Source organism: Ruegeria sp. YKSE079 (genome assembly GCF_059612845.1).
Map to the genome: position 1 here is coordinate 56,442 of NZ_JBXWRJ010000017.1, position 46,047 is coordinate 102,488.

Annotated in this window: 43 protein-coding genes (1 of these 43 cut by a window edge); 27 read left to right on the forward strand and 16 right to left on the reverse strand. The window is 61.2% G+C overall.

Annotated features, from left to right (window positions below; all coding sequences use genetic code 11):
- The 3 genes in view from AC2FMY_RS15830 to sigJ are tightly spaced (each overlapping or abutting the next) and all read left to right on the forward strand, a layout consistent with a single transcriptional unit that may run on beyond the window.
- A protein-coding gene (locus AC2FMY_RS15830; RefSeq protein WP_496807693.1) for a hypothetical protein crosses the window boundary here: on the forward strand, positions 1-41 show its 3' end. The gene continues 340 nt to the left of window position 1, outside the view; the window shows 41 of its 381 coding nt (coding positions 341-381); the start codon falls outside the window, past its left edge; it ends in the stop codon at positions 39-41.
- Positions 38-577, forward strand: a complete 540-nt coding sequence (locus AC2FMY_RS15835) for a hypothetical protein (RefSeq protein WP_496748491.1) — start codon at positions 38-40, stop codon at positions 575-577. The genes AC2FMY_RS15830 and AC2FMY_RS15835 overlap by 4 nt, the downstream gene beginning before the upstream one ends.
- Complete coding sequence (gene sigJ, locus AC2FMY_RS15840) at positions 574-1,464, forward strand: RNA polymerase sigma factor SigJ (protein ID WP_480751245.1); 891 nt, start codon at positions 574-576, stop codon at positions 1,462-1,464. The genes AC2FMY_RS15835 and sigJ overlap by 4 nt, the downstream gene beginning before the upstream one ends.
- Before the next feature lie 9 nt (positions 1,465-1,473).
- Here sigJ and AC2FMY_RS15845 read toward each other — a convergent pair whose 3' ends face one another.
- The 4 genes from AC2FMY_RS15845 to AC2FMY_RS15860 are packed head-to-tail and all read right to left on the reverse strand — an operon-like array spanning position 1,474 to position 4,322.
- Positions 1,474-2,013, reverse strand: a complete 540-nt coding sequence (locus tag AC2FMY_RS15845) for a GNAT family N-acetyltransferase (protein ID WP_496748492.1) — start codon at positions 2,011-2,013, stop codon at positions 1,474-1,476.
- Between the two features lie 46 nt (positions 2,014-2,059).
- The gene (locus tag AC2FMY_RS15850) at positions 2,060-3,376 is read right to left on the reverse strand and encodes an MATE family efflux transporter (RefSeq protein WP_496748493.1); all 1,317 of its coding nucleotides are present in this window, start codon (positions 3,374-3,376) and stop codon (positions 2,060-2,062) included.
- A gap of 6 nt (positions 3,377-3,382) precedes the next feature.
- On the reverse strand, positions 3,383-3,901 hold the full coding sequence (locus AC2FMY_RS15855; RefSeq protein WP_480751239.1) for a PaaI family thioesterase: 519 nt from the start codon (positions 3,899-3,901) through the stop codon (positions 3,383-3,385).
- 1 nt (position 3,902) lies between these two features.
- Complete coding sequence (locus AC2FMY_RS15860) at positions 3,903-4,322, reverse strand: PaaI family thioesterase (RefSeq protein ID WP_480751238.1); 420 nt, start codon at positions 4,320-4,322, stop codon at positions 3,903-3,905.
- 116 nt (positions 4,323-4,438) lie between these two features.
- Between AC2FMY_RS15860 and AC2FMY_RS15865 the strand changes: the two genes are divergently transcribed.
- The 8 genes from AC2FMY_RS15865 to AC2FMY_RS15900 all read left to right on the forward strand — a co-directional run bounded on the left by AC2FMY_RS15865 (position 4,439) and on the right by AC2FMY_RS15900 (position 12,464).
- Positions 4,439-4,807, forward strand: coding sequence for a MerR family transcriptional regulator (locus AC2FMY_RS15865; RefSeq protein WP_496748494.1), 369 nt, complete (start codon positions 4,439-4,441; stop codon positions 4,805-4,807).
- Positions 4,808-5,151: 344 nt separating this feature from the next.
- Complete coding sequence (locus AC2FMY_RS15870) at positions 5,152-5,553, forward strand: MerR family transcriptional regulator (RefSeq protein ID WP_480751236.1); 402 nt, start codon at positions 5,152-5,154, stop codon at positions 5,551-5,553.
- A gap of 45 nt (positions 5,554-5,598) precedes the next feature.
- Positions 5,599-7,380, forward strand: coding sequence for an acyl-CoA dehydrogenase C-terminal domain-containing protein (locus AC2FMY_RS15875; RefSeq protein WP_496807694.1), 1,782 nt, complete (start codon positions 5,599-5,601; stop codon positions 7,378-7,380).
- Positions 7,381-7,429: 49 nt separating this feature from the next.
- Complete coding sequence (locus AC2FMY_RS15880; protein ID WP_496746784.1) at positions 7,430-7,642, forward strand: hypothetical protein; 213 nt, start codon at positions 7,430-7,432, stop codon at positions 7,640-7,642.
- Positions 7,643-7,921: 279 nt separating this feature from the next.
- Positions 7,922-8,560 (forward strand): glutathione S-transferase family protein, encoded by a 639-nt coding sequence (locus AC2FMY_RS15885; RefSeq protein ID WP_496746788.1) that lies wholly within the window; start codon positions 7,922-7,924, stop codon positions 8,558-8,560.
- A 10-nt stretch (positions 8,561-8,570) separates the two neighbouring features.
- Entirely contained in the window at positions 8,571-9,782 is a 1,212-nt protein-coding gene (locus AC2FMY_RS15890; protein ID WP_480751228.1) for an acetyl-CoA C-acetyltransferase, read from the forward strand.
- Positions 9,782-10,270: a cupin domain-containing protein gene (locus AC2FMY_RS15895; protein WP_496746790.1), complete on the forward strand. Its 489-nt coding sequence runs from the start codon at positions 9,782-9,784 to the stop codon at positions 10,268-10,270. Before AC2FMY_RS15890 ends, AC2FMY_RS15895 begins: the two co-directional genes overlap by 1 nt.
- Positions 10,263-12,464: a 3-hydroxyacyl-CoA dehydrogenase NAD-binding domain-containing protein gene (locus AC2FMY_RS15900; RefSeq protein WP_496746792.1), complete on the forward strand. Its 2,202-nt coding sequence runs from the start codon at positions 10,263-10,265 to the stop codon at positions 12,462-12,464. The genes AC2FMY_RS15895 and AC2FMY_RS15900 overlap by 8 nt, the downstream gene beginning before the upstream one ends.
- A gap of 31 nt (positions 12,465-12,495) precedes the next feature.
- On the opposite strand, the gene AC2FMY_RS15905 is transcribed toward AC2FMY_RS15900, so the two are convergent.
- Both AC2FMY_RS15905 and AC2FMY_RS15910 read right to left on the reverse strand, forming a co-directional pair.
- Positions 12,496-13,143, reverse strand: coding sequence for a sulfotransferase family 2 domain-containing protein (locus tag AC2FMY_RS15905; protein ID WP_496746795.1), 648 nt, complete (start codon positions 13,141-13,143; stop codon positions 12,496-12,498).
- A gap of 38 nt (positions 13,144-13,181) precedes the next feature.
- Positions 13,182-14,090 carry a DMT family transporter gene (locus AC2FMY_RS15910; protein WP_480751223.1) on the reverse strand — a complete coding sequence of 303 codons (909 nt, stop codon included), beginning with the start codon at positions 14,088-14,090 and terminating at the stop codon, positions 13,182-13,184.
- A gap of 169 nt (positions 14,091-14,259) precedes the next feature.
- Here AC2FMY_RS15910 and AC2FMY_RS15915 point away from each other — a divergent pair, with 169 nt between their 5' ends.
- Positions 14,260-15,273 carry a hypothetical protein gene (locus AC2FMY_RS15915; protein ID WP_496807695.1) on the forward strand — a complete coding sequence of 338 codons (1,014 nt, stop codon included), beginning with the start codon at positions 14,260-14,262 and terminating at the stop codon, positions 15,271-15,273.
- A 139-nt stretch (positions 15,274-15,412) separates the two neighbouring features.
- On the opposite strand, the gene AC2FMY_RS15920 is transcribed toward AC2FMY_RS15915, so the two are convergent.
- The gene (locus AC2FMY_RS15920) at positions 15,413-16,126 is read right to left on the reverse strand and encodes a DUF1194 domain-containing protein (RefSeq protein WP_496807696.1); all 714 of its coding nucleotides are present in this window, start codon (positions 16,124-16,126) and stop codon (positions 15,413-15,415) included.
- Between the two features lie 263 nt (positions 16,127-16,389).
- Between AC2FMY_RS15920 and AC2FMY_RS15925 the strand changes: the two genes are divergently transcribed.
- The gene (locus tag AC2FMY_RS15925) at positions 16,390-17,166 is read left to right on the forward strand and encodes a cyclase family protein (RefSeq protein ID WP_496807697.1); all 777 of its coding nucleotides are present in this window, start codon (positions 16,390-16,392) and stop codon (positions 17,164-17,166) included.
- Between the two features lie 14 nt (positions 17,167-17,180).
- Positions 17,181-17,702, forward strand: a complete 522-nt coding sequence (locus tag AC2FMY_RS15930) for a thioesterase family protein (RefSeq protein WP_480751215.1) — start codon at positions 17,181-17,183, stop codon at positions 17,700-17,702.
- Positions 17,703-17,727: 25 nt separating this feature from the next.
- Here the strand turns inward: AC2FMY_RS15930 and AC2FMY_RS15935 are convergent, their stop codons facing one another.
- Positions 17,728-18,645, reverse strand: a complete 918-nt coding sequence (locus AC2FMY_RS15935; protein ID WP_480751214.1) for a LysR substrate-binding domain-containing protein — start codon at positions 18,643-18,645, stop codon at positions 17,728-17,730.
- A 91-nt stretch (positions 18,646-18,736) separates the two neighbouring features.
- On the opposite strand from AC2FMY_RS15935, the gene AC2FMY_RS15940 reads away from it, so the two are divergent.
- The 6 genes from AC2FMY_RS15940 to AC2FMY_RS15965 all read left to right on the forward strand — a co-directional run bounded on the left by AC2FMY_RS15940 (position 18,737) and on the right by AC2FMY_RS15965 (position 29,735).
- Positions 18,737-20,257: a trimethylamine methyltransferase family protein gene (locus tag AC2FMY_RS15940; protein ID WP_480751212.1), complete on the forward strand. Its 1,521-nt coding sequence runs from the start codon at positions 18,737-18,739 to the stop codon at positions 20,255-20,257.
- A complete protein-coding gene (locus AC2FMY_RS15945) occupies positions 20,244-21,419 on the forward strand; it encodes a mandelate racemase/muconate lactonizing enzyme family protein (protein ID WP_496807698.1) in 1,176 nt (391 codons plus the stop codon). The genes AC2FMY_RS15940 and AC2FMY_RS15945 overlap by 14 nt, the downstream gene beginning before the upstream one ends.
- A gap of 10 nt (positions 21,420-21,429) precedes the next feature.
- Positions 21,430-23,898, forward strand: a complete 2,469-nt coding sequence (locus tag AC2FMY_RS15950; RefSeq protein ID WP_496807699.1) for a GcvT family protein — start codon at positions 21,430-21,432, stop codon at positions 23,896-23,898.
- 275 nt (positions 23,899-24,173) lie between these two features.
- The gene (locus AC2FMY_RS15955) at positions 24,174-27,677 is read left to right on the forward strand and encodes a hypothetical protein (protein WP_496807700.1); all 3,504 of its coding nucleotides are present in this window, start codon (positions 24,174-24,176) and stop codon (positions 27,675-27,677) included.
- Between the two features lie 35 nt (positions 27,678-27,712).
- Positions 27,713-28,165, forward strand: coding sequence for a hypothetical protein (locus AC2FMY_RS15960; protein WP_480751205.1), 453 nt, complete (start codon positions 27,713-27,715; stop codon positions 28,163-28,165).
- A 43-nt stretch (positions 28,166-28,208) separates the two neighbouring features.
- Positions 28,209-29,735, forward strand: a complete 1,527-nt coding sequence (locus AC2FMY_RS15965; protein WP_496746819.1) for a hypothetical protein — start codon at positions 28,209-28,211, stop codon at positions 29,733-29,735.
- 116 nt (positions 29,736-29,851) lie between these two features.
- Here AC2FMY_RS15965 and upp read toward each other — a convergent pair whose 3' ends face one another.
- From upp to AC2FMY_RS15995, 6 genes are all read right to left on the reverse strand, one after another.
- Entirely contained in the window at positions 29,852-30,484 is a 633-nt protein-coding gene (gene upp, locus AC2FMY_RS15970) for a uracil phosphoribosyltransferase (protein WP_480751202.1), read from the reverse strand.
- The gene (locus tag AC2FMY_RS15975) at positions 30,481-31,467 is read right to left on the reverse strand and encodes an adenosine deaminase (protein ID WP_496746822.1); all 987 of its coding nucleotides are present in this window, start codon (positions 31,465-31,467) and stop codon (positions 30,481-30,483) included. The genes upp and AC2FMY_RS15975 overlap by 4 nt, the downstream gene beginning before the upstream one ends.
- A complete protein-coding gene (locus tag AC2FMY_RS15980; protein ID WP_496746826.1) occupies positions 31,464-32,675 on the reverse strand; it encodes a phosphopentomutase in 1,212 nt (403 codons plus the stop codon). The genes AC2FMY_RS15975 and AC2FMY_RS15980 overlap by 4 nt, the downstream gene beginning before the upstream one ends.
- On the reverse strand, positions 32,672-33,979 hold the full coding sequence (locus AC2FMY_RS15985) for a thymidine phosphorylase (RefSeq protein WP_496746829.1): 1,308 nt from the start codon (positions 33,977-33,979) through the stop codon (positions 32,672-32,674). The genes AC2FMY_RS15980 and AC2FMY_RS15985 overlap by 4 nt, the downstream gene beginning before the upstream one ends.
- Before the next feature lie 4 nt (positions 33,980-33,983).
- Positions 33,984-34,400 carry a cytidine deaminase gene (locus AC2FMY_RS15990; RefSeq protein ID WP_496746831.1) on the reverse strand — a complete coding sequence of 139 codons (417 nt, stop codon included), beginning with the start codon at positions 34,398-34,400 and terminating at the stop codon, positions 33,984-33,986.
- Positions 34,401-34,481: 81 nt separating this feature from the next.
- Positions 34,482-35,567: a cupin domain-containing protein gene (locus tag AC2FMY_RS15995; RefSeq protein WP_496746832.1), complete on the reverse strand. Its 1,086-nt coding sequence runs from the start codon at positions 35,565-35,567 to the stop codon at positions 34,482-34,484.
- 139 nt (positions 35,568-35,706) lie between these two features.
- Between AC2FMY_RS15995 and AC2FMY_RS16000 the strand changes: the two genes are divergently transcribed.
- The 3 genes from AC2FMY_RS16000 to prpE all read left to right on the forward strand — a co-directional run bounded on the left by AC2FMY_RS16000 (position 35,707) and on the right by prpE (position 40,535).
- The gene (locus AC2FMY_RS16000; protein ID WP_496807701.1) at positions 35,707-37,980 is read left to right on the forward strand and encodes an NADP-dependent malic enzyme; all 2,274 of its coding nucleotides are present in this window, start codon (positions 35,707-35,709) and stop codon (positions 37,978-37,980) included.
- 43 nt (positions 37,981-38,023) lie between these two features.
- Positions 38,024-38,413, forward strand: coding sequence for a GFA family protein (locus tag AC2FMY_RS16005; RefSeq protein WP_480751192.1), 390 nt, complete (start codon positions 38,024-38,026; stop codon positions 38,411-38,413).
- A gap of 232 nt (positions 38,414-38,645) precedes the next feature.
- A complete protein-coding gene (gene prpE / locus AC2FMY_RS16010; RefSeq protein ID WP_496807702.1) occupies positions 38,646-40,535 on the forward strand; it encodes a propionate-CoA ligase PrpE in 1,890 nt (629 codons plus the stop codon).
- Between the two features lie 9 nt (positions 40,536-40,544).
- Here the strand turns inward: prpE and AC2FMY_RS16015 are convergent, their stop codons facing one another.
- Positions 40,545-41,354, reverse strand: coding sequence for a class I SAM-dependent methyltransferase (locus AC2FMY_RS16015; RefSeq protein WP_496807703.1), 810 nt, complete (start codon positions 41,352-41,354; stop codon positions 40,545-40,547).
- A 242-nt stretch (positions 41,355-41,596) separates the two neighbouring features.
- On the opposite strand from AC2FMY_RS16015, the gene AC2FMY_RS16020 reads away from it, so the two are divergent.
- The 4 genes from AC2FMY_RS16020 to AC2FMY_RS16035 all read left to right on the forward strand — a co-directional run bounded on the left by AC2FMY_RS16020 (position 41,597) and on the right by AC2FMY_RS16035 (position 44,688).
- Positions 41,597-42,043 carry a hypothetical protein gene (locus AC2FMY_RS16020; RefSeq protein ID WP_496807704.1) on the forward strand — a complete coding sequence of 149 codons (447 nt, stop codon included), beginning with the start codon at positions 41,597-41,599 and terminating at the stop codon, positions 42,041-42,043.
- Complete coding sequence (locus tag AC2FMY_RS16025; protein ID WP_496807705.1) at positions 42,040-42,600, forward strand: hypothetical protein; 561 nt, start codon at positions 42,040-42,042, stop codon at positions 42,598-42,600. The genes AC2FMY_RS16020 and AC2FMY_RS16025 overlap by 4 nt, the downstream gene beginning before the upstream one ends.
- The gene (locus AC2FMY_RS16030; protein WP_496748641.1) at positions 42,600-43,181 is read left to right on the forward strand and encodes an SCO family protein; all 582 of its coding nucleotides are present in this window, start codon (positions 42,600-42,602) and stop codon (positions 43,179-43,181) included. Before AC2FMY_RS16025 ends, AC2FMY_RS16030 begins: the two co-directional genes overlap by 1 nt.
- A gap of 76 nt (positions 43,182-43,257) precedes the next feature.
- Entirely contained in the window at positions 43,258-44,688 is a 1,431-nt protein-coding gene (locus AC2FMY_RS16035) for an amidase family protein (protein WP_496748640.1), read from the forward strand.
- 303 nt (positions 44,689-44,991) lie between these two features.
- On the opposite strand, the gene AC2FMY_RS16040 is transcribed toward AC2FMY_RS16035, so the two are convergent.
- A complete protein-coding gene (locus tag AC2FMY_RS16040) occupies positions 44,992-45,753 on the reverse strand; it encodes an NAD kinase (protein ID WP_480751181.1) in 762 nt (253 codons plus the stop codon).
- Between the last annotated feature and the right edge of the window lie 294 nt (positions 45,754-46,047).

Sequence of the window (46,047 nt, forward strand, 5' to 3'; positions counted from 1 at the left end):
CCCTGGCCCTCGCACTGCGCCTCAAGGAGGTTCCGGCATGATCAGAGCTATCCTGAACAGGATGTTGAACAAGTTCGAAAAGGACAATGACTATGACGCCAGCTATATGCGGCAGGTCGCGGAAGTTTGGCCCGGTGCTGCACTTCGCTACTTCGGCCTGTCATTGTTCAGCGGAATGACAGGACCCGCCCCGCAAATCTGGGCCGGTGCGCTGTTGGCATCGACGCTGGACGGCGATTGCGGGCCTTGCGCGCAGCTTGTCGCAGGTTTTGCCCTGAAATCGGGCGTACCGTCCGATCACATTGCGGCATGCCTGTCACGCAACTTTGACGCCGCGGGCGAAGCTGGTCTAGGGTTCCGTTTTGCCGAAGCCGTGATCGCCGACTTGCCCGAGGCGGACGACCTGCGACTGGAAATCAGCAAGCGACATGGCGAAAGGGCGGTGATTGCGGCGACTTATGCCGCAGCGTCCGGCCGGGTCTACCCGGTCATGAAACGGGGGTTGGGCCACGGGCAGACGTGCCAGAAAATCTCACTCGGCAAGACACTGCATCCTGTAATACGGTCGGCCCGATGACAAAGACACGACTTGACCGGTTCGAACAGGAACGCCCGCGCCTGATGGCGCTGGCCTACCGGATGCTGGGCGAACGCGCCGCGGCCGAAGACGTCGTGCAGGAGGTCTGGCTGCGCTGGTCCGACATCACAGGCGACACCATCGGCAATCCTGCCGGCTGGCTGCACACCACGACGATGCGGTTGGCCATTGATGCGCTGCGGTCGGCCCGGCACCGGCGCGAGGTCTATGTCGGACCGTGGTTGCCTGAACCGCTGGTGCGCGATGCGAGCGCCAGCAGCGAAGACCATCTGTCTCTGGCACAGGATTGCGAACTGGCGTTGCTATGGGCGATGGAGCGGCTGACCCCCGAGGAGCGCGCGGCATTCGTGCTGAAACAGGTCTTTGACGCCGACTACGAAGAACTGGCACAGGTCCTGGACAAATCCGAGGCAGCCTGCCGTCAACTGGTCAGCCGCGCCGGGAAAAAGGTGAAATCGGCAGGGCCGAGGTTTAAGGTCGAGCCACAAGAAACGGCCACGATGCTGGCCCGGTTTTCCCAGGCTGTCGCGGCGCAGGATCGCGCCACGGTCTTATCGCTGATGTCCGCCGATGTCACCGCAATCAGCGATGGCGGCGGCAAAGTGCGCGCCGCGTTCCGCCCATTGGCGGGCCGGGACGAAGTGGCGCAGGTATTGCTGTCGATCGCATCGAAACAGGTCGGGCGTGTCGATGTCAGGACGGTCAGGGCCAACGGCGCGCCTGCACTGGCGGTTCTGGACGGCGGCGCAGATGACATGGTGTTTACGCTGACGGTCAATCGGGACGGGCTGATCGACTGGATCTATATCATGCGAAACCCCGAGAAATTGCCGCACCGGCCACCACTGCCGGGCGTCGCGCATTGACCCGGCCGTTCACCACAATTCGGGTTTGTGCAGCGCCGGCACGCATTGGGATGGCCCTGACAGGGGCGTCGCATCTTTTGACGACAACGGCTGTCCCAGCCAGCCATGCGGATGGTTCAATTTCAGCGGGGCCTTTGCAAAATCCTCGGTGATCTGCTGAAAACCGACCCGGGAATAGTAACCGGGATCGCCGTAGGTTGTGACATAGTCGACGCCGCTGAGGCGCAACTGATCCAGCCCATGCGCGATCAACTGTTGGCCGATGCCTTTCTGTTGCTGGTCCGTCCTGACCGCCACGGGGGACAGAATGAACACTACCCGTGAATCCTGCGCATAGTGCAGCCGTGAAAAGCAGATGCAGCCAACCAGCGCCTCGCCCGCATAGGCGGAGAATACATAAAGGTCGTTCTTGGGAGTTGTTGCCAGTAGTTCGGCAACCAACGCACCGATGATCCGGCCCTCCCCTTCCCCCTCCGAGGCGGTGAAGGTGTCCTGAAACAGCGTGGCAATCTGCTGTTCCCGCCCGTTGTAACCGGATATGAATCTCATCCCGTTTGTTCCTTCCCTGACATCCGTGTGTCTGTGTGTCGGACAGTCATGCCACCTGCGCCTCCAGCCGCGGATAGCGCAGGCCCAGCGTCAGACCGCGGGCGATGTTAAGCACCATCAGCGCCGCCCAGAGTCCGTGGTTGCCGAGCGTGGGCACCAGAAGAAACAACGCCAGAACGTAGATGATGACCGACTGGATCATTGCGATTCTCATGTCGCGAGTCCATGTCGCGCCGATATAAATGCCATCGAACATCCAACTGGCGACGCCCAGAACCGGTGCCAGCGCCGCCCAGATCAGATAGTCACGCGCGCCCAGACGCACGTCGGGTGACGTGGTCATGATGTCGATAATCAGCGGACCCGCAACAAAGAACACTGCTCCCAATACGAGCGCGCCGCCCACCCCCCATTGCGAGGCGATGATCCCGGCACGTCGCAGCTGATAGCGATCCTTTGCGCCAACAGCACTGCCCACCAGCGCCTCGGCGGAAAAAGCAAAACCGTCAAGCGCAAAGGCGGTGATTTCCAGAAACTGCAGCAACACCTGATTGGCGGCGAGGTTGACGTCGCCCAGATCAGCGCCGACGAACAGAAAAGTGGTGAACGCCCCGGTCAGCAATACCGAGCGCACCATGATGTCGGCATTCACCTGCAACATGCGGCGCAGGCGGGTGGCGTCAAAGATGCGGGCCCAGTCGTGCCACTGTTCACCGGCGAAAGCCTCGCGGCACAGGCACAAGCCCAGCGCGAGGCCGGTCCATTCGGCGATCAGGGTCGCGGTGGCGACGCCTTCAACCCCCCAGCCCAGCCCCAGAACGAACCAAAGGTCTAGCGCAATGTTGAGACCATTCATCCAGATTTGCAGAACGAAGACACCGCGCGTTTTCTCGATGGCGATCAGCCAGCCGGTGACGGCATAAAGCGCGATGGTGGCGGGCGCGCCCCAGATGCGAATCTCCAGATAGGTGCGGGTCAGCGCCTCGACCTCGGCGCTGGCAGGGGCCAGTGCGAAAGCGCCCCAGAACAAAGCCGCTTGCGCAACGATGATAACCAGCCCCGCCGCGAAGGCCAGAAGCAGGCCGCGCATCAGCAGCGCACCGGTCTCGGCCATGTCGCCCAATCCGCGCGCTTGCGCGGCAAGGCCGGTGGTGCCCATGCGCAAAAAGCCGAACACCCAATAGATCGTGGCGAGGATCACCGCGCCGATGCCGACCGCGCCGATGGGGGCGGCCTGCCCCATCTGCCCCACCACGCCGGTATCGACGGCCCCGAGGATCGGAACCGTTGCGTTGGACAGCACGATGGGCAGGGCAATTTTCAGCACCCGCCGATGTGTGATGGGTGCCGAGGCGTCCTTCATGGCGGGTCAGGCTTTTTCGGATCGCGGCTGTGGCATCAGGAAATGGCCGGTCGCCTGGGCGAACATCTTTGAATGGTGGTCCTGCCACGCCTCGACCCGGACCGAGGCGTAACGACGGCCCGAACGGCTGATGAATGCGCGCGCATAGGCGTCGCGCGGCAGGCCCGAGCGCAGGTAGTCGACGGTAAAGTCGATGGTCTTGGGAAAGCGCATATTGTCGTCGGTCAATATCTCTTCCGGATCGATTTCGCCGCTTTCGATCCGGGGAAACAGGTGCGACCAGCTGAGCGTGATCACCGCCGTCACCTCAAGGAAGGCCGCCGTTACGCCACCGTGGATGGCCGGCAGGAACGGATTGCCGATGTGTTTTTCGTCGAAATTCAGAACCCCGGTCAGCTCGTCCCCGCGACGGTCGAAACTGATGTTGAGAAAGCGGATATAGGGCACGCCTTCGACCAGCGCCTTGAGTGCGGCATCGCGGCGCTGCTTGACCACCTGCATCGGTTCGGGACGGGCGCGCGCCATATCAGCGGCCCTCCACGGTAAAGGCGCCCGAGGCGGTGGCGACAGGTTGGTCCTGATCGTCATCGGTGGCGGTTGCACGGACAAAGGCAACGTTGCGGGTGATGTGATAACAGGTCGCGCGCGTCGAAATTCGCTGGCCCGGCGTCGCGGCGCGCATGTAGTCTATGCGCAAGTCGATCGTCGCGGTGCCGCCGGGGGCGGAGGGATGGCTCATCACTGCGGCACCGCAGCAGGTATCCAGCATGGCCGATACTGCCCCGCCATGAATCACCCCGGTGCGCGGATCACCGATCAGGTCTTCGTTGTAAGGCATCGATATCTCGGCCTCACCGGCACCGATATGATCAAGCTCCAGCCCCAGCGCCTTGGCGTGCGGGATGGCCTCGATGAACTGGCGAGCGAGTTTTGTTTTGTCGACCATAGGCTTGGGTCCTGCTGTTGAGTGCCCCTTTATGGGCCGCTGCGACATCAAAGAGCAAGACCGCCTGTTGCGCATGACGAAACGACACCATAGGTTGCCGGGCGAGGAGAAACAGAATGTCCGACACCCGTTTGTCATTCAAAGAGATGTGCGCGGAATTCGACGTAACGCCGCGCACGCTGCGCTATTACGAGTATATTGAACTGCTGCAGCCAGACCGCGAAGGGCGTTCGCGATTTTATGGCGCGCGGGAACGCGCCCGGATGAAGCTGATTTTGCGCGGGCGCAAGTTCGGCTTCCCGCTGGAAGAGATTCGCCAATGGCTCTTGATCTATGAGGACGAGGGCAATCAGGCGCAGATGTCAGCTTTCATCGAAATGGCCGACCGTCAGATGCAAGAGTTGCGCCAGCAGCGCGAACAGCTTGACGAGGCGATGGACGAGTTGAAGCGACTGCGTGACCAGACCGCCAATAGTCTGGCCTGACGGGGCGCTCTCCATCTCTCACTTCATCGTCATCCGAGCACGATACCCGTTGCCAGAACATGGGCAGACCGCCAAGCATGGCGCATGTATCGAGTGGAGGATCGAGCGTGACACAGTCCCATTTTCTACGTTCGTCATACAACGCCAATGAAAGGCGATTTTGCCCCCTTCAGGTTGACGTTGCGGAAATAAAATTTCCCGAAAGATGCCTGACGCGAATTGATCTTACGTCACCAAAAAAGTGACGCAGCGTCTAGCTTACGTAAACGTCAATTGCATGTTGTAAATCGCCCGACACCCGGCCAACTCGATATCACCAGGTACGTGATTTGAGAGATTGAGACATGAATGAAGAACTGATGACCATTCGCGAGATGTGCGAGACCTATGACGTGACCCCTCGCACCTTGCGGTTCTACGAGGCCAAGGAACTGCTGTTCCCGATCCGCGAAGGTCAAAAACGGCTGTTCACCAAACGCGACCGCGCCCGACTGAAACTCATCCTGCGCGGCAAGCGTTTCGGCTTCAGCCTCGAAGAAATCCGGCAACTTCTGGACCTGTATCACGCCGGCGACCAGCAACTGACACAGCTGACCCGCACCTATGAGATCGCATGTGACCGGCTTGCTGACATGGAGTTGCGCCGAGACGAGCTGACCCAGGCCATCGAAGACCTGAAAGAGCAACTGAAATGGGGCGAAAAGGTCATCGCCTCGATGAAAGAAGAAAAGAAGGCGGCCGAGTAACGCCTACCCCGCCCCTCAGAAAATTGAAACAATTGGGAGCCTTCCATGCCCGTCTACAACGCCCCAACCAAGGATACGCAATTCATCCTGCATGATGTCCTGAACGTTTCCGCCTCGGACGTCCCCGGCTATTCGGACCTGGAACCTGAATTTACCGGTGCGGTTCTGGACGAGGCAGGCAAGATCGCGACCAATGTGCTGCACCCGCTGAACGTGGTGGGCGATGCCGAAGGGTGTCGACTGGAAAACGGCATCGTCTACACCCCGACGGGGTTCAAGGAAGCCTTCGAGCAGATGAAGGAAGGCGGTTGGACCGGGCTGGACATGCCCGAGGAATACGGCGGACAGAACATGCCTTATGTACTGGGCACTGCCGTGGGCGAGATGTTTTCCGCCGCGAACCAGGCGTTCGTGATGTATCAGGGCCTGACCCACGGCGCGGCCTCGGCCATTCTGGCGCATGGGACCGATGAGCAGAAGAACAAATACCTGCCCAACATGGTTGCCTGTGAATGGACGGGCACCATGAACCTGACCGAGCCGCATTGCGGCACAGATCTGGGTCTGATGCGCACAAAGGCGGAACCGCAGGGCGACGGCAGCTACAAGATCACCGGGCAAAAGATCTTCATCTCGTCCGGCGACCACGACATGGCTGACAACATCATCCATCTGGTGCTGGCGAAAGTTCCCGGCGGCCCCGAGGGCATCAAGGGCGTGTCGCTTTTCATCGTGCCTAAATTCCTTGTCAACGACGACGGCAGCCTGGGCGAGCGCAACGGCGTCTCGGTCGGCAAGATCGAGGAAAAGATGGGCATCCACGGAAACTCGACCTGCGTCATGAACTATGACGCCGCAACCGGTTGGTTGCTGGGCGAAGAGCACAAGGGCATGCGCGCCATGTTCACCATGATGAACGAAGCGCGTCTGGGCGTGGGCATGCAGGGGTTGTCCCAGGCGGAAGCTGCATTCCAAAATGCCCTGGAATATGCCAAGGACCGCCTGCAGGGCCGCGACGTGACCGGGGTGAAGAACCCGGACGGTCCGGCCGATCCGCTGATCGTGCACCCTGACATCCGCCGCAACCTGATGGATCAGAAGAGTTTCACCGAAGGTGCGCGCGCGTTCATCCTGTGGGGCGCCACGATGATCGACAAGGCGCATCGCGCACAGGACAAGGACGCAGATGGACTGATCTCGTTGCTGACGCCGGTCATCAAGGGTTTCCTGACCGACCAGGGCTATGACATGACCGTACAGGCGCAGCAGGTTTATGGCGGCCATGGCTACATCGAGGAATGGGGCATGTCGCAATATACCCGCGATGCCCGGATCGCGATGATTTACGAGGGGGCCAACGGCGTTCAGGCTTTGGACCTCGTGGGTCGAAAACTGGCGCAGGACGGCGGTAAGCACGTGATGGCCTTCTTCGAGATGGTCAAAACCTTCTGCAAGGAGAACGCAGGGCAGGACGAATCCTATGACAAGGCGTTTATCGAGCCGCTGAAGGCTGCATCCAAGGATCTGCAGGCCGCGGGAATGTATTTCATGCAAAACGGCATGAAGAACCCCAATAACGCGTTGGCGGGCTCTTATGACTTCATGCACATGTTCGGCCATGTCTGCCTGGGCCTGATGTGGGCGCGAATGGCCAAGGCCGCGGCGTCACGACTGGCCGCAGGTGCTTCTGACGCCGCGTTCTACGAGACGAAGATCGCGACCGGGCGCTATTACATGGCGCGCCGCCTGCCCATGACCGCCACGCACCTGGCGCGCATCCAGTCGGGCGCTGACACGGTCATGGCGTTGGAGGCCGCAAATTTCTGAGCATTGCGGCGGGGTCCGCCCCGCCGGCCCAATCACTGAAGAAAGAGACATGCCGAAACGCTTTCGCCTGACCCGCCGCTTCCCCGTCGCCATGACGGAAGACGCCTACCGCAAGCTGAAACAGTTTGCGAAACAGTCAGGTCTGGACGAGGGCGAGGCGCTGTCGTTTCTGTTCGAGAATTTCAACAGCGTAGTCGACGAGGAAAACATGATCCACCGCTTGCGGCTGTTCAACGCGGAACTGGAGGAGCGCAAGAAATGAGGACACATCCCATCTTCATCGGTTGCACGAGTGGTTGGGTCAGGACGCCTCCGGCGAGAGTGCTTATGAAAAGATGAAATGGGATGCGTCCCTGCCGTCGAGCGTGTTTGCCGACAGGACAGGGACGACTTCGCCTTTTGCGGTCATTGGCTCTCCAGGCAGAACCGCAAAACCAATGAACCAAACCGAAGAAAAAAAGATGTCACCTTCATCACTTCATCTTTTCACAAATACTTATGGCCCCACGGGCCCCACACGCGCCACGGGAGGGGCGAGCGCATGACCATCAAACTTCATTGCTTCGGAGAAAGCGGCAATTCCTACAAGGCGGCGCTGGCGTTGGAAATGTCAGGGCTCGAATGGAAGCCGGTTTTCGTCGACTTTTTCGGCGGCGAGACCCGCACGCCGGAATACCGCGCCACTGTCAACGAGATGGGCGAGGCGCCGGTTTTGATCGACGGCGATTTTCGCACCAGCCAGTCGGGCTGCATCCAGGCCTATGTGACCGAGAAATCCGGCAGGTTCGGAGGTAAGACCCGCGAGGAGAACTATGACATCCTGCGATGGGTGCTGTGGGACAATCACAAGCTCAGCTCGATGGCGGGCCTGACCCGGTTCCTGATCCATTTCCTGCCCGAACAGCACCGCGACCCGAATGTGATCGCTTTCAACCAGGGGCGGCTCAAGGCCGCTTACAATGTGTTGAACGCCCACCTTGAAGGCCGCGACTGGATCGTTGGGGACAGCGTGACCAACGCAGACCTGAGCTGTTGCGGCTACCTCTATTACCCCGAGTCTTTTGGATTCAACCGTGCAGACTGGCCCCATATTGACGCCTGGCTGACCCGGCTTTCCGAACAGCCCGGCTGGAAAGCACCCTATGACCTGATGCCCGGCAACCCGTCGGATCGCGCTTGAGGAGAAACACATGACCGAAGCCTATATCTATGACGCCCTGCGCACGCCGCGCGGCAAGGGCCGCAAGGATGGCAGCCTGCACGAGGTGACCTCGGTGCGCCTCAGCGCGCTGACTTTGAACGCAGTGAAGGAACGCAACAACCTGGAAGGCCACGCGGTCGAGGACGTGATCTGGGGCAATGTCACCCAGGTGATGGAACAAGGCGGCTGTCTGGCGCGTTCGGCGGTCTTGGCTTCGGATCTGGACCAATCGATCCCCGGTCTGGCGATCAACCGGTTTTGCGCCTCCGGCATGGAGGCGGTGAATCTCGCCGCCAATCAGGTCAAGGGCGGCGCGGGCGATGCCTATATCGCCGGTGGCGTCGAGATGATGGGCCGCGTGGCCATGGGCAGCGACGGCGCGGCGATCGCCGTTGATCCCAGCCTCGCGATGGAGACCTATTTCGTGCCGCAGGGCATCTCGGCCGACCTCATCGCCACGGAATACGGATTCAGCCGCGACGATGCCGACGCATTGGCAGTCGAGTCGCAGCGCCGCGCGGCGGTCGCCTGGGAAGAAAACCGGTTCGAAAAATCGGTCATCACCGTCCGGGATCAGAACGGCCTGACCATTCTGGATCGCGACGAATACATGCGCCCCGGCACCGACATGCAAAGCCTTGGCGCCCTTAACCCCTCTTTCGCGATGATGGGCGAACAGATGCCGGGCTTCGACAAGGTGGCGATGCTGAAATACCCACATATCGAGCGGATCAACCACATCCACCACGCGGGCAACAGCTCGGGCATCGTGGATGGGGCTGCGGCTGTTCTGATCGGCAACAAGGAATTCGGCGAGAAATACGGCCTGAAGCCGCGCGCGCGCATCAAGGCAACCGCCAAGATCGGCACCGACCCGACCATCATGCTGACCGGCCCGGTACCGGTGACCGAAAAGATCCTGGCCGAAAACGGCATGGTCATCGGCGATCTGGACCTGTTCGAGGTGAACGAGGCCTTTGCCTCTGTCGTGCTGCGGTTCCAGCAGGCCTTTGACGTGGACCCCGGCAAGGTGAACGTCAACGGCGGCTCGATCGCCATGGGTCACCCGCTGGGCGCAACCGGCGCGATGATCATCGGCACATTGCTTGACGAGCTGGAGCGGCAGGACAAGGAAACCGGTCTGGCGACGCTCTGCATTGCGTCCGGCATGGGTGCGGCAACCATTATCGAGCGGGTCTGATGCCCAAGCTGGATCTCTCTCAGATCCCGTTCAAGAGTGGCTCGTCCTATCCCGGCAAACTGGCCGAGGCGGTCGGTGGCCGTTTCAACCAGGGCGTCGGCGATGCAGGCGGACTGACCCAGTTTGGAGTCAACATCGTACGGCTTGAACCGCAGGCTCTGTCCTCGCTGCGCCACTACCACATGGAGCAAGACGAGTTTGCCATTATGCTCAGCGGCAAATGCGTGCTGATCGATGACGATGGTGAGCATGAGATGCTGCCCGGTGACTGCGCCGCTTGGCCTGCAGGTGAGGCCAACGGCCATCACCTTGTGAACAAGACAGATGCGCCCGCGACCTTTCTGGTGGTGGGCACTCGGACCCCGACCGAGACCGGCTATTACAGCGACTTAGACATGATGGTGAAGGATGATGAGAACGGATTCTCTTTCACCCGGAAAGACGGCGGCCCGCTGACGGCTGACCAGATTGGAGATGACAATGACTGATTTCACTCTGACCACCGACGCAGACGGCGTCGCCTTTGTGACCTGGGACACCCAGGGCAAATCCATGAACGTGATGACCCGCGACGCCTTTGAACTGGTGAGCGCGCTGGTCGATAAGGCACTGGCCGACGATGCGGTCAAAGGCATCGTCATCACCAGCGGCAAGGAAGGTACTTTCGCCGGCGGGATGGACCTGAACACATTGGCCACGATCCGGCAGGAAGCGGGGGAGGAACCGGCCCAAGCGCTGTTCGATTTCGTCATGGGTGGCCACCACATCCTGCGCAAGCTGGAGCTGGCTGGCATGGACCCCAAGACAAAAAAAGGCGGCAAGCCGGTGGCCTGCGCCATCAATGGCACCTGCGCGGGCATTGGCACAGAAATCGCGCTGGCCTGTCACCACCGGGTGATGACCAGCAATCCGAAATCCAGGATCGGCCTGCCCGAGATTCTTCTGGGCATCTTCCCCGGCGGCGGTGGCACCACTCGTTTCAGCCGCATGGTGGGCGCGATGGCGGCGGCCCCGGTGCTGCTCGAAGGCAAGATGTTGGAGCCGGCCAAGGCCAAGGGTGCGCAGCTGATCGACGCGGTGGCGGACGATCCGGTGGCGGCGGCCAAGGAGTGGGTGCTGAACGCCAGCGAGGCCGATCTGGTGAAACCGTGGGATGCCAAGGGCTACAAGATGCCCGGCGGCGCGCCTTATCACCCGGCGGGGTTCATGACCTTTGTCGGTGCAAGCGCGATGGTGAACGGCAAGACCCAAGGCGCATTTCCTGCCGCCAAGGCGTTGCTGAGCGCGATCTACGAAGGCGCGCTGGTCGATTTTGATACCGCCCTGCGGATCGAGGCGCGGCATTTCACCTCGATCCTGATGAACCCATCCTCGTCCGCGATGATCCGGTCGCTGTTCCTGAACAAGGAAGCGCTGGAAAAAGGCGCCGTGCGGCCCAAGGAGGTGCCGGATCAGCGTGTCAAAAAGGTCGGCGTTCTGGGCGCGGGCATGATGGGTGCGGGCATCGCGCTGGTCAGCGCACAGGCCGGAATGCAGGTTGTGCTGATCGACCGCGATCAGACCGCCGCCGACAAGGGCAAAGCCTATTCCGAAAGTTACCTCGACAAGGGCATCAAGCGTGGCAAGGTCACGGCGGACAAGAAAGAAGCGATGCTGGGCCTGATCAACGCGACCCCTGATCTGGACGCGCTGAAGGGTTGCGACCTGATCATCGAGGCGGTGTTCGAAGACCCCAAGGTCAAGGCCGAGATGACCCGGAAGGTCGAGGCGATCATTCCCGAAGACTGCATCTTTGCCTCGAACACCTCAACGCTGCCGATCACCGGCTTGGCCGAGGCATCTGTGCGGCCCGAACAGTTCATCGGCATCCACTTCTTCTCGCCGGTGGAAAAGATGTTCCTGGTCGAGATCATCAAGGGCAAGAAAACCGGCGACCGGGCTGTGGCCAAGGCGCTGGATTATGTCCATCAGATCCGCAAGACGCCGATCGTGGTCAACGACGCGCGCTTTTTCTACGCCAACCGCTGTATCATTCCCTACATCAACGAAGGCCTGCGGATGATCACAGAGGGTGTCAGCCCTGTGCTAATCGACAATGCGGCGCGGCAACTGGGCTTCCCCGTCGGGCCGATCCAGCTCAACGACGAAACTTCGATCGATCTGGGGGCCAAGATCGCGCGGGCGACCAAGGCGGCAATGGGCCATGCCTACCCCGACAATCCGGGCGATGACCTGATCTTCTGGATGGAAGGTTTGGGCCGTCTGGGGCGCAAGGCGAATGCGGGCTTCTTCGACTATGACGACAAGGGCAAGCGCGTCGGATACTGGAAGGGAATGGCCGAGAAATACCCGCTGGCCGAGGATCAGCCTGATCTGATCGAAGTTCAGGAACGCCTGATGTTCGCGCAAGTTCTGGAAGCGGTGCGCGCGCTGGAAGAAGGCGTGCTGGAGGACATCCGCGAAGGCGACGTTGGCGCCATTCTGGGCTGGGGCTTTGCGCCGTGGTCCGGCGGGCCGCTCAGCTGGCTCGACATCATCGGCACGCCCTATGCCGCCGAACGCTGCGACCAGCTGGCAGCCGAATATGGCGAACGGTTCACCTGCCCGCCTCTGCTGCGCGAGATGGCGCAAAAGGGGCAAAGCTTCTATGGCCGGTTCAACCCCGAAGCCAAAGCAGCCTGACAATCCAGAACGGCGCGCATCGGCGCGCCGGTCATTCGAACCGGTATCCGAACCGGACGATATCCTCGCCGCAGGCTTCGGCGACCGCGTCCACGGTATCCGATGAGTAATACCGGCGATAGTCGGCCCCGCGCTCCGAACGGTTGAGGTACGGCATCACGACCTGAAATCCCAGATGCAGGATCAGCGACCCGGCATCCTCGGCGAAATGTTCAAGCCGAATATAGGCCGCGCATTGTTCCTTTCCATCGGCGCGCAGCATATAGGAGCGCGCCGGGCTGTTACGGAACGAGGCCAGAGTATGGGGGTGCAGGACAAAGGGTTCGAACTCCAACTTTTTTGCCAAGGACACCGCCGGGTGATCGAACTCCTGCTCTCTCAGCCAGTGGTAGTAGCTGACGACCCGGTCCCACGGGTTGCGCACAAGGGTAAAGGCAAAAAGCCCGCTCAGGACCTCTGGCGATATCAGGCCATCGATATCGGACAGTGTCGAATGTTTCCACAACCGTCCCCGGCTTTGCACGCCCTTGACCCGCTTGCGGCGTTTTTTGGCCTTGGGCGTGTCACCCAGCAGAATATCATCCTTCATCGCCCGGTTCTCCAGCGCCAGCGCCAGAGAGGTCCCGCCGGTTTTGGGAATATGGACAAAGACATAGGAACGGCCGGTCGAGATGATCATGCGGTTACGCTATCCCGGTTGATGGCCAAGCTGAAGCCTCAACCCGAACGCAGGGCTATGATGATACCGGCGGTAGCGATCAGGGCCACGCCCAGAATCTGATAGGCGCCAAGGGTCTGCCCGAAAGCAACCCATGCAAAAAGCGGGCCGAAGATCATGATGGAATACTCGAAGACCGACACATAAGAAGGCTCGCCCAACTGATAGGCCTTGATCAGCATGAAAACCGCCACCGACGCGCCCACCGCCTGCGTGACAACCCATGGCACTGCGTCCGTCATGGGCCAGACCCATCCCCGCATCACGAAGCCCGCAGGGCCGGCCGCTGGTTCCACCGGAAACAACGCAAACCCGATCAGGCCCAGCGCGCCTGCGGTTCCCAAAGTGATCGCCAACGCCCCCAACAAAACAACCGTGCTTTCGCCGGCACAATAACTGCGGGTGACGATCACCGACATGGCATAGAAAAGACCTCCCGCAACCGGGATCAAAACCTTGAGATCAAAGGCATCCGGATCGGGCTGCAACACGAACAGAATTCCCGCAAATCCGGTCAGCACTGCCAGAATGCGCCATGGCCCGATCCGCTGCCCCAGTCCCAGGGACGAGATCAACAGCACAAAGATGGGTGAGGTGAACAACCCCGCCAGCGCCTGCGCAATGGGCATGAAGGCCAGCGCGCTGAAATAGAACAGCATCGCCAGCGCCATCAGGATGCTGCGCAAGACGACCATGTTCGGGCGTATGGGTCGCATATGGCCCAACCCCAACAGGGACAGCCCGCCAATCAGCGGCAGCATCACCAGCGCGCGGGTGAAGTGGAATTGCCAAAGCCCGATGGTCTCGGCCACGCGTACGACGAAATTGTCGATCACACCAATGATCGCCATCGCGGCAACCATCAATATCGACGCCGCCACCGGCGCGGTTTTTGGACCTGTCTGCATTCCCCTCTCTTACCGTTCAGACCGCCAGCGCTCTGAAATCTCAGCGACATTCGATGCCGGTTTCGGATGTTTCCGGCGAAAATGGCCAATCAACCGCTCTACTCGTTTGCCGTGCCCGATTTTCCCATGCTAGGGTTACAGAAAACAATGACGAGCATAAACCATCCGAATGACGGCGCTGAAACAGTATGAGCGGATCGAAGCCACCGGTCTGTGGCGACCCTCGCCCGAGGAGCAACGGCGCGAGGTGCTGGTCTCGATCGGCGAAGCGACGCTGACGATTTCGGATTTCAAGGACACCGCCCTGACGCACTGGTCCCTGGCCGCGCTGGAGCGGCAGAACCCGGGTGAATTTCCAGCGATCTACAACCCCGATGGCGACCCGGGTGAAACGCTCGAACTGCCCGACTCGGAAACCACGATGATCGAAGCGATCGACCGCTTGCAGCGCGCCATCGACCGGGCACGACCACATCCGGGTCGGTTGCGTTGGGCCAGTGTTGCCGGGGTACTTTTCGCTGTTCTGGCTGTCCTGATATTCTGGCTGCCCGGGGCGTTGCAGCGCCATGTCGTATCTGTGGTGCCCGACATCAAACGACAGGAAATAGGAGAAACCATCCTGCGCCATATCGAACGGGTGTCAGGCCGCGCCTGCACATCGCAGGATGCGCAACCGGTTCTGGAGCGGCTGGCGCAAAGAACCGGGGTGCGCCGGATCGTGGTTTTGCCCGGCGGCGTGGCGGAAAGCCTGTTTCTGCCTGGCCGGCTTGTTCTGTTGAACCGCGCCCTGATCGAAGATCACGAAGACCCGACGGTGGCCGCGGGCTTTGTTCTGGCCGAACGCGCTCGTGCCGCGCAAACAGATCCACTGGCCGATCTTCTGGACCGCGCCGGGTCGGTGGCGGCCTTTCGATTGCTGACTACCGGCGAACTGACTCCCGATACACTCGACCATTATGGTGAACAGGTTCTGGAGAAGGCCCGGCCCAGCATCGCCGACGAGGATATTCTGGCAATGTTCGGGCAGGCCGCCCTGCCCTCAACCCCCTATGCCTATGCCCGCGACGTAACAGGGGAAACCGTTCTTGGCCTGATCGAGGCCGACCCAATGGCGGGCCGCACCGTCGAACAGGTGCTGCCCGACCGCGAGTGGGTGCTGCTGCAGAATGTATGCGGCGGGTAAGACATTCGCCGCACCCGGAACGCAGGAAACACGGTTTTTCATTCAAATGATCTGCGATGAGTCAAACGCCCCAACTTGTATATGTTGTAAACGCCAACAGTACGCAGAGGCGGACTAGATTTAGGTTCCAGTCGGAAGCCTATTTCTGCGCCAGATAGGGGCCTTGAACTTCACGCAGGAGTTTGCGTTTCATTGCCCTTTCGTAATCCGCGAAACTGCCTGCAACTTCGACGAAGGCACCAGTTCCGTGAATAACGCTTGTTTCGTAGTAACGCACGATCTCGGGTTCGGCGCCCAGAATGACCAGTCCGTTTACGGTGACATCGGCGACAGGGAAATGCTTGTAGGCGCTTTCTGGCGGGTATCCGTCGTTGTTTACGCCGTCGCCAGAGATATCGAGAACCCGACGATAGCACTCAGATTTTTCTTCGAGAGCCAAAAGGCCAAAAGCGACCGCTTGGCCGATCGCGGTTGGATAAAAATGCGGATACCCCGCATCATCGATAATCGCAGCCGCGAACCGGGACAAATCCGCCTGGCTTTCGATCATATGCCAAGGGGCGATGACGGATTGATGACGATGGCTACTCCATTCGTAGGCAATCATCGCCACCGCACCCGGTTGAGCGACGATCAACCGGGAAACGACCGGATCGGTGAGGGCTGCGGCCAGCCCCGCGCGCTGGAGCCTGTATTCAGCTTCATCGACACTGACGGAAATATCGAGGCCAAAAGCCAAAGCCAGCGAGCACTCCCCTTCTCTGGCAGCGACTCTGTCAGCCCAAATCAATACCAACGAAAAGCCAAGTGGAATCGTCAAAAGGCATAGGCGCTTTAGATTGCTGCAGATCATTTCGTCCCCGCTATCAAGGGTTCGATTGGCTTCAATTTCTCGGCGAGTATGGCACAAAACCTTGAAAATGTCGATTTTCGCCCGTCCATTTGCCGATATCTCGAAGGGCTCCTGACAGGCGAAAACGTGTGCAACCAGATAGAAACCCCGGTGGCGGCCGCGACGGGGGCTGCGCCCCCACCCCGGTTGACAACCTGCGATGCGATTGGCTCTGTTCGGGGCGCGAGCGTCCCCGTCTCAGCATTGCAAAAAAAGGAGGTCCGATGCCCCGCCGTTTCGTCGATCTGTCCGTACCGCTGGAGACCGGCATCGTATCGGACCCGCCAATCATGTTGCCCGAAATCGAATACCTTGGCCACGATCAGACCGCCGAACAGGTGATGACGTTCTTTCCCGGTCTGACACGCGAGGATCTGCCGGGTGGCGAGGGCTGGGCGGTGGAGCGGTTGCACATTGCAACCCATAACGGCACCCATCTGGATGCGCCCTATCACCACCATTCCACGATGAACAACGGCGAACGCGCCATCACCATCGACGAAGTGCCGCTGGAATGGTGCCTCAATCCCGGCGTCAAACTTGATTTCCGCCATTTCGAGGACGGCTATGTGGCGAGTGCCGCGGATGTAGCGGCAGAGCTGGAGCGGATCGGCCACAAGCTGCAACCCCTGGATATCGTGGTGGTCAACACCTCGGCCGGGGCGCATTATGGCCAGCCCGACTATCTGCTCAAGGGCTGCGGCATGGGGCGCGAGGCGACGCTGTACCTGACCGAACGGGGCGTGCGGGTGACCGGCACCGACGCGTGGAGCTGGGACGCGCCCTTCCCTCTGACTGCGCGGGAATATGCGCGCACGGGCGATCCCTCGATCATCTGGGAGGGGCACCGCTCCTCGATGGACATAGGGTACTGCCACATGGAAAAGCTTGCCAATCTCGAAAACCTGCCGCCCACCGGGTTCGAGATTTCCTGCTTTCCCTTCAAGATCAAGGGCGCCTCGGCGGGGTTTACACGGGCGGTCGCGATTTTTGAGGAATAGGGGGAGGGCAGGCAATGCCAGTGAAATCAGTGCCACCAGCGGGCCATGACGGCCCTTATCCCGCACCGGTCGAGGTGCGGGGGTACACGGTCAAGCCGGAGTGGATCGACTATAACGGCCACATGAACGTGGGCTATTACGGCGTCGCCTTCGACGAGGGGCTCGAAGAGATGATGGTTGCGCATCTGGGTCTGGGAGGCCCACAGGTCGAAGCCACGGGAGAAGGCCCTTACATGATCCAGTCGCACGTGCATTTCCTGCGCGAGGTGCGCGAGGGCGAGCGGTTCTATTATCGGTTCCGGCTGCTCGACGCCGATGGTAAGCGGGGGCATTACTTCGGCCAGATGTTCGCGGAGGAGGATGACGCGCTTTGTGCCACTCAGGAGGGCGTGTTCATCAACGTGAGCCACGAAACCGGGCGGTCCTGCCCCTATCCGGACTGGGCCGTCACGCGACTGGCGCGGATGGTTGAAGATCACAAGGGGCTGGAGCCCGCGCGGCAGATCGGCCAGCCCATAGGGCTTCGGCGCAAATAGCGCGGCGGTCCAAGATGGGTCTGTCCTATCCGTCTTCGGATAACTGACGGTGGGACAGAATCCAGTCACGCACCAGGACCGCTTCATGCGTCAGCGGGCGGCCGAGTGACCAGACAAGATAGAATCCCTGGCCGGTGCGCCATTTCCATTCTTTCCGCCCCGAAAGCAGGCCCTGGTCGATCAGGCGGTCGGTCAAGTGTTTCCAGCCAAAGGCAAAACCTTCGCCGGCCATCGCGGCCTGAATTACCAGGGCGTAATCGTTCAGGCGCAGGCCACCCTTGGGGACGACCTCGTGAATGCCGAATTGCACGAACCAGTCGCGCCAGCTGGGCCGGTCACGCACCGGCTCTTCAAGATGAATCAACGGCTGGTGCAGCAGCCCCGCAAGGTTTCTGAGGTCGACGGCGGCGGCCATTGTCCGGGTGGAGGCAACGGGATAGATGACCTCTTCGGCGATCAGGGCGCTTTCGCATCCCGGCCAGTCGCCGGTTCCGCGCCGCACCGCAAGGCTGATGTTTTCCGTATCGATATCGGGTTCGCGGTCGCTGGATTGCAAGCGCAGGTCGATCTGCGGGTGCCGGTATTGCAGGTCGGCGAGGCGCGGAATGATCCAGTAGTTGTTGAAAGCGGTGGAGGCGTTGAGGGTCACGTAGTCGGGCCGCGACAGCTGTTGAATTGCCGAGGCCGAATGGGACAGCTGCTCGAACGCACGGGTGACGTCGGCGCGCAGCCGCTCGCCTGCGGCGGTCAGGGAAACCTTGCGGTGGCTTCGGGTGAACAGGGCAACGCCAAGACTGTCTTCGAGCTGGCGGATCGAGGCGCTGACCGCCGGTTGCTGAACGTTCAACTCCTGCGCGGCCCTGGTAAAGGAATTCAGCCGCGCCGCCGCTTCAAAGACGACCAGATGGCGGGGTGAAGAGAGCAGTTTCCAGAGTTCTTGCATAATTTCAAATTATCCAAAGCATTCATGTTTTCAAGCGTCACAAGGTGAATTCACATCGCTATCATTCCCTGAAACAGATGGAGGCGCAGATATGGCGAGACGTTCCCGGCAGACGCGCGTACGCGGAGCAGAGGCGAATTCCGGTCTGGTGTCTCCCTTTGTGCGCAGAACCCTGCCCTTTTTCGATCCACTGGATGAAGACCAGATATCCCGGTTGGAATCACAGGTAGACTGGTTGCTGCAGGAGGTCGGCATCGCCTTTCGCGACGATCCCGAGGCGCTGTGGCTGTGGCAACGCGAGGGTGCAATGGTCAACGGTGATATCGTGCGCGCCCCGGCCGACTGGATTCGGTCGCTCTGCGCGAAGGCGCCTCGCGAATTTACCCAGCTTGCCCGAAACCCTGAGCGCTCGGTCACCATTGGTGGTGCAAATCAGGTCTTCGCTCCGGTCTATGGCGCGCCTTTCGTTCGTGATCTCGAGGGCGGGCGGCGATACGGCGACATGGCGGCGTTCCGCGATCTTGTACGCCTGACCTATTTGCATCCGAACCTGCATCACGGCGGCTTCGTCACCTGCGAACCCTGCGACGTGCCGGTCAGCAAGCGGCACCTCGACATGCTGCTGGCCCACATGACGCTGTCGGACAAGCCGCATCTGGGGGCCATCACGGAGATGAGCCGAGCACAAGACAGCATCGACATGGCCGAGATCGTCTTTGGCGCCGACGTGATGGAGCAAAACTGCGTCATCATGGGCAACGTCAACACCAACTCGCCCCTACTGGTCGACAAGGTGGTGACCGAGGCGGCGCGGGTCTATTCCACGCGCGGGCAAGGTTTGGTCGTGGTGCCCTTCATCCTGTCGGGGGCGATGGGGCCGGTCAGCACCGCCGCCTCGGTGGCGCAGGCGATGGCCGAGGCGATGATGGTCTGTGCCTATGTGCAACTGCTCCGCCCCGGCGCGCCCTTCGTGCTGGGCAACTTTTTGTCGTCGATGTCGCTGAAATCCGGCGCGCCGACCTTCGGGATGCCCGAGCCGGTGATGTCCAATTATGCCATCGGCCAACTGGCCCGCCGCGCCGGGTTGCCCTTGCGTTGCGGGGGGTCGCTGACGGCATCCAAGATCGAGGATGCGCAAGCCGCCTATGAAAGCGCGGATTCCATGCATTCAACGATGCTGGCCGGTGCCAATTTTGTACTGCATTCGGCTGGTTGGCTGGAGGGCGGGCTGTGCACCGGGTTCGAAAAGCTGGTGATGGATGCAGACCGTCTGGGCGGGTATCAGAAGGTGCTGGATCAGGGCCTTGATGTGTCCGACAACGCGCTGGCGCGTGACGCCTATGACGAGGTTCAACCGGGCGGTCATTTCCTGGGCTGCGCCCACACGATGCGCCACTATCAGACCGCATTCTACGAGCCCGGACTCAGCAACAGCGAAAACGTCGAGAGCTGGGAAGAGGGCGGGTCCGAAGACATGCGTCTGCGCGCCTTCAAGCGCTGGAAGGCCATGTTGAACACCTATCAGGAACCGCCATTGGACGCCGCCAAGCGTGAAGAACTGGAAGCTTTTGTCGAGAAACGGAAGGAAGAGCTGCCCGATGCCTGGTATTAAGATCACCGGACTGCGTGCCACTCCTGTCAACATCCCGCTGGAAAAGCCGATGTGGTGGACTGGCGGGCATTATCCGGGAACGTCGAAAACGATCATCGAGGTTGAAACCGATCAAGGGCTGGTCGGTCTGGGCGAGGCACCGTCGGTAGATGTGGAAGAGACCATCCGCGCCATGGGCGAGAGGTTGATCGGCGCAGACGCACTGGACATTGCCGGGTGCGAGAGCCTCTGCGTGCCGCCCTGGCAGATCGTGCAGAACACCGATGACAGTTCGGTGGTCAAGGCCTTTGGCGCGATCGAGATTGCGCTTTGGGATCTGCGCGGCAAGGTGGCTGGCGAGCCGCTATATCGCCTGCTGGGCGGGGCGGTGCGCAAGGAAATCCCCTTTACCGAGTATTTCGGCTTTCGCGATGGCGGCGAAATGACGCCCGAGGCAATTTCGGACTATTGCATGCGCATGCGCGAGGAGCACGGCTCCACCATGTTCGAGGGCAAGCTCATTCTGGGTGACCCGAAACTGGAGATTGACACCGTCAAGGCGATGCGCGCCGCCTTGGGGTCTGAGGCGATGATCAGGCTCGACAGCAACATGCAATGGTCGCTGCCCACCGCGATGCGGGTGTTTCGGGAAATCGAACCCTACGACATCCGCAATTACGAAGACCCGGTTGCCACGTTCGAGGAAATGGCCGAGTTGAGGCGGCACTTCACCATCCCGATTTCAACCCATGTGCCGGATATCCGCCGCGCGGTGGCGCTGGGTGCGCCCGATTTCATCGTCACCAACTTTGCCGTTCTGGGCGGGATTGGCCGCGCGGTGCGCTTCATCGGTGCCTGCGAGGCGATGGGTGTGGGGTTCTGGTGCTACTCCGGGGACGCAGGCATCGCCACCGCCGGATACCTGCATATGTCTGCCGCCATGCCATGGATCACCGAGCCGTCGCAATCGCTGTTCCGCTGGCAGGTGGGCGACGTGATCGAGGGCGGGCCGTTCCGGCAGACGAACAACACCGTCCGGGTGCCTGAAGGTCCCGGACTGGGCGTGACGCTGGACCGCGACGCCCTGAACCACTGGCACACTCACCTGGTCGAGAACGGACCGCTTGACCATTTCCATGACCCCGCAATGCCCGGCCGCTTCCGCCGCCTGCCGCTCAACTGAGGACCAAACCATGCCCGAGATTCAAAGAGACGAAACCGCCACAGGCAAACCGCTCCCCTCTCATGCCAAAGTCGTTGTGATCGGCGGCGGCGTCGTGGGCTGCTCGATCCTGTTTCACCTGGCCAAGTTCGGCTGGAAAGACGTGGTTCTTCTGGAACGCGATGAGCTGACTTCGGGCAGTTCGTGGCACGCTGCGGGACAGATCCACACGATCAGTTCGGACCCCAACATCAGCCGCCTGCAAAGCTATACCATCGATCTTTACAAGGAGATTGAAGAGACCAGCGGCCACAGTGTCGGCCTGCATATCACCGGCGGATTCTATGCCGCCTCGACCAAGGAGTGGTACGACTACCTCAAGCGCGAGCGCTCGAAGGCCCGTTATATGGGGCTTCATCAGGAATTCATCTCGCCCAGTGAACTGGCCGAGCGCCACCCGCTCATCGACCCAAAGCACTACTATGCCGCATTGTGGGACGATCAGGACGGCGATCTGGACCCTTCCGGCGCTACCTATGCCTTTGCCAAATCCGCCCGCGTGCACGGGGCGCAGTATTTCACCCATTGCGGCGTGACCGCCATGTCGCAGCGCCCGGACGGGTCGTGGGACCTGACCACACCCAAGGGGCAGATCAACGCGGAATACGTGGTCAACTGCGGCGGGCTTTGGGCGCGTGAGGTCGGGCATATGTCGGGCATCCATCTTCCGGTGCAGCCAATGGAGCATCACTATCTGATTACCGAAAAGATTCCGTTGATTGCCGAACGGATGGAAAGCATGGGCGAAGCCGGGCGCCTGCCCGCAGGTATCGATTATGAGGCCAACATCTATTTCCGGCAGGAGCGGCAGGGCATGCTGCTGGGAACCTATGAGCCCAAATCGACGCCGTGGAAGGTCGACGGCACGCCCTGGGATTTCGGCCATGAGTTGTTGCAGCCCGATCTTGACCGGATCGCCGACCGGCTGGAGATGTCGTTCGAGCGTATTCCGACAATCGGCGAGGCCGGCATCAAGGACATGATCAACGGCCCCTTCACCTTTGGGCCTGACGGCAACCCCATGATCGGCCCGGTTCCGGGGATGAAAAACTACTGGGTCGCCGTAGGCGTCATGGCGGGGTTCTGTCAGGGCGGTGGCGTGGGGCTGACCATGGCTGAATGGATGATCGACGGCGAACCCTCGATCGACGTCTGGGCGATGGACGTGGCGCGGTTCGGAGAATTTGCGACACCCGACTGGGGCACCGTGAAATCCTCGGAAAACTACGAACGCCGCTTCGTGATGACCTTTCCCAACGAAACCCTGCCCAAGGGCCGGATGCAGAAAACCACCGCGCTTTATGACCGGCTGGTCGCCAAGGGCGCACGGATGGGCCAAGGCTTTGGTCTGGAAAACGCTTTGTGGTTCGCCGATGGCCCGGACGATGCCCATGAGGAGCCGACATTCGAACGCAACCGGTCACACGACTATGTCGCGCGCGAGGTCAAGGCCGTTCAACAGGCCGTGGGTGGTATCGAAATCGCCAACTTTGCCAAGCACGAGTTCAAGGGCGCGGGCGCGCGGATCTATCTGGACCGCATCCTTGCGGGGTATGTGCCCAAACCCGGTCGCCTGACGCTGACACCGATGCTGACGCCCAAGGGGCGACTTTACGGGGATTTGACCGTGGCTTGCCTGGCCGACGATCACTTCATGTTGTTCGGTTCGGGCGCGATGCAGGAGGCGCACCGCCGCTGGTTCGAACGCGGCCTGCCCAAGGGCGTCACATACGCCAACGTTTCGGACGACTGGCACGGGATCGCGCTGTCGGGGCCGAAATCACGGGAACTGCTGGCCCGGATCACGCGCGAGGATGTTTCTGCCTCTGCGCTCAAGTTCCGTGATCTGCGCCAGACATTCGTGGCCGGTGTGCCGGTGATCCTGAACCGGATCAGCTTTTCCGGCGAACTGGGATACGAGATCTATTGCAAACCCCAATACCTGCTGCGTCTTGCCGAAGCGATCGAGGAAGCCGGCGCCGATCTGGGCTATCGCTGGTATGGCGCCCGGGCACTGATGTCGATGCGGCTGGAAAAGGGCTGGGGCGTCTGGACACTGGAATTCCGCCCGGATTTTAATGCAGTCGAATCCGGCATGGATGCCTTCATCAACTGGAACAAGGATTTCGTCGGCAAAGAGGCCACTCTTACGGCGCGGAAGGCCGGAGCAAAGCAGAAGCTGGTGACAATGACCATCGATGTCGAAGGCATCGACGTGTCGAATGACGAGGCGATTCTGAAAGACGGCAAGGCGGTGGGTTATATCTCGTCCGGTGGCTATGCCCATCGCGCGGGGCGGTCGATGGCAATGGGTTATGTCGCTACGGACTGTGCCACACCCGGCACCACGCTACAGGTGGAGATCCTCGGCAAGTTCCACGACGCCGAGGTGCTTGGCGCACCGATTTACGACGCCAACGGCGCAAACATGCGCTGTTGACCGATTCGAAAACCCTGGCACCCGTTTTTTTCGGCGCGCCAGGGTCAAGGCATGGCGCGGCGGACCACGGCTCGACCAGTTTCTTCAAAAGTCGGCTCACCCTCGAAATGCAGTACTACAAACGAATGGCACGCCGAATCCGGAAAGGCACCCCCCATCACAACAGAGGCAAACCCAAAACCGTTGTCGTAGCCCTATGGAACACGTAAGCTTGTTTGAAGGTCCCTCCAGCTTGGGAAAAACGGTTTCATAAGATCATTGCGAGGGGCGGCCTCTTGGAGCTTACGCGTCAACAGGAAGAATTTCTGGAAAAATTCGTGATCAAGCGGCGGTTCCGCCGGAAATCGCGGGCTGATCGAGAGCACAACCGAAACGTACGCGGCGCATATGAAACCTTCATAGATTTGCGAGTTCAGGCGCGGGGCGTCATCGACGCAATCCCTGACGACCACAGCGCGGTAACGCGCTACAATGCAACCCACGCCGAATTGGCCAGTGTCGAGGCCGACGACGAATATGTCGGGGACATTGACGGGCTGGTGGCAAGCGCCAATCAGCTTATTGCCGATGCAACCGTCTTTCAGGCCGCTTTGCGCACGCGCCGGCAACAGCAACTGGACGCGCTTACGGCGACCGCGATTGCGCCGGATGGCGCAACCCCGGAGGAAGTTACAGAAATTGCCGGGATGCTCACTGCGGGCAATGCCATGCTGGGCGATGAAATGCCAAGCCACGCAACGATTGCCGACGTGCAGGCCCATACCCGTGCAATCGCACAACGTGTCGAGGCAATTGCGCGACGGATCGGCGATCTGCGTGCACAACAGGCCGCAGCACTCAGGACCGCGCTGGAGGAGGCCCGGACCGCGATCGACAGCATTCCGGCCGATCACGCGCAGGTGCCGGACCTGAACGCCGCACATGCCGAAATCGAAGCGGTACTGGCCGACGCCGGATATGCCGGCGATTACAGTGCCGAAATCGCCCAAGCGACGGCGCTCGGGCCCCGGGTCGACGAAGTCAAAACAGCGCTGCGGGCCGAAAAGCAAGCTATACTTGACAGGCTGGATGCGGCGGCTGTTCCACCTGACGGCCATTCTCCCGAAGAGGTCCAAGAGCTCACTGCTCTGAAGGAACAGGGCCGTAGTCAACTGGCCGATGACATTCCCAGCCGTGCGGAAATGACGGTGGCCGAGTCGAAGATTGCCGAGTTGAACAACAAGCAGGGCGACATCCGGGTGCGCCAGCGGATGGCCAATCTTGCCCTACCTACGGATGGTGCAGCAGCAGACGCAGCAAGAAGCGCTCTGAAATCTTTCGACACCATCCTGCAAGGCCGCGAAATCACAGAGGAACTGACCGCGACGGCAAGTGCCGCAACAAAGGCGGCCAATGGTACACTCGCCAGCATTCACAATCGGGATCCGGCTCCGACTCCCGAAGAGGTCGCCGAAGCCCGGCAGAACTATCTGGACGCAAAAAAGCTGTCGGATGCCATCGCCGGCACCAAACTCCTGGCCGAGACCCTGGCGCCCGGCGGCGCACTCACGTCCACCAGCCCAACCCGAATGAGCGACGAAAGCCGGACGAAATTCATCGAAGCGATCAGTGCCTCTCCCACTCTGGCGGGCGCAGCCATAGATGCCGCGAGGTACAGCGACCATGCCGATGCGGTTGCCGACAAGATCAAACCGTTTGCCGAGCTTGTCGATAAAGGTGCGCGCGGAGAAGGCGGTTTTTTATATTTCAGCCCAAGTTTTGCGGAGTATCACGCCGGAATGCTTCTCAAGAACGGCGCATTTCGTGGCGAAGAGTACCTCGATGGCGCCCTGGCCTATGTCGACGGTAGTTCACACCTGACTGACGCGCGCATGTCGGTCAAATCCGGCGACAAGTACATTCAGCTTGCCAGCCGTCGCGGTTTTGCGGTTGCCGACACCATTCTGAAGTCCGGCGGCGACCCCTACAACCTTGACGATCCCTCGGTGGTTCAGGCGATGGCGGATTTGAATTACGGCCACAACGCGCTGCGGGCAGTCACCCCGATCCACACCCGGCAGGTCGAAGAGACAATTGAAACGCTGAAATCGGAAGAGGCCAAAGAGCGCATACGCACAGCATCCCCTCCGACAGGAAGCGGGGCAACCCTGGCCGTCGAACTGATGAAACAGGTTCATGGTGATGAATGGGTGCCGCCCGACCCGCTGACGGCTGAGATCACCCAACAGGCACTTCTGGTGGCGATGTTCAACCCGATCGAACAGGGCAGCGTCGGCAGCTGTTTTGCCACCGCAGGGATGATCACCCTGCGAGAGCAGGATCCGATACGGGCAATGGACCTGTACAAGGAAGCGCTGGAAAAGGGCACATTCACGCCGCTTCAGCAAACTGACGATCTTCTGCCGCCGCCGCCTATTCCCCTGGTCACGGAACACACGGCGGGCGACAACCCGATCACCCGGGCAATCGAATACAGCGCGGCGAGCGCCGGGGCGGCGCTGGACGTTTCCAGCAACAGCAAGCGTCGCGATCGGTGCATAGTCGACGCAATGGCAAAGTCCTCGGTTGTCGAGGGATTGCGGGATCTATCCGGTGACGAGGACGAAGCGCTGCTGGACCGTCTCACGCTCGGAACCGAACTCGCGCTGCAAACCAGCTTCATTTACGATTCAACTGCCGAACAGGCCTCAACATCGTCAGATGGGTCATCGAAGTTCGGCTGCTTTGTTGCCATCGTCGGTGGCAGAAACGTGCATGACAAGGATTATGCGGCCGGCAAGACCAAGTTCATCGAAGCCGCTTTTGCAGTCGCCAAGAACGTATACAAGGATCGGCTCAAAACGCCCGAGGATGAGGCCGCGCTGCGCGCGATTGTCAGCAGCGACGAGTTTGTCGACTCGTTCAAACAAGGATCAAATGCGATCTGGCAACTGGCACCCGGCGGAATGCCCGAGGAGGTCGACCGGGTGCTGCTGGACCCGGCGTCCAAGTCAACCTATCTGGTGCGCAAGGAAGGTGACCCGGCATCCAAGACCGAAGGAGAACGCACCATCGACATCGTTGCCGGGCTGATGACGACCTTCGACGGCGACGACAAGAATGTTTCGCTCTTCACGCTCGGGCAGCACATCTTCAACGGTAAACCCACGCATCCGTCACAGGACGCGATCCGCGGCAAATCGAAGAGCGAAATTGAAGCCCACCTGATTGGCATGGGCGACACGTTGCTGGCGATCGAGGTTCCCAAGGAACAGGCCGCCAGCATTTATGATGCCGCTCTGAAATCCGCTCTGAACGGGGTACCCGATCCCCACAAGGGCGTCGCGGAGACGGCGCTGGATAGCCGTAGGCCCGGATCGGCGATGACGTCAGCTGATATCGACGCCTCCATTCGCGGGGGGCAAAACGCGATGTGGAATGCTGTCATCGACGCGCTGACCGACGAACAAGTTAATGCCTGGGCCGCCACGCAGGGCACCAAGTACGACGGCAAGTCCGTAGAAGATAAGAAGGAGGCCTATGCAGCCATCCTGCGAAAGAACCCGTCGCGCGACTCGGTGCGCGCCGCAATGGCCGCAAACCTGCCTATGCCGGAGCCAATTCTGATCGCCGACACCAACTGGGGGTCGGGTCCAAGCCATACCAGCTTTGTGATCGCACCAGATCCCGGTACCGGCGAACCGATCATGTGGAAAAAATCAGATCCGCCTGGTTCTCTCAGCCCGGCTGGGCGGGATTGGGTCGACCGGGACTGGGCCAAGACCCGCCCGGTGGGTTAACAGCACAAAGGTTGTAGAGAAATATGTCAGACAGCATGCCCCGTATCGCCCTGACTTTCGGCGAAGAACAGAAGCCGGTGGTCTATATCGGCACCCAAGCCTATTCAGACTGGGGCGAAGTGGTGCAATCCTCCCACGACACGGCGGCCCCGGAAAACGCCAGCAAGGTTGCCCGGATGATGACTCATTTTTCCTACCGGACACGGTACCGCGTCATCGATGACGCAGCCGAGTACGAAGCGCTCTACCGGTCCCGGATCGAGGCCGAGGAACCCGGCCAGCCCTACGAACAGAACGTGATCCGCTCACGCAGTTTTGGCATTCCGGATTTCTCAGCCATAGCTGTTCCCGCAATAGCCGGTGAAACGCTCACCTATTACGTCTACGACACCGCACTTTTTGTTCCCTACCGGGTCGAGGCATCACCGACCAACCCGAATCTGACCGCGCAAACCTACACGCCGCTACCGCTCGAACCGGCCACCTGAGGTGCCGCCGGCCACGGCTTCCCGTGCAACGATTGGAGACAGCATGCCAGACGACGCATTGAACGGTCCCGAACTAAAGAAATTCGTCAAGCTGGCGCGCAGGGGTCGGTTGCCCTTTGCCTTCAATCCCGGCAAGGATCCCGCCGAACATTACTTTGCGATGCACCGGAAAAAGCCGGGCAACCTGCTGGCCAAGACGGCAAAAAAGGAAGGACCTGGCGTCAAAGTGGCCTTCGGCACTTGCGAAGTCGAGCAGAAGGTCATGAAGCTGACTTGCGAACGGGTGATCCCGGCCCTGGCGAAGAACCTCAAACGGTTCCTGAAGGCAAACAAGGTCATGCTCAACGTCCAGGTCCTCGATGCCAACGGAAATGTCCTCGAGGAAGACATAGAGGACATGCCGGACGATCCGGATCTCATGGACGACGGTTCCGATACCGCCGCCGCAGCTGAGCCCGGCGACAAGGACTCACAGGCAGCAGAAGAACCTGTTTCAGCGGACCAACAGTCCTCTGCCGGCCTGGTGGCGCGGATCAAGTCGGCTCAACAGCGGGCCGCAGCGCTTCCCGATGCCGCTGCAAAGCTCAACGACGCACTGAAAAGCATTGTCGCACAGATCAAAGCACAGGATCTGAATGCCGCAGACAAGGCGATGGCCACCGTCGAAGGTGTTCTCGACAAACTGTCAGGACCTGCCAATGACGGGGCCGCCGATCCGCACCTGGCCAAATTGACCGAGGCTGCCGCCAAACTGCGCGTCCGTGCCGAAGGGTCGGTTGCGGACGTAAAGGCGAAACTCGACGCCGCCCTTGATCAGGCAGACGGGCTGATTCAGGCTGCGGACGCATCCGGCGCGGCAGCGCTGTTGAAAAAAGTTCAGGCTGCCTTGACTGCGTCGCAGGTGGCGCAGGAAAAGGAACAAACGGCAGCCGAAAAGGCAGCACCGGATCAGGCCAAATGGGAGGCGGCCTTTGCTAAGATCTCGCCACTTGCCGAAAAGGCCCTGAGCATGGGCCAGGTTGCCGACGTCGACGCATTCCGCACTGCTTGGAACTGGGCAACGAACTGTGCCTCAGATGGTGACTACAGCAAAGCGCTGGCGGCATTGCCGAAAGTTGTCGAGATGCTGAAAGCCGGTCGCGACGACGGGCAGTCCGCTTTCGCCGCGGATATTCCCGACGACGTCAAACCATTTGCCGAAAGCCGCCTGCGCTGGGAATCGGCCCGGGCCAAGATGCAATCCGAAATACGCTCGCTGCAAAGCACCATCGTGGCGGCAACGGCGGATATCGAGGACCTGGATGTCACCAGCGAGATTGGCGGTCTGATGGACTACATCAAAAACCTGGATGCCCGCCTCGAGGACAAGCTGGACGAGATCGTGAACACCCCCGCAGGCGATGCCCGCGAGAAACTCAAGGTTGAAGCCCGATCCCTGATCGCCGAATACGAACGCGAGCTCGAAAACGAGTTTTTCGAGGTAGTCGACAATAACAGCGGCTTTGGAAATGTTGCTGTTGCCTCTACCGCCCGCTCCGCGCTGGCATCTATTTCCGGCGTTCTGAGCTGACGTGGCGCGGTCCGTTCGACGCGTCGCGGCACCGCCGGAACCCACTTACCCATGCGCCTTTTTTGTCTGACGGCAGCCCTGCCAAAAGCCGCCCGCCGCATTCGGCTTCAGCTTGTCTATTTGGTGCCGAACATCCGGTCTCCGGCGTCGCCGAGGCCGGGCATGATATAGCCCTTGGAGTTTAGTTGCCGGTCCAGCGCGGCGGTGACGATGGGCACGTCGGGATGCGCCTCCTGCATCCGGGCGACACCTTCGGGTGCGGCCAGCAGGCACAGGAAGCGGATGTTGTTTGCCCCCGCCTCTTTCAGCAGCTTGACGGCGGCGGCGGAACTGTTGCCGGTCGCAAGCATCGGGTCGACCACGATCACCAGACGATCCTGAAGCCCCTCGGGCACCTTGAAATAGTACTGCACCGGCTGCAACGTCGCTTCGTCCCGATAGAGGCCTACAAATCCGACGCGGGCCGAGGGGATCAGCTCCAGCACCCCGTCCAGCATACCGTTGCCCGCCCGCAGGATCGACACCAGCGCCAGTTTCTTGCCCGCAAGGATGGGGGCGTCCATTTCTTCCAGCGGGGTTTCGATGCTGCGTGTGGTCAGCGGCATCTCACGGGTGATCTCATAGGCCAGCAACTGCGTGATCTCGCGCAAAAGCTGCCGGAACCCGGCGGTCGAGGTGCCCTTGTCCCGCATGAGCGACAGTTTGTGCTGCACCAAAGGGTGATCGACGATGGTCAGATGTTCGCTCATGTTGTCTCCAGTCTTTTTCTGACCCGCGCACGGGTCTCTTCATCGCAAAACGCCGCGTTCAATGCCGTTTCGTTGAGCGCGGCAAAATCTTCCGTCCCCCAACCGAATGCCTTGTGCAGCATCTCATATTCGTGGCGCAGGGTGGTATGGAAAAATGGCGGATCGTCGGTCGACACCGTGACTTTGACGCCCGCGTCACGCAGGCGCGCGATGGGGTGCGCCGCGAAATCGCGGTAGAGGCCCAGAACAACGTTCGATCCGGGACAGACCTCCAACGTGATCTCGCGGTCGGCCAGTTCATGCACAAGCTCGGGGTCTTCAATGGCCCGCACACCGTGCCCGACCCGTTCGACTCCCAGATCGCGCACCGCCTCGCGCACGCTGTCCGGCCCGCCGAATTCGCCGGCATGGGTGGTCAGGCGCAGCCCCGCCTCGCGCGCGCAGTCAAACGCCCATGCGAAATCGCGCTGCCGCCCGACGCTTTCGTTGCCGCCCATACCAAAGCCGGTGATCCAGTCTCCCGCAGTCTCGGCGGCGCAGATCGAGGCCCGCCTGGCCTTGTCGGGGCCGAAATGGCGCACGCAGGTGACAACCCCGCGCAAGGTGACACCAAACTTGCGCTCGGCCTCGTCGGCGGCGTCCCGGATCGCGTTCAGGTAATCGCGCCACGCCTGCACGTCGCCGCCGCCGCAGAAATCGGGGCTGAGGAAGGTCTCAGAGTAGACCACGCCGTTCGCGGCGCTCTGTTCCAGAATGGCCAGCGTCAGGCGGCGGAAATCCTCGGGCGATTGCAGTACCTCAGAGGCGGCCTCGTAGATCCGAAGGAAATGGGCGAAATCCCGGAAATCATAGGTGCCGTCCGGTTTGAAGATCCCACGCAGATCGATCTTCTTTTCAAAGGCCAGTTGCCGGATGAATGCAGGCGGCGCCGCACCTTCGTGATGCAGATGCAGTTCGATCTTGGGCAGGTCGGCGATGCTCACAGAAAGCTCCTCCCCGGCCCCTGCGCCGCGATGCCAAGGTGATCGGCGATGCTGGCTGCAACATCGGCATAGTTGATCTGCCCGACCGAACCTGTTCCGCATCCGGCAACCAGAACCGGAACCTGTTCGCGGGTGTGATCGGTGCCGCTCCACGACGGGTCATTGCCGTGATCGGCGGTCAGCACCAGCATGTCACCGCGGCGCAGCTTGTTCAGGATCACGCCGATTTCCACATCGAACCATTCCAGTGCGCGGGCATAGCCCGAGATATCGCGGCGGTGGCCGTAAAGACTGTCGAACTCGACGAAGTTGGCAAAGGTCAGGCTGCCCTCCTCTGCCTCGTCCACCAGCCGCGACAGGTGGCTTATCAGATCGGCATCCGCGCCCTTGTCCAGCGTATCGATCCCCTGCATCGAGAATATGTCGCCGATCTTGCCGATGGCATGCACCCTGCCCCCCGCATCCTGCACCCAGTTGGTCAGCACCGGCGCGGGTGGAACGATGGCAAAATCCTTGCGGTTGGTGGTGCGGGTAAACCCGGTTTCGGGCACGCCCACGAACGGACGTGCGATGACCCGTCCTACCTTCATCCCGTGAAGCTGCGGGGCCAGTGCCCTGCACAGATCATAAAGCCGCTCAAGCCCAAAGGTTTCTTCATGCGCGGCGATCTGGAACACGCTGTCGGCCGAGGTATAGCAGATCGGCCAGCCGGTGCGCATATGCTCGTCCCCCAGCCGGTCGATGATCGCTGTACCGGGCGCGTGACAGTTGCCAAGAATGCCGTCCGTCCCTGCCGCCTGCGCTGCGGCGCGGCTCAGATCGTCGGGAAACGCAGGATGCTCATCGGGGAAATAGTGCCAGTCCCACGGCACCGGCAAACCCGCCAGTTCCCAGTGGCCCGAGGGCGTGTCCTTGCCGATGCTATGCTCGCGCGCGCAGCCCCAAAGCCCCACGGGCTCAGCATCCAGACCCGGCGTCGGGTCGCCCGAAGCCAGCCGTATCGCCGCCCCAAGGCCCAATGCATCCAGGTGCGGCACATGCAACGGGCCTGAGCGCCCCTCTTCCGCCTGCCCCTCGGCGCAAGCCTGCGCGATATGGCCCACGGTGTTGGCTCCGGCGTCAGGCAGCGTGCCGTTATAGAACCGGTCGGCGTCAGGCGCGCCGCCAATTCCGACCGAATCCATAACCACAAGAAAGGCGCGGGTCACTGGCTGATCCTTTCGTGAACGAGATCCGGCGCCGTGACGGGTTTCGACCCCACCCGGATCGCCTTGCGCACCGCGGCCACCGCCTGCCGCGCGGCATCCTCTCGCGACGCATGCACCCTCGCCAACGGCGTGCCCCTGGACACCCTGTCACCCAACCGCACGATGTCCGAAATCCCTACAGCCGGGTCGATGACATCGCTTTCCACCTGTCGTCCGCCGCCCAGCGCCACGACGGCCAGCCCCAACGCCTCACCATCGATCGCGGTGACATAGCCGCTGTCTTGCGCCGTTGCCTCCTGAATGACGGTCGCCTCAGGCAGAAACCGCGCCCAGTTGTCCACGAAATGCACTGGCCCTCCCACGGCGGCCATCATGCGGCCAATCCGCTCGGCGGCGCGGCCATCGCGGATCACACCTGCAACCTTGGCTTCCCCATCCGCCGCGTCGCTGGCAAGTCCGGCATCGGCCAGAACGACACCGCCCAGAATGGCAGAGATGTCCGCCAATGGCGTATCGGCCCCACCGGTCAAAACCGTCATCACTTCGGCCACCTCCAGCGCATTACCCAGCGCCGGCGCAAGCGGCTGGTTCATGTCGGTGATTACGGCCGAGGTCTTGCAACCCGCCGCATTCGCGGTCTCGGTCAAAGCTGTTGCCAGCTTGCGCGCATCCTCGATGGTCTTCATGAAGGCGCCGCTGCCCGCCTTGACGTCCAGCACCAGCGCATCCGGGCTGGCCGCCAGTTTCTTGGACAGGATCGAGGCGGTGATCAGATCCAGGCTTTCCACTGTCGCGGTGACGTCACGGATCGCGTAAAGGCGCCTGTCAGCAGGCGCGATACTGCCGCTGGCGCCGACGATCGCGGCGCCGGTGTCCTGCAGGATCTGCCGTAAGCGTTCGTTTCCGACCTGCGTGGTGACGCCCGGAATGGCCTCCAGTTTGTCCAGTGTGCCGCCCGTGTGACCCAACCCGCGCCCCGAGATCATCGGCACATAGGCCCCGCATTCGGCCAGCGCAGGCGCAAGAACAAGGCTGACGCAATCGCCCACGCCGCCTGTCGAATGCTTGTCCACCACCGGCCCGTCGAAATCCCACTGGAGAACCTCACCGCTATCGCGCATCGCAAGTGTCAGGGCGGCGCGCCCTTCAGCCCCCAGCCCACCCATGACAACGGCCATGGCAAAGGCTCCGGCCTGCGCGTCACTGACGCCACCATCGGCAAGGCCTTGGGCAAACCATGCCAGTTCTCCGGCGTCAGGCACCTCTCGACGGCGTAGCTTGGCGATGATCGAACGGGCATCCATCGGTTCAGCGTCCATCCATGTGCGAGGTGTCGAAGGCACCGGGCAGCAGTTGTGAGATGGTCATTTGCATCTCGGCGCCCTTGGTAGTCGCCATGGTCACGACCACGTCGCCCTTGCCGAACTCGGCCAGCCGCTGGCGGCACCCGCCGCAGGGCGTGACAGGTTCGGGGCACTCGGCCACGACATAGACTTCGGTCAACTGCGTCTCGCCCGCCGCCACCATCGCCGCAATGGCGCCGGATTCGGCGCATGTGCCCTCGGGATACGACACGTTCTCGACGTTGCACCCGGCATAGACCGCGCCCGAGGCCCCCCGTATCGCCGCGCCCACCTTAAAATTCGAGTAAGGCGCGTGCGCATTTTCGCGAACGGTCAAGGCGGTCTCTTTCAAAGACATGGCGATTCCCCGGTTTTTGATCACTTGGTCAGAATGGCCTACCCTAAAAGAAAGGCCGCGGGAAATTGAAGCCCCCGCAACCGGTTTTCAACAGCTAAATTCAGCTTATCCCAACGTCGTTGTGAAAGTGCCCGGCAAAGTCACCTCCAGCAGTTCTACATCATCCGACGGATCGCTCAGCCGGGTGCGCATCCCGGGCGGAATGACAAAGGCGTCGCCCTGTTCCAGGCGGTACGGATCGCGCCCCTCGCCTTCCAGCGTCACTTTGCCGTTCATGACAAAGGAAAAGTGGATATCGGTGTCATGGGTGGCCCATTGCGGCTCACCATCGCCGCGACGGACAACCTGTACTCCGGCAACGCCCTTGGTGTTCTCGGCAATCGAGGTGTCGCGGCAAAGATACCCCGGCAAGCGGAAGGGCATCCACTCGGCATCCCGAGCCCGATTGTAAACAAACCGCTGCCCCTGCCATTCGCGCTCGGGGCGATAATTCGGGGTGGGCAGGGTCATCTCGTGATCGATCTCGGTGATGTGTTCGGCGGGAACACCGATCTCGATCACCTGCACGTTGTCACTGGCCTCAAGGACCCGGTGACGGATTTCCGGCGGCTGTATGAAACAGTCGCCAGCCGTCAGGCGCATCTTTTCCCCCTGATCCTCATAGACAACGTCGACCCAGCCGTGAATGCAAAAAATCAACTGGAACCCAACCTTATGAAAATGCACCATGTCGGGCACCGGCCCGCCGTCGGGAATGCGGATATGGCTAGCGATGATCGAGCCGCCAAGGCGCGAGGGCACCAGATCGCGATAGTGCATGCCCGCGCGGCCGATGATCCATGGCGCCTGATCCTTGAGCCGCCGCACCACAAAGGAATGCACGGTTTCCGGCATCACCAGCGGCGGGTTGCGTTCCTCGATCTCGATCCGGGTCCCGTTCGGCGCGACCATGCTTCGCTTGCCATCCGCGAACCCGTCGGGATTCTCGGTCAGAATCCGCAGAGTGCCGGGCGGTTCCGGCGCGTCCTTTTCTATGCGAAGACGCAGCCCGTGGCCGGAAAAGACGCCAACGCGCGGATCGTCGGCGGGATAGATCATGTCCATCCGCATTCCCAGAACCTTGGTGTAGAACGGTATGTCATCGCGCAATTCGTTGGTCGGCAGGCGCATCTCGGCTATGGTGTCGGTCATGGCATTCTCCTTTGCGCGGGACTGTGGCCGCGAGGCGGCAGTTTTGCAAGAAGCCACCTGCGACGCTGTGGCCACACCAAGGCTGTTTCCCCTGCGTCAAAAGTAGTTTAATGCTAAACTAAATTTGGGAGTTCGCTTCATGTCCGACAATACCAGCCAGCGCCAGGCGGCACTCGTCTATCACGAATTTCCCAAACCCGGGAAGCTCGAGATCAAGGCGACCAAACCGATGGCGAATGGCCGGGATCTGTCGCGGGCATACTCCCCCGGCGTGGCCGAGGCCTGTATCGAAATCAAGGACAACGCCGACAATGCCGAACGCTATACCGCACGCGGCAATCTGGTGGCGGTGGTATCGAACGGCACCGCAGTGCTGGGGCTGGGCAATATCGGTGCGCTCGCGTCAAAACCGGTGATGGAAGGCAAGGCGGTTCTGTTCAAGAAATTCGCAGGCATCGACTGTTTCGACATAGAAGTGAACGAGGCCGACCCGGAAAAACTCGCCGACATCGTTTGTGCACTTGAACCGACTTTTGGAGCGATCAACCTCGAAGACATCAAGGCGCCCGACTGTTTCATCGTCGAAAAGCTGTGCCGTGAGCGCATGAACATCCCTGTCTTTCACGATGACCAGCACGGCACTGCCATTGTCGTCGGCGCGGCCGCCAAGAACGCGCTGCATGTGGCGGGCAAGTCTTTCGAAGAAATCAAGATCGTCTCCACCGGCGGCGGCGCGGCGGGAATTGCCTGCCTCAACATGCTGCTGAAACTGGGTGTCAAACGCGAAAATGTATGGCTGTGCGACATTCACGGGCTGGTCTACGAGGGCCGGGCCGAGGATATGAACCCGCAAAAGGCCGCCTTTGCCCAAAAGACCGACCTGCGGACACTGGATCAGGTGGTCGACGGGGCCGACCTGTTCCTGGGGCTTTCCGGTCCCAACGTGCTGAAACCCGAGATGGTCGCGAAAATGGCCGATCGCCCTATCATCTTTGCGCTGGCCAACCCAACGCCGGAAATCCTGCCTGATGCCGCGCGCGAAGTTGCGCCAAACGCCATCATCGCCACCGGGCGCAGCGACTTTCCCAACCAGGTCAACAACGTGCTGTGCTTCCCCTTCATCTTCCGGGGTGCGCTGGACGTCGGCGCAACCGAAATCAACGATGAGATGCAGATCGCCTGTGTCGACGGCATCGCCGATCTTGCCCGCGCCACCACCAGCGCCGAGGCTGCGGCGGCCTATAAGGGCGAGCAGCTGACGTTTGGCGCCGACTACCTGATTCCGAAACCGTTCGACCCACGCCTTGTTGGCGTAGTGTCTTCTTCGGTCGCCAAGGCGGCGATGGCAAGCGGCGTGGCCAAGCGGCCCATCGCCGACCTGGAAGCCTACAAGGAAAAGCTGAACCAGACCGTCTTCAAGTCTGCCCTGCTGATGCGTCCGGTCTTCGAAGCCGCCGCCGTCGCATCGCGCCGGATCGTCTTTGCCGAGGGCGAAGACGAACGCGTCCTGCGCGCGGCACAGGCGATCCTCGAAGAAACCACCGAAACCCCCATCCTGATCGGCCGCCCCGAAGTGATCGAGGCGCGCTGCGAACGGATCGGTCTTTCGGTGCGCCCGGGCCGGGACTTCCAGATCGTGAACCCGGAAAATGACCCCCGTTATTATGATTACTGGACATCCTACCACCAGATCATGCAGCGCCGGGGCGTCACGCCCGATCTGGCCAAAGCGATCATGCGCACCAATTCTACCGCCATCGGCGCAATCATGGTTCAGAGGGGCGAGGCTGACAGCATGATCTGTGGCACCTTCGGGGAATACCGCTGGCATCTGAACTACGTGGAACAGGTGCTGAATGACGGCGACCTGCGCCCGCATGGCGCGCTTTCGCTGATGATCCTCGAAGACGGCCCTCTCTTCATCGCCGACACCCATGTGCGCACTCGGCCCAGCCCGGAAGAATTGGCCGAAATCACCTTGGGCGCGGCCCGTCATGTGCGCCGCTTCGGGCTGGAACCAAAGATCGCCTTCTGCTCGCAGTCGCAGTTCGGCAATCAGGCCGAAGGGTCCGGCAAGCGCCTGCGCGACGCGATCCGAATTCTGGACAGCAAACCGCGCGATTTCACCTATGAGGGCGAAATGAATCTCGATGCCGCGCTCGACCCGGACCTGCGCGAGCGCATCTTCCCCAACTCCCGCCTCGAAGGCGCGGCGAATGTTCTGATCTTTGCCCACGCCGACGCCGCCAGCGGTGTGCGCAACGTGCTCAAGATGAAGGCCGACGGGATCGAGGTCGGCCCGATCTTGATGGGCATGGGCAACAAGGCCCATATCGTGACGCCCGCGATCACCGCCCGCGGCCTCCTGAACATGGCGGCCATTGCCGGAACGCCTGTAGCGCATTACGGTTAAGTCCGGCGGTCGCCTTTCCGACCGCCCATTCAGGGAGGTCAGAATGCAAGGGCATTGTCACTGCAATGCGGTGCGCTGGCAAAGCGATGGCGAGGTTGCATGGAGCTGCTATTGCCATTGTTCGGATTGCCGCCGCAATTGCGCATCCCCCGTCACCGCGTTTTTCGGTCTGCCGCATGAGAAGGTGAAATGGGTTGGCGAGACTCCGCGTGTCTACGCGTCGTCCGAAGGGGTCGAGCGGTTGTTCTGCGGCAACTGCGGAACCCAGATGGCCTATCGCAACGTCCGCGACCCGGTGAACATCCATCTCTACACCGCAACACTGGAGAACCCGGATGACCTGGCGCCCAGGTTCCACGTCTTTCACTCCGACCACCTGCATTGGCTGAACATCCACGACACGTTGCCCCGCTATGCCAAAACTGCCGGATGACCAGCGAATCTCTCCAGCCGCACTTTGCAGGTAAAGTGTTTGCTGATTTGCAAATCTACGTTTTTTTCCAGAATCAACGCGGGAAATAGCTTTGTTTGCAAAAATTTGCAGGCAATTTTCGGCCGGGATGCAAAGTTTTTGCGATAAACTGACGCGCCGTCATTCGCAATGCTTGCCCGACTGACCCGGCACGCCTAACACAACCGGAAAGCCGAACGTTGAGGAGGACGCCATGGCATACAGCGATGTTTACGAGAGCTGGAAGAACGACCCCGAGGCGTTCTGGATGGAAGCCGCCAAAGGGATCGACTGGGTCGAAGCCCCGTCCAAGGCGCTGTTTGACGACAACGCCCCGCTCTATGAATGGTTCTCGGATGCCAAGGTGAACACCTGCTGGAACGCGGTCGACCGCCATGTCGAGAACGGCCGCGGCGATCAGGTCGCGATCATCCACGACAGCCCGGTTTCGGGCGTCACACGGCGCATTACCTATGTCAACCTGCGCAATCGGGTGGCCCAACTGGCCGGGGCGCTGCGGGCCAAAGGCGTGGAAAAGGGCGACCGGGTCATCATCTACATGCCGATGATCCCCGAAGCGCTCGAAGCGATGCTCGCCTGCGCCCGCCTGGGGGCGGTGCATTCGGTCGTCTTCGGCGGCTTTGCCAGCAACGAACTGGCCGTTCGCATCGACGACGCCAAGCCCAAGGCGATCATCGCAGCCTCCTGTGGGATGGAGCCGGGGCGCGTCGTGCACTACAAACCGCTTCTCGACGGGGCCATCGACATGGCCAGCCACAAGCCTGACTTCTGCGTCATTTTCCAGCGCGAACAAGAAGTGGCCAAGCTGACCCCCGGGCGCGACTATAACTGGCACGGCTTCCAGTATGGCGTGGAACCTGCGGAATGCGTTCCGGTCGCGGGCAACGATCCAGCCTATATCCTGTATACCTCGGGCACCACCGGCGCGCCCAAGGGCGTGGTTCGCCCCACCGCCGGGCATCTGGTGGCGCTGAACTGGACGATGAAGAACATCTACAACGTCGATCCGGGCGATGTGTTCTGGGCCGCCTCCGACGTCGGCTGGGTCGTCGGCCACTCCTATATCTGTTACGCACCGCTGATCCACGGCAACACCACCATCGTGTTCGAGGGCAAGCCCGTGGGTACCCCAGACGCCGGAACCTTCTGGCGGGTGATTTCCGAACACAATGTGCGCAGCTTCTTCACCGCCCCCACCGCCATCCGCGCCGTCAAGCGCGAGGACCCCAAGGGCGAGATGCTTGCGAAATACGACCTGAGCTGTCTCAAGGCCCTTTATCTGGCCGGCGAACGCGCCGATCCCGACACGATCATCTGGGCGCAAAACGCGCTGAACGTGCCAGTTGTCGACCACTGGTGGCAAACCGAAACCGGCTGGGCCATTGCGGGCAACCCGCTGGGCATCGAAGAACTACCGACTAAGTTGGGCTCGCCCGCCAAGCCGATGCCGGGCTACGACGTACGGATCCTCGACGAAGGCGGCCACCCTATGAAACCCGGCGAGTTGGGCGCCATCGCGGTGAAACTGCCACTGCCGCCGGGCACCCTCCCGACCCTTTGGAACGCCGAGGCGCGGTTCAAGAAATCCTATCTGGAGCATTTCCCCGGCTACTACGAAACCGGCGATGCGGGCATGATCGATGAGGATGGCTACCTCTACATCATGGCGCGCACCGATGACGTCATCAACGTCGCAGGCCACCGTCTGTCCACCGGCGGCATGGAAGAGGTGCTGGCGGCCCACCCCGATGTCGCAGAATGTGCGGTGATCGGAGTCAGCGATGACCTGAAAGGGCAGATGCCCGTGGGCTTCCTGTGTCTCAACAAGGGCACCGAGCGCGCGCATAGCGATGTGGTAAAGGAGGTCGTCGCACTGGTCCGCGAAAAGATCGGCCCCGTTGCCGCTTTTAAGCTGGCCGTCGTGGTGGATCGCCTGCCCAAGACCCGCTCGGGCAAGATCCTGCGGGGCACTATGGTCTCGATTGCTGATGGCAAGGAATTCAAGATGCCCGCAACCATCGACGATCCGGTCATTCTGGACGAGATCAGGTCGTCCCTGCAAACCATCGGCTATGCAAAGTAACCGGCGGCGTCAGCTTGCCGTGACCACATAGCCCTGCATCTTTGCCGCAACCTCGCCCGCACCAAAGCGGGCGCGGATTTCCTCTGTCGCGGCTTCCACGATCCGTTGCACCTTCGCTTCGCCATGCGGCGCGACTTCTCCGTACATCGGCGTCCCGCGCACATAGGCGATGGCAGGGTGCGACGGATCGGGGGCGCGGCTGATCGCGGTGATCTTTTCGATGTCGACATGGGCATAACCCGCCTTTTGCAGCTCTGAACGGATACGTTCGGGATTTCCGTGCCCATGTGGCGTGCGCGCCAGGAAATGCGGCGGCGATGCGGGCAACAGGGTCGAGGCCACCTCGGTCACGATCCGGGCAAACTCGTTATGCTCGATCCAGTCCCACACGTTGAACAGAAACCTCCCTCCGTCGCGCAGAACCCGGCGGGCCTCGGCATAGCCACGCACCCGGTCGGGAAAGAACATGATCCCGAACTGGCAACAGACCGCATCGAAACTCCGATCGTCGAACGGCAAGTCCAGCGCATCCGCCGCCTGCCACACGATCCTCAGGTCTACCCCCTGCCTGGCCTTGGCGCGCTCCAGCATGGGCGGGTTCAGGTCGGTCACGACAAACCGGGCATCATCCGGCAGCAGCGGCGCCAGCGCCCGCGTCACCACCCCGCTGCCTGCCGCAGTTTCCAGCACATCCGCGACCGGCTGGTTGACGACGCGGGCGGCCAGGTCGGCCGCATAATGCTCGAAAATCAGCGGAACAAGGTAAGTATCATAGATATCGGGGATATTTCCAACAAACGTCGTGTCATTCCGGGACATTGCACCCTCCGCAGAACAAGGCCACCTCAGCATAGCACATTTCAACGTTGCCCCGGGTGTTTTCAACGTGGCCTTGGTGTAGCCCCCCCAAGCCTTCAATCGGCCTCGTGTCGATATTGTGAAACCGGGTCGGCACCGGACCCCAAGAAACTGTGATCAATAGTTTCAGCCTGGGCGATTGCCATAGCCCGACAAGCTTTCTAGCCTCTCTCCTAAACGGAACCTAACAAAAGGATGCTGCCATGCGCGCTTTGCTTGCCGCCTTGGCCTGTTGCACCGCCCTGCCCGCAGTTGCGAGCGAAGGGCAGCGTATTCAGGTCACCGGGGAACTGATCGATACGTGGTGTTATTATTCGGGCGTCATGGGCGGCCCCGAGGCCGTGGTCGGCACAGCGCATCACACCTGCGCGCTCTGGTGTTCGGCAGGCGGTATCCCGGTGGGGATGCAGACCGAAGACGGCACGGTCTACATGGTGCTCAAGCTGGAAAACGATGACAAGCTGGCGGGCGGCGACACCGCGCTGCGTCTGGCCTCTCACACGGTCGAGGCTGATGGTATGTTCTACGAACGTGACGGCATCAATTACCTGATCGTCGAAAAGGTTGTCAGCGACGCGGGCATCACCAACCTCAACCACGAAGATTACGGCCCGGTGCCGGGCTTTGCGATACCGGAGCCGAAGGAATGAAACGTCTTGCATTTGCGATGGCCCTGTTGGCCAGCCCCGCCCTTGCACAGGATTTTTCGGCCGAGTCCGAAGCCAAGACCTGGAACCTTTATGCCGAAAAACCTGCCCGGTTCGAGGCCAGGGTCGTTGATCTGCTTTGCGAGCTGACCGGCGACTGCCCCGCCGATTGCGGTGCGGGCAAGCGCCAGCTGGGCCTTTTGCGCAGCGCCGATGGCGTGATGGTCCTGCCGCTCAAGAACGGCCAGCCTGCCTTCAGCGGCGCCGCCGCCGATCTCGCGCCCTATTGCGGCAAGACCGTCGAGGTCGATGGGCTGATGATCGAAGACCCGGACCTGCGCGCCAAGAACGTCTATATGGTGCAGACGATCCGCGAACCCGGCGGCGAATGGCAAAAGGCCAACCAGTTCACCAAGGTCTGGGCCAAGGAGAACCCGGATGCCGAAGGCAAGGGGCCATGGTTCCGCCGCGACCCCCGGATCAAGGAGATGATCGAGACCGAAGGCTACCTCGGTCTTGGCCTGGAAACCGACGAGGCCTTCATCAAGGACTGGTTCTGATGCGCCTTCCGAGGCTCGTGATGGCTCTGGCGGCGGTGGTCACGACGACCTCCGTCGCAGACGGTTCCGAGACCGCGCCCCTGCCCTTCGACGTGGGCGGCGCGTTCGAACTCACCGACCAATACGGTCAGCGCCGCAGTCAGGTGAACCCGAACGGGCATGGTCAGCTGCTGTTCTTTGGCTACGCCAATTGCCCCGGTATCTGCTCGGTTGCCATGCCGATGATGGCCGAGGCGGTCGACCGCCTGAAGGCCGAGGGACTGAGCGTGACACCGGTGATGATCACCGTCGACCCCGAACGCGACCAGCCCGGCAACATGGATGCGCCGCTGGCAAAATACCACCCGGAATTCGTCGGCCTGACCGGAACCAAGGCCCAGTTGCAGGTGGCCTATGATGCCTTCTCGGTCGAAAATGAACTGGCCTATGTCGATATCGAATACGGCCCAGTCTACAACCACGGCAGCTTTGTCTATCTGCTCGACGCGCAGGGAGACGTGCTGACCCTGTTCCCGCCGATCCTGACTTCGGACCGGGCGGTGGAACTGGCGCTGAAATACCTGACATCCGGCGGCGCGTGACCCGGCGTCACTCTCTGTGCCCGAGCTTGGACTTCCCGCCCCGCTGCCCCTAACCTGCGAGCGGGAGAACCGGATCATGACACAACAAGACCTTTGGCGACTTGACGCAACCGACATCGCTTCGCGCACCGTTTCGGGCGATCTGAGCGCCGAACTGGTCGTATCCGCCGCCATTGACCGCATGGACGTTATCAACCCGGCATTGAACGCCGTGGTGGAAAGCTGCGCCGATGCGGCGCGGGCGCGGGCGCGCGATCTGGACATGGCGCGCGCGCGCGGGGCGAAACCGGGGCCTCTGCACGGCGTTCCCGTCACCATCAAGATCAATGTCGATCAAAAGGGCTATGCCACGTCCAACGGCGTGCCCGCCCTGAAGGACCTGGTCGCCACCGACGATGCCCCCATCGTGCGCAGCCTTGAACGTGCGGGCGCGGTGGTGATCGGGCGCACCAACACGCCCGAGTTTTCCTTTCGCGCCGACACTGACAACCCGCTGCACGGGCGCACCCACAATCCGTGGGGCAAACATATCTCTCCCGGCGGTTCCTCCGGCGGCGCGGGCGCTGCGGTGATGGCAGGGATCGGCGCGCTGGCGCATGGCAACGATATCGGCGGCAGCCTGCGATTTCCCGCCGCCGCCAACGGCGCGAACACCGTCAAGCCGGGTCTGGGTCGCATACCGGCATGGAACCCCAGCCAGACTGCCGAACGTGGGATGCTGGCGCAATCCATGTCGGTACAGGGGCTGATCACCCGCAGCGCCCGCGATCTGCACCTGGCGATGCCCACGATGATCTCCCCCGATCCGCGCGATCCGTTCCACGTGCCGTTGCCGTGGCGGGGCGAGGCGATGGACGGCCCGATCAGGGTGGCCTTCACCAAGACCACCTTTGGCTATGACTTGCACCCCGAGGTCGACGCCGCGCTGAACACCGCGCGAGAGGCGCTGACGGATGCGGGCTATGTCGTCGAGGAGGTCGAGCCACCCGATGTGTTCGATTGCGGCCGTAACGGGTACCGCGCGCTGATGGGTGAGGTCTGGGCGCTGATGAAATCCGATATCGACGCCCACGGCTCGGACACGATTCGCGACATCTTCGACGTCTATTTTCAGGAGTTTCCTCCCTTCACCGACACCGAACTTGTTCGGATGATGGCGGCGCGCAGTCACTATGCGCGCCAATGGTCCATGTTTGCGCAGGACTACCCACTGGTTCTGACGCCCTTCCTGCCGCAACCGTTCTTCCGACCCGACCGCGACACCGAAGGCCCCGAAGGCGTGCACGAGGTGCTGGGATGTGCCGTCTATTCCTATGCAATGAATTTCATGGGCCTGCCTGCGGCATGCGTTCCCAGTCGATTGGCGGACCTGCCCGACGGCAGACAGCCCATCAACGTACAAATCGTGGCGCGGCGCTGGCGCGAAGATATGGCGGTGGACGCAGCCGCCGCAATAGAAGCCCGCGTCGGACGCATGTGCGACGCGCTTTGGGCACAAATGGGCTGAGAGTTTCGGGAAGCGCCCAACTGTCTAGCGACAGGCCGTATCACCAAAGAAATAAGCCCCGGGGAAATGCAGCTCGCTGCGCCCGGGGCCTGCATGCTAAAATATTCCCGGAGTTTGATGACGGGCGCGGCGTCAACCGCCCCCGCCAGCGCGAAACATTGCGCAATCATTTACTTAACGCCGCTTCGATGGCCACTCACTCCCATCAGGACGTTCACTCCGGGTAAGCTCACCCTAGACCAACCGAACCACCCTGAATGTGACCTCGTTCACATAAGCGAAAATTTTCCCCAAATTTCACGTTCAAGTGAACTGTTCCGAGATCAGGCGTTCCTCCAACCCGTGCCCCGGATCGAACAGGATGCGGTGTTCGATGGCCGGTTCCGACCGGATTTCGACCCAATCGATGTCAGGAAAGGAAATCGAATCGGCATCCGCCATGACCGGGCGCTTGTCGGCCTCCATTACGTCGAATCGCACATGCGCCGTCTTGGGCAGCAGCGCACCGCGCCAGCGGCGCGGGCGGAACGCGGCGATGGCCGTCAGGGCCAGAACATCCGACCCAATTGGCAGAATCGGTCCATGCGCCGAGTAATTGTAGGCGGTCGATCCGGCGGGCGTCGAAACCAGCGCCCCGTCGCAAACCAGTTCGGCCAAACGCAGCCGACCATCCACCGTGATCTTGAGTCGCGCTGCCTGTGGCCCGGCCCGGAGCAGCGACACCTCGTTGATCGCCAGCGCCTCATGCAGCGTGCCGGACTGGTCCATCGCCGTCATCGCCAGCGGGTTGATGATTTCTTCCTGAGCTGAGTCAAGACGCTCGGTCAGGCCGGTTTCGCTGTATTCGTTCATCAGAAACCCGATGGTTCCCCGGTTCATGCCATAGACGGGGACGTTCAGGTGCTGGGTATTGTGCAGCGTCCGCAACATGTATCCGTCACCGCCCAGGGTCACGATGACATCGGCGTCGCGCGGCGCCACGTTTCCGTACCGACCCACAAGGGTTGTGCGGGCGTCCTGCGCCACCTGCGCATCGCTTGCCAAAAAGGCGATTCTCTTTTTCATGTTTTCAGGTTTCCGGTCCTGCGCATTTGGTTCCGAAACAAACATACCTTTCCGCGATAGGCCAGACTTGACGCCCCAGCGGGCCAATTCGTCGCTTTACGGCCTTTCTCGCCCATTCAGTTTCCTATAGGAAATTCGCAAAACACACCCCAAGCATTGCGGAGCCCCCATGGACGCCAAAACTCGTACCGACGATTTTTTCACCCAATCTCTCGCGGATCGTGATCCTGAGCTTTACGGCTCGATCGCGTCGGAGCTTGGCCGTCAGCGCGACGAGATCGAGCTGATCGCGTC

Bases quoted from the DNA above. Each gene is read 5' to 3' on its own strand.
- AC2FMY_RS15920 (WP_496807696.1), bottom strand. From the start codon at position 16,126: ATGATCTGCAGCAATCTAAAGCGCCTATGCCTTTTGACGATTCCACTT.
- AC2FMY_RS15850 (WP_496748493.1), bottom strand. From the start codon at position 3,376: ATGAAGGACGCCTCGGCACCCATCACACATCGGCGGGTGCTGAAAATT.
- AC2FMY_RS15880 (WP_496746784.1), top strand. From the start codon at position 7,430: ATGCCGAAACGCTTTCGCCTGACCCGCCGCTTCCCCGTCGCCATGACG.
- AC2FMY_RS15905 (WP_496746795.1), bottom strand. From the start codon at position 13,143: ATGATCATCTCGACCGGCCGTTCCTATGTCTTTGTCCATATTCCCAAA.
- AC2FMY_RS15940 (WP_480751212.1), top strand. From the start codon at position 18,737: ATGGCGAGACGTTCCCGGCAGACGCGCGTACGCGGAGCAGAGGCGAAT.
- AC2FMY_RS15960 (WP_480751205.1), top strand. From the start codon at position 27,713: ATGCCCCGTATCGCCCTGACTTTCGGCGAAGAACAGAAGCCGGTGGTC.
- AC2FMY_RS15935 (WP_480751214.1), bottom strand. From the start codon at position 18,645: ATGCAAGAACTCTGGAAACTGCTCTCTTCACCCCGCCATCTGGTCGTC.
- AC2FMY_RS15985 (WP_496746829.1), bottom strand. From the start codon at position 33,979: ATGGATGCCCGTTCGATCATCGCCAAGCTACGCCGTCGAGAGGTGCCT.
- AC2FMY_RS16040 (WP_480751181.1), bottom strand. From the start codon at position 45,753: ATGAAAAAGAGAATCGCCTTTTTGGCAAGCGATGCGCAGGTGGCGCAG.
- AC2FMY_RS15870 (WP_480751236.1), top strand. From the start codon at position 5,152: ATGAATGAAGAACTGATGACCATTCGCGAGATGTGCGAGACCTATGAC.
- AC2FMY_RS15865 (WP_496748494.1), top strand. From the start codon at position 4,439: ATGTCCGACACCCGTTTGTCATTCAAAGAGATGTGCGCGGAATTCGAC.
- AC2FMY_RS16005 (WP_480751192.1), top strand. From the start codon at position 38,024: ATGCAAGGGCATTGTCACTGCAATGCGGTGCGCTGGCAAAGCGATGGC.
- AC2FMY_RS15900 (WP_496746792.1), top strand. From the start codon at position 10,263: ATGACTGATTTCACTCTGACCACCGACGCAGACGGCGTCGCCTTTGTG.
- AC2FMY_RS15995 (WP_496746832.1), bottom strand. From the start codon at position 35,567: ATGACCGACACCATAGCCGAGATGCGCCTGCCGACCAACGAATTGCGC.
- AC2FMY_RS15950 (WP_496807699.1), top strand. From the start codon at position 21,430: ATGCCCGAGATTCAAAGAGACGAAACCGCCACAGGCAAACCGCTCCCC.
- AC2FMY_RS15860 (WP_480751238.1), bottom strand. From the start codon at position 4,322: ATGGTCGACAAAACAAAACTCGCTCGCCAGTTCATCGAGGCCATCCCG.
- AC2FMY_RS15925 (WP_496807697.1), top strand. From the start codon at position 16,390: ATGCCCCGCCGTTTCGTCGATCTGTCCGTACCGCTGGAGACCGGCATC.
- AC2FMY_RS15885 (WP_496746788.1), top strand. From the start codon at position 7,922: ATGACCATCAAACTTCATTGCTTCGGAGAAAGCGGCAATTCCTACAAG.
- AC2FMY_RS15965 (WP_496746819.1), top strand. From the start codon at position 28,209: ATGCCAGACGACGCATTGAACGGTCCCGAACTAAAGAAATTCGTCAAG.
- AC2FMY_RS15915 (WP_496807695.1), top strand. From the start codon at position 14,260: ATGACGGCGCTGAAACAGTATGAGCGGATCGAAGCCACCGGTCTGTGG.
- AC2FMY_RS16025 (WP_496807705.1), top strand. From the start codon at position 42,040: ATGAAACGTCTTGCATTTGCGATGGCCCTGTTGGCCAGCCCCGCCCTT.
- AC2FMY_RS15895 (WP_496746790.1), top strand. From the start codon at position 9,782: ATGCCCAAGCTGGATCTCTCTCAGATCCCGTTCAAGAGTGGCTCGTCC.
- AC2FMY_RS16015 (WP_496807703.1), bottom strand. From the start codon at position 41,354: ATGTCCCGGAATGACACGACGTTTGTTGGAAATATCCCCGATATCTAT.
- AC2FMY_RS15910 (WP_480751223.1), bottom strand. From the start codon at position 14,090: ATGCAGACAGGTCCAAAAACCGCGCCGGTGGCGGCGTCGATATTGATG.
- sigJ (WP_480751245.1), top strand. From the start codon at position 574: ATGACAAAGACACGACTTGACCGGTTCGAACAGGAACGCCCGCGCCTG.
- AC2FMY_RS15930 (WP_480751215.1), top strand. From the start codon at position 17,181: ATGCCAGTGAAATCAGTGCCACCAGCGGGCCATGACGGCCCTTATCCC.
- AC2FMY_RS16030 (WP_496748641.1), top strand. From the start codon at position 42,600: ATGCGCCTTCCGAGGCTCGTGATGGCTCTGGCGGCGGTGGTCACGACG.
- AC2FMY_RS15945 (WP_496807698.1), top strand. From the start codon at position 20,244: ATGCCTGGTATTAAGATCACCGGACTGCGTGCCACTCCTGTCAACATC.
- AC2FMY_RS15855 (WP_480751239.1), bottom strand. From the start codon at position 3,901: ATGGCGCGCGCCCGTCCCGAACCGATGCAGGTGGTCAAGCAGCGCCGC.
- AC2FMY_RS15835 (WP_496748491.1), top strand. From the start codon at position 38: ATGATCAGAGCTATCCTGAACAGGATGTTGAACAAGTTCGAAAAGGAC.
- prpE (WP_496807702.1), top strand. From the start codon at position 38,646: ATGGCATACAGCGATGTTTACGAGAGCTGGAAGAACGACCCCGAGGCG.
- AC2FMY_RS15875 (WP_496807694.1), top strand. From the start codon at position 5,599: ATGCCCGTCTACAACGCCCCAACCAAGGATACGCAATTCATCCTGCAT.
- AC2FMY_RS16000 (WP_496807701.1), top strand. From the start codon at position 35,707: ATGTCCGACAATACCAGCCAGCGCCAGGCGGCACTCGTCTATCACGAA.
- AC2FMY_RS15890 (WP_480751228.1), top strand. From the start codon at position 8,571: ATGACCGAAGCCTATATCTATGACGCCCTGCGCACGCCGCGCGGCAAG.
- upp (WP_480751202.1), bottom strand. From the start codon at position 30,484: ATGAGCGAACATCTGACCATCGTCGATCACCCTTTGGTGCAGCACAAA.
- AC2FMY_RS16035 (WP_496748640.1), top strand. From the start codon at position 43,258: ATGACACAACAAGACCTTTGGCGACTTGACGCAACCGACATCGCTTCG.
- AC2FMY_RS16020 (WP_496807704.1), top strand. From the start codon at position 41,597: ATGCGCGCTTTGCTTGCCGCCTTGGCCTGTTGCACCGCCCTGCCCGCA.
- AC2FMY_RS15845 (WP_496748492.1), bottom strand. From the start codon at position 2,013: ATGAGATTCATATCCGGTTACAACGGGCGGGAACAGCAGATTGCCACG.